The organism is Aeromonas sp. S5(2024) (assembly GCF_041403025.1).
GTDB lineage: Bacteria > Pseudomonadota > Gammaproteobacteria > Enterobacterales > Aeromonadaceae > Aeromonas > Aeromonas hydrophila.
Genome location: NZ_JBGLRI010000011.1, coordinates 115,344 through 160,414, shown reverse-complemented (window position 1 = coordinate 160,414; position 45,071 = coordinate 115,344). Strand labels below are relative to the sequence as shown.

Genomic DNA, 45,071 nt, shown 5'->3' with positions numbered 1-45,071 from the left:
AATGGGAAGAGGGACAGTAGATGTTGAAAGGCTTGGGTATCCATGATGGCGGCCCTCAAGGTGATGACCTACCTCAAGATTAGCCTTTCAACACATAACTGGGACAGAGCCTTTCTTTTTGGCCCGGCGCGCCACCACGCAGCCTGCGTTGTGCCGCCGATCGGTTTGTGCTGTAGTGATGCCCTGTGTTGCCAACCGGTGTTCGAGATGCCCTCTCCCCGCCCCTTTTGCCAGCGTCTGCTGTGGCTCGGCCTCTGCGCTCTCCTGCTGCTCGGCTGCGCCACCCCTTATCACAGCCAGCCATCGTTCTGGAACGGCCAGACCGGTTTCTCCCAGACCCGGCTCGGGCCTGACAAGTGGCAGCTGGAATTTGTCGGCAACGATCTGGTGAGCCGGGAAACCGCTCGCAAGTATGTGCTGAAACGGGCGGGCGAAGTGGCACAAGCCGAAGGTTATCAGTGGCTTGAGGTCAATGAATTGACCCTGCAACGGGACGCGGTCAGGGTGACGCCGAGTCGCCCCCTGTTCGGATTCGATGACGACGAGCCAGATCCCTTTCTGGATCAGCGCACCGTGGAACACCGCATCTCGGCGTTGCTCATCTTCACCCTCACTCGCAGCGCGAAAAACGACCAAACCATGAAAGCCGATTATCTTGCAAACATTAAAGTAAACAGCGATTAATATAGCCAAATTGCAAGATCTATATCACATACAACTAATGGCAAGATAAAATTCTGCCACAAGGCGCTGGATTTACCCCCCCGGATTAGGCATGCTGCCAGCACACCGGCTGTCAGGAATCTACGGCTCGGATCACAAAAACGGACTGAAGTGGCACCCTTGCCGCTTGAAACGCTCTGCACTTATCAAAACTGGGACCCACCCCATGAAAATGAACAAATTGACGGTTGCCATCCTCATCGCGATGCTGGTTGGTATCCTGACTGGCCAGGGCTATCGCATGTTTGCCCCTGACCAGGCCGCCGGCTTTGCCAGCGACATCACCCTGTTGACCGATATCTTCCTGCGTCTGATCAAGATGATCATCGCCCCCCTGGTGTTCACCACCCTGGTGGTCGGCATCGCCAAGATGGGCGATACCCGCACCGTGGGCCGTATCGGCGCCAAGACCCTGGGCTGGTTCATGCTGGCCTCCCTGCTGTCACTGACCCTGGGTCTGGTGATGGTCACCCTGATGCAACCGGGCGTGGGGCTCTCCCTCTCCCTGCCTGACGACACCGCCAGCTCCGGCGTGGTTGCCAGCGCCATCTCCCTCAAGGATTTCGTCACCCACGCCATTCCCAAAAGCGTGATCGAGGCGATGGCCACCAACGAGATCCTGCAGATCGTGGTGTTCTCCCTGTTCTTCGGACTGGCTGCCGCCGCACTGGGTGATGCCGCCAAACCGGTGGTGATGCTGATGGCCAGCGCCGCCGAGATCATGCTCAAAGTGACCGGCTACGTGATGAACTTCGCCCCGTTCGCGGTGTTTGGCGCCATCGCCGCCATGGTCGCCAAGGAAGGGCTCGGCATCCTCGCCACCTATGGTACCTTCATGGCGCAGTTCTACCTGGCACTGGGTTGCCTCTGGCTGCTGCTGATCGCCATGGGTAGCCTGTTTATCCGCCGCCGCATCGTGACCCTGCTGGCGATGATCCGCGAGCCGATCCTGCTGGCCTTCTCCACCGCCAGCTCCGAAGCTGCCTATCCGAAAACCCTGGATCGTCTGGAGAAGTTCGGTTGTGACAAACGCATCGCCAGCTTCGTGCTGCCGATGGGCTACTCCTTCAACCTGGATGGCTCCATGATGTACTGCACCTTCGCGGTGATGTTCATCGCCCAGGCCTACGGCATCGAGCTCTCCATGGCCCAGCAGATCACCATGCTGCTGCTGCTGATGGTCACCTCCAAGGGGATGGCCGGCGTACCCCGCGCCTCCCTGGTGGTGATTGCCGCCACCCTCAACCAGTTCCACATTCCGGAAGCGGGCATCCTGCTGCTGCTCGGCATCGACCACTTCCTCGACATGGGTCGCTCCGCCACCAACGTGCTGGGCAACGCCATCGCCGCCAGCGTGGTCGCCAAGAGCGAAGACAGCCTGGGTGAAACCGAACCTCTGGGTGAGGTGGATACCGCCAAGGCGTGATCCCCGCATCACCTCCATCAAAACGGCCCGCAGATGCGGGCCGTTTTTTTATGCTTCATGGCGACACGGCAAGGCTCAACACCAACGCCTCACCCGCCGGCAATAATCGGCATAGGCATCGCCAAAGCGGGCCTGCAGCGCCCGCTCCTCCGGCACTATCTGCCAGCGACTGAGCCAGCCCCACAGCAGCAGCGGACCGAGCCACACCAGCAGCCCGCCCAGATAACAGGCCAGCGCCATCGTCCAGCAGAGCAGCCCCAGGTACATGGGATTGCGGCTGAGGCGATAGAGTCCGCCCGTCACCAGCGCACTGGCCTGCTCGGGGTGCAGCGGCGTCACCGTGGTACCCTGGCGGCGAAAGCGCAGCACGCCCCCCAAGCCAAACACAGTGCCCAGCACCGCCAGCAACAGAGCAGCCAGCCACCAACCGGCGCCAATGCCACTCTCGGCGGCGCCCCCCCATCCCAGCATGGCCGCCACGATCAGACCAAACAACAGCAGCGGTGGCACCCGACACTCAAGACTCATCATCTATTGACTCCTGGCAGGTGCCACGATCGGCACCTTGCGTTACACTTCCCGACGGGAATAGCGCCCTGGAAAATTGTCAAAGTTCATAACAATAACAATGCCTTGGCTACACTTTATCCCATCTGCGTGAAAACGGCCCCTAGCGACCGTCATGCACCTCAACCCAAACAATAAAAAAGGAACCACCCCATGCACAAGAAGACACTGCTGGCCACGCTGATCCTGGGCCTGCTGGCCGGTCAGGCCGTCGCGGCCCCTTACCTGCCGCTGGCCAGCGATCATCGCAACGGCGAAGTGCAGACCGCCAGCAATGCCTGGCTGGAAGTCGATCTCGGCGCCTTCGAGCACAACATCCAGACCCTCAAGGATCGCCTCGGTGACAAGGGGCCGAAGATCTGCGCCATCATGAAGGCCGACGCCTACGGCCACGGCATCGACCTGCTGGTCCCCTCTGTGGTCAAGGCCGGCATCCCCTGCATCGGCATCGCCAGCAACGAAGAGGCCCGCGTCGCCCGCGAGAAGGGCTTCACCGGCCGCCTGATGCGGGTACGTGCCGCCACCCCGGCCGAAGTGGAACAGGCCCTGCCCTACAAGATGGAAGAGCTCATCGGCAGTCTGGTGAGTGCCCAGGGCATCGCCAACATCGCCCAGCGCCACCACACCAATATCCCGGTGCACATCGCGCTCAACTCCGCCGGCATGAGCCGCAACGGCATCGATCTGCGCCTGGCTGATTCCAAGGAAGACGCGCTGGCCATGCTCAAGCTCAAGGGGATCACCCCGGTCGGCATCATGACCCACTTCCCGGTGGAGGAGAAAGAGGACGTCAAGATGGGGCTGGCCCAGTTCAAGCTGGACTCCCAGTGGCTGCTGGAAGCGGGCAAGCTGGATCGCAGCAAGATCACCATCCACGCCGCCAACTCCTTCGCCACCCTGGAAGTGCCGGACGCCTACTTCGACATGGTGCGCCCGGGCGGCCTGCTGTACGGTGACTCCATCCCCTCCTACACCGAGTACAAGCGGGTGATGGCGTTCAAGACCCAGGTTGCCTCCGTCAACCACTACCCGGCCGGCAACACCGTCGGTTATGACCGCACCTTCACCCTCAAGCGCGACTCCTGGCTCGCCAACCTGCCGCTGGGCTACTCCGACGGCTATCGCCGGGCGCTGAGCAACAAGGCCTATGTGCTGATCCAGGGCCAGAAGGTGCCGGTGGTGGGCAAGACCTCCATGAACACCATCATGGTGGACGTCACTGACCTCAAAGGGGTCAAACCCGGTGACGAGGTGGTGTTGTTCGGCCGCCAGGGTGAGGCCGAGGTGAAACAGGCGGATCTGGAAGAGTACAACGGCGCCCTGCTGGCGGACATGTACACCATCTGGGGCTACACCAACCCCAAGAAGATCAAGCGCTAAGCCAGTCTTTGCCATAAAAAAGGGCTCCCGCGGGAGCCCTTGTTGTCAGTGCTTTATAGTCTGCCGCGTTCAAGCGGCTTTTTTTCGGGTCACCCAGAGGCTCAGCCCCATCGAAGCCAGCAGGATCAGCGCAACCACGCCGAGTGCAATGCCGGTGGGGATCTTGAAGATATCCAGCAGCAGCATCTTGACCCCGATGAACATCAGGATCAGCGCCAGGCCGTACTTGAGCAGGGCGAAACGCTCGGCCACGCCGGCCAGCAGGAAGTACATGGCACGCAGACCCATGATGGCGAAGATGTTGGAGGTCAGCACGATGAAGGGATCCGTGGTCACCGCGAAGATGGCCGGGATGCTGTCCACCGCGAAGATGAGATCGCTCACCTCCACCAGCACCAGGATCAGCAGCAGCGGCGTGGCATAGCGCACACCGTCACGCCAGACGAAGAAGTTCTCCCCCTCCAGCGTCTCGGTCACCTTGAAGCGGCGGCGCATCCAGCCCAGCAGCGGGTTGTTGGCCAGATCGGGCTCCTTGTCGGCCGCCCACAGCATCTTGACCCCGGTCAGCAGCAGGAAGGCGCCGAACAGGTAGAGGATCCAGTGGAACTGCTCGATGAGCCAGCTGCCGGCGAATACCATGCCGGCCCGCATCACGATGGCACCCAGTACCCCGTACAGCAGCACCCGGCGCTGCAGCTCGGCCGGAATGGCGAAGTAACCGAACAGCATCAGCCAGACGAAGACGTTGTCCACCGCCAGCGCCTTCTCGATGAGGTAGCCGGTGAGGAACTCCAGCCCCTTCTGGTTGGCAATTTCACGGCCTGCGCTGTGATCCAGCCAGAACCAGATGGCCAGGTTGAACAAGAGCGCCACGCTGATCCAGATGAGGGACCAGATCCCTGCCTCTTTGAGCGACACCTTGTGCGCCTTGCCACCGCCGACAAAGCGGATATCAATCCATAACAGGACCAGCACTATGCTGAAGAAACCGGCCCACATCCACCATTCACCCATGTTCACTTCTCCCAAAAACGACAAAACCCACGACCGAGAGGCGTGGGTTTGCGTTTGGAGCAGATACACCTTGCCTCTCGGCAAGGTCTCACTTACAGCCGACTTGCGTCAACTGCCCGGCTGCCGGGTGCACTGCAGGATATGGGTGCACCGTAATGACGACAAACCGGCGAGAAGTTACTCCCCTTGTTGCGCGGATAGTAACAGCGGAAAAAGATAACGCCAAGAGGCATCTTCATGCCGGCTGCAAAAAAACAGGGCGCCACCCGGGCGCCCTATTCTGCCTGCTCATCCTCAGAGCGGATCCGACTTAAGGCAGGAGACCGCATGGTCGAAGTTTCCCTCGAGCTGAGGCCGGGTCTTGGCACACTCAGGGCCTGCCACCGGGCAGCGGGTACGGAACACGCAGCCTGACGGCGGGTTCATCGGCGATGGCAAATCCCCCTCCAGGATCTGGATGGTCTTGCTGCGTTCCAGATCCGGATCCGGAATGGGCACGGCCGACATCAGCGCCTTGGTATAGGGGTGCAAGGGGTTGGCGAAGATCTCCTTGCGGGTCCCCAGCTCCACCGCATTGCCCAGATACATCACCAGTACCCGATCCGAGATGTGCTTGACCACCGACAAGTCGTGGGCGATGAAGATGAGCGACAGCCCCATCTCCTTCTGGATAGCCTTGAGCAGGTTGACTACCTGGGCCTGGATGGAGACATCCAGCGCCGACACCGGCTCGTCACAGATGATCATCTTGGGCTCGAGGATCAGCGCCCGGGCGATGCCGATGCGCTGGCACTGACCGCCGGAGAACTCATGGGGGTAGCGGTTGACCAGGTTGGGCAAGAGCCCCACCTTGCTCATCATGGCCCGCACCTTCTCCTTCACCTGATCTCGGGAGAGGTCGGGATAGAAGGTGATAAGCGGCTCGGCGATGATGTCGCCGATGGTCATGCGCGGGTTGAGGGAGGCCAGCGGATCCTGGAAGATCATCTGGATCTCTTTGCGCTTCTCGCGCAGCGCCTTCTGGTCGAGCTTGGTCAGATCGTTGCCCAGCCACACCACCTTGCCGTCGGTGGCCGGCACCAGGCCGATCAGCGCCCGGGCAAAGGTGGATTTGCCGCAACCCGACTCCCCCACCACACCGAGGGTCTCCCCTTCATACAAGCGCAGAGTCACCCCGTCCACCGCCTTCAGGGCGGAGGGTTTGGCCCAGGGCCAGGCCTTGTCACTCTTGATGCTGAAGTGGACCTTGAGGTCGGACACTTCCAGCAGCAGTTTCTTGTCAGTCCCCATTTAGTTCACTCCCTTGATCATGGCATCCGATACCCAGTGGCAGGCCCGCTCCCGGCCGTCGTTGAACGGCGTCAGAATTGGCGACTGCTTGCCGCAAATCTCGCTCACCCGGTGGCAGCGCTCCTGGAAGGGGCAGCCGGTGGGCAGACGCAGCAGGTTGGGCGGATTGCCCGGGATGGTGGGCAGCTCTTCCCCTTCGGTGTCGAGGCGGGGAATGGCGCGCAACAGGCCCTCGGTATAGGGGTGGCTCGGGCGATAGAAGATATCGTTGACCTTGCCGTACTCCATGGTACGACCGGCATACATCACCAGCACCTTGTCGCAGATGCCCGCCACCACGCCCAGATCGTGGGTGATCATGATGATGGCGGTGTTGAACTCGCGCTTGAGCTCGTTCATCAGGGTCATTATCTGGGCCTGCACGGTCACGTCCAGCGCGGTGGTCGGCTCGTCGGCGATCAGCAATTGCGGCCGGCACAATAGCGCCATGGCGATCATCACCCGCTGGCGCATACCGCCGGAGAACTCGTGGGGATACATCCCCATCCGCTTGCGCGCTTCCGGGATCTTGACCGCATCCAGCATGCGCACCGACTCTTCAAACGCTTCGGCCTTGCTGACGCCCTTGTGCAGCATCAGCACTTCCATCAGCTGATCCTTCACCTTCATGTAGGGGTTGAGCGAGGTCATGGGGTCCTGGAAGATCATGGCGATCTTCTCGGAGCGGATCTTGTTGAGCTTGTGCTCGGGCAGGTTCAGGATCTCGTCGCCCTGAAATTTGGCCGAACCGGTGATGACGCCGTTCTTGGCCAGCAGCCCCATGATGGCGAACGCGGTCTGGGATTTGCCCGAACCGGACTCACCAACGATCCCCAGGGTCTCGCCCGCAGCGAGGGAGAAGTTGAGGTCGTTGACCGCCACCACATTGCCGTCCGGGGTCTTGAACTCGACCCGCAGATCTTTTACATCCAGTAATTTCATAAAAACTCCTTATCGATCTTTCGTGACGTTTTCCTGTCGATCCGATGCGCTATCCACCCGATTGAGCCGCACTCTGCGGCCCCTCGGCGCGTTGTTTCAGCGCTTCTTCGCCGTTCTATCAGCGATATTTCGCCGCTTTCTCAGCGATCTTTCGGATCGAGGGCGTCACGCAGACCATCCCCGAGGAAGTTGAAGCAAAACAGGGTCACCACCATGAAACCGGCGGGGAACAGGAGTTGCCAGATGGCCACTTCCATCGACTTGGAGCCTTCATCCAGCAGAGCGCCCCAGCTGGTCATGGGCTCTTGTACGCCCAGCCCAAGGAAGCTCAGGAAGGATTCGAACATGATCATGCCCGGTACCAGCAAGGTGGCGTAAACCGCCACGATACCCAGCACGTTCGGCACGATGTGACGGGTGATGATCTTCCACTTGGAGACGCCGCAGACGTGAGCCGCCTCGATGAACTCCTTGCTCTTGAGGCTCAGGGTCTGGCCTCGCACGATCCGCGCCATGTCGAGCCAGCTCACCGCGCCGATGGCGATGAAGATGAGCGCCAGGTTGCGGCCGAAGAAGGTCACCAGCATGATCACGAAGAACATGAAGGGGAAGGCGTTGAGGATCTCAAGCACCCGCATCATCAGGCTGTCGACCCGACCGCCGATGAAGCCGGAGGCCGCACCGTAGAGGGTGCCGATGATGACGGCCACCATGGCCCCCATGATGCCGACCATCAGCGAGATGCGCCCGCCGAGCAGGGTGCGCACGAACAGATCGCGCCCCAGGCTGTCGGTGCCGAACCAGTGGCCGGTTTCCATGTCCGGAGCCGCCTGCATGGCGCCCCAGTCAGGATCGTCGAAGGTGTATTGAGACAGATGCGGTCCCACGATCACCGCCAGACCTATGATGGTCAGGATGATCAGGCTGGTGAGTGCAGCCTTGTTGCGCAGGAAACGGCGACGGGCATCCTTCCACAGGGAGCGTCCTTCCACCACTTCCACTTGCTGGGCGAACGCCTCGACGGCTTCGCGTTTTTCAGTTGTGACAACCATGATGTACTCCCGACTTAGTAACGGATCTTGGGATCGATAAAGGCATAGAGAATATCGACCACGGCGTTAAAGGTGATGGTGAGGGCGCCGACCAGAATGGTCAGACCGAGCACCATGGAGTAATCACGGTTGAGGGCACCGTTGACGAACAGCTGACCAATCCCCGGCAGGCCGAAGATGGTTTCGATCACCACGGAACCCGTGATAATACCCACGAACGCAGGCCCCAGATAGGAGACCACCGGCAGCATGGCCGGACGCAGCGCGTGTTTGAGGATGATGTGGCGCAGCGGCAAGCCCTTGGCGCGGGCGGTACGGATGAAGTTGGAGTTCATGGTCTCGATCATGCTGCCCCGCATGATCCGCGAGATGGCGGAGATGTAGTACATCATCATGCCGAACACCGGCAGCACCATGAATTGCACCCCGCCGCCCTGCCAGCCACCGGCCGGGAACCAGCCGAGATGAATACTGAACAGCAACACCAGCAAGGGGGCCAGCACAAAGCCCGGGATCACCACCCCGGCCATGGCCGACGACATCAACAGGTAGTCGATGACGGTATTCTGTTTCAAGGCGGCAATGGTGCCGAAGGTGACCCCCAGTGTCACCGCGAACAGAAAGGCGAAGGAGCCAATCTTGGCCGACACCGGCAGCGCCTGGCTTACCAGATCGTTGACGGTGAAGTCCTTGTATTTGAAGGAGGGACCGAGGTCGCCCTGCACAAGGTTGCCCAGATAGGTGAGGTATTGCACGCCGATGGGCTTGTCGAGGCCATATTTGGCTTCGATGTTGGCCAGTACTTCCGGCGGCAGGGAGCGTTCGCTGGTGAAGGGGTTGCCCGGCGCGAAACGCATCATGAAGAAGGAGACGGTGATCAAGACCAGCAGAGTCGGGATCGCTTCCAGTAGACGTTTAAAAATGAATTTCAACATAGACAATTCCTGTCCTGTACTGCTTCCAAAGGGTCGCGGTTGTAATAAAGGCCCGCCATCCGGCGGGCCTGCTTTGTTATGCGACGTGTTACTTTACTCAGTGAGCAATGATGTACATGTCTTTGCTGTAGAGGTTGTCCAGCGGGTTGGCCGGGTAGCCGCCCACGTAGGACTTGACCATGCGGGAGGTCACGTACTGATAGATGGGAGCGATCGGCATGTCCTTGGCCAGGATCTCTTCAGCCTGCACATAGAGCTTATTGCGGGCATCGGCATCCACCTGATTGCGCGACTCGTTCATCAGCTTGTCAAACGCCGGGTTGGAGTATTTGCCGTCGTTGTTGCCGTGCGTGGTCTGCATCAGATCCAGCATGGAAGAGGCTTCGTTGTAGTCGGCGATCCAGCCGGCACGACCCACATCAAACTGACCCTGCTTCTTGGTTTCCAGGTAGGTTTTCCATTCCTGGTTGACCAGGCTCACCTGCACGCCCAGCTTCTTCCACATGGAAGCCACGGCAACCGCCACTTTCTTGTGGTTGTCGTCGGTGTTGTAGAGCAGCTCGAACTTGAGCGGTTTGCCCGGGCCGAAACCGGCTTCGGTCAGCAGCTCTTTCGCCTTGGCATCACGCTCTGCCTGGGTCAGCTTGGACCAGGCCGGCGCCACCGGCTTGAAGCCGTCCACGAAATCAGGCACCAGGGTGTAGCCCGGGGTCTCGCCCTTGCCCATCACCTTGTCGGCGATCACGTTGCGGTCGATGGCATAAGAGAGGGCGGTACGCACTCGCACGTCATCAAACGGCTTGTGCTTGAAGTTGTACTGGTAGTAGTAGGTACCGACATAGCCGCTCACCTTCACCTCGTTCGGCAGCTCTTTCTTCATCTGCTTGAAGCGCTCGATGGGCATGTTGTAGGTGAGATCCACTTCGCCGGCCAGATAGCGGTTCAGCTCGGCGTTGGTGGACTGGATCGGCAGATAGGTCACCTTGTTGATGACGGTCTTGGCGTTGTTCCAGTAGTTCGGGTTGCGCTCGACGTCGACGCGCTCGTTGACCACCCAATCCTTCAGCACATAGGCACCGTTGGATACCATGTTGCCGGGCTGGGTCCACTTGTCACCAAACTTCTCGATCACCTTCTTCGGCACCGGGTAGGTGGTGGTGTGGGAGAGCATGCTGACGAAGTAAGGCACCGCCTTCTCCAGCTGCACCTCGAAGGTGTAGTCGTCCACTGCCTTCACGCCCAGGGTGTCGGCCGCTTTCTTGCCGGCGATGATCTCGCTGGCATTGACGATGGTCGGGATCTCCAGATACCAGGAGTAGGGAGACGCCGTCTTGGGATCCACGGCCCGCTTGAAGGCGAACTCGAAATCGTGGGCTGTCACGGGATCCCCGTTGGACCACTTGGCATCTTTGCGCAGGTGGAACACGAAGTGTTTGTTGTCCTTGGTTTCCCAGGACTCGGCCATGGCGGGAAGCACTTCCCCTTTGGGGCCGGAGGCAACGAGACCTTCGAACAGGTCACGCAGAATATTGGATTCAACCGTTCCTTCGGTTTTGTGCGGGTCGAGAGTGGCAGGCTCGGAGCCATTGCCTTTTACCAGCTGCTGAACGTCAGCCAGTTTGGTACCTGCGGGAACATCGGCGGCTTGTGCCGCGTTGACACCGCCGAACAGTGCTGCCACCAAGAGGGTATTAATCATTGTTTTTTTATGAGTCATTTCCATACTCCACAAGAACATTCCATGCAATTTTCCATCAACGGGATAAGTACCCCGCTGCCAGCATAATTCCCTGACATTTCTGATAATGCAATAGATATTGTCAGGCAGGGCTGGACTTCATGGTCAAAAAAGCAGCTTTTAACCAATTATTCAGAATTTAAATATCGCGTGATGGACGTTTTTTATACAAACCCGCTCGATTCTAGGAAATGACCAACAAAAAAGAAACAATAAAAAGCCGGTCACGAGGACCGGCTCCAACAAAACAGACCTGAATCACATCAATCCGTGGAAGACCCCCTTGATCCCCGCCACCATGATCTCGATGCCAAGCGACATCATGATGAGACCCATGATCCGGGTGACCACGTTGATGCCGGTGTTGCCCATCACCTTGAACAGCAGGGGGGCGGCGCGGAAGATGAGCCAGGAGCAGAAGGCAAACACCATCACTACCACCGACATCCCCAGCATCTGGGACCAGGTGCTCTGGCTGGCATAGACAATAGAGGAAGAGATGGCGCCGGGGCCGGCCATCAACGGCAGCGCCAGCGGCACCACAGCGACAGATTCCCGCGCGGCGAGCTCCCCTTTCTCCTGCTTGTTGTGCTTCACCTCCCCCAGCTTGCCCTGCAGCATGGACCAGGCGATCAGGGTGATGAGCGAGCCGCCGGCAATGCGAAACGACGCCAGCGAGATGCCGAAACCATCGAGGATCAGCTGCCCCATGTACATGGAGACCAGCAGGATGATCATCACCGCAATGTTGGCGGTGGTGTTGGTCTTCATCCGCTCTTCCGGCGTTTGATGGCTGGTCAGGCTGACAAACACCGGCAACAGGCCGAGCGGGTTGATGATTGCGAACAAACCGATGAAAAACTTCAGATATAAAGAGACGTCAATTGCTGCCATAGGCGCCATCCAGAAGTAGAACGAGGCCCTGCGGGCCACCCCGATAAACCGTGCGTAAATTTACACCATGGCCGAAACCTTCACCAATCAAATAATCTCACCCTTTCCGTGGCTTTTCAGTTAGTTCCTCTAATGTCACGACGAAATTCAACATATCGAGTTGTTAATAAAGATTGTCGCCATTTAACACTCTGATAAAATCACTTCGAGTTTTATGCGGCCACGGAGTTTTGGCGCAACATTTCATCTTCGTAAAAAAGGATTTTGTAATGATTGATACGGACATCAAGTTGCAATGGCATCTGGATTCACTGCCCGCAGGCAGTGTCGCCCCCCTGCTGGGCTTCTTCGAGCGGCTGCCGGTTGATCCCTATATCCAGGGCCGCTTTCGCGAACGCCGTTACGGCCGGGTTGAAAAAGAGGGCAGCCGCTTTTACCCCCTCGACAACGGCGTCTTCTTCCAGGCGGCCGCCATCAACAAGTTTTTGGGGGACGTACCCAGAACCTATGCCGAGCTGGATCCCGCCTTCGTCGCCCACCCCACCTTTCAGCTGATGCTGGCCCGCTTTGCCCGCCATACCCGGCTGGCGGATGGCCAGGCCATCGGCATTCACCAGATGCGCATCGTCACCGGTGAAGGTGAAAGCGTGCCGCCCGCCCCGGAAGGCGTGCATCAGGACGGCTTTGATTTCATCGGGGTGTTCTTTTGTGGCAGTGACGGGGTCAGCGGCGGCGCCTTGCAGCTCTATCATGGATTAAAAGAACAACCATTTTTTCAACAACAATTAAACGCTGGCGAGTATCTGATCCTGGATGATCGCCGTTTCTATCACAATGCCGCCCCCATACTGCCCCAGGGTCCGCACCGGGGACACTGGGACGTAATCGTGCTAACTGCTTGAAAAATGGTGCGTGAGCCCCTGTTCACGCCCCATTCATCCCGCTTCTGGCCCACTCAACAACTGCGCAACATCTGGCAAACATGTATTGTGAAACAAAATTTCTTTTGTTCTTTTGTTACACATGATCCAGATCAAGTTTTTCTGAGTCAGCCCCGCTCTATAATCGACTCAGAAAGCGATTTAGTAAGGCATGTAAATACCCCGTTGTGGTGATTCTGTTCTTGACAGGGCATCTATAATTGCCGGGCATTGCCAACGTCTTACTAAACAGTTTTCAAATCATCAGGAGATAAACATGGCAGTAACCAATATGGCTGAACTGGATGCACTGGTCGCCCGCGTCAAAGAAGCCCAGCGTGAATTCGCCAGCTTCTCGCAAGAGCAGGTAGACAAGATCTTCCGTGCCGCCGCCCTGGCCGCCAGCAATGCCCGTATCCCCCTGGCCCAGATGGCCGTGGAAGAGTCCGGTATGGGTATCATCGAAGACAAGGTTATCAAGAACCACTTCGCCTCCGAATACATCTACAACAAGTACAAAGAAGAGAAGACCTGCGGCATCCTCAGTGAAGATGACGAGATGGGCACCATCACCATCGCCGAGCCGGTAGGTATCATCTGCGGTATCGTACCGACCACCAACCCGACCTCCACTGCGATCTTCAAATCACTGATCTCCCTGAAGACCCGCAACGCCATCATCTTCTCCCCGCACCCCCGTGCCAAGAACTCCACCAATACCGCTGCCAAGCTGGTACTGGATGCAGCCATTGCCGCCGGTGCGCCGAAAGACATCATCGGCTGGATCGATCAACCGACCGTTGAACTCTCCAACGCCCTGATGAAGCACAACGACATCAACCTGATCCTGGCCACCGGTGGCCCGGGCATGGTGAAAGCCGCTTACTCCTCTGGCAAGCCTGCCATCGGTGTGGGTGCCGGTAACGTACCCGTTGTCATCGACGAAACTGCCGATGTGAAGCGCGCCGTCGCCTCCATCCTGATGTCCAAAACCTTCGACAACGGCGTGGTCTGTGCCTCCGAGCAAGCCGTCATCGTGGTTGACTCCATCTATGACCAGGTGAAAGAGCGTTTCGCGACTCACAACGGTTATGTGCTGACCAAAGAAGAAGCTGACAAGGTCCGCAAGGTCATCCTGATCAACGGCGCCATGAACGCCAACATCGTGGGCCAGCCTGCCACCAAGATCGCCGAAATGTCCGGCGTGACCGTGCCCCCCACCACCAAGATCCTCATCGGTGAAGGTCTGGAAGTGTGTGAAGAGGAAGAGTTCGCTCACGAGAAGCTCTCCCCGACCCTGGGTATGTTCCGCGCCAAGAACTTCGAAGAAGCCGTCGAAATGGCCTGCACCATGGTCAACCTGGGTGGTATCGGCCACACCTCCGGTCTGTACACCGACCAGGATCGCAACGCCGACCGCATCAAGTACTTCGGCGACAAGATGAAGACCGCCCGTATCCTGATCAACACCCCGACCACCCAGGGTGGTATCGGTGACCTGTACAACTTTGCCATCGCACCGTCCTTGACGCTGGGTTGCGGTTCCTGGGGTGGTAACTCCATCTCCGAAAACGTGGGTCCCAAGCACCTGATCAACAAGAAGACAGTCGCAAAACGGGCAGAAAATATGCTGTGGCACAAACTTCCGAAATCCATCTACTTCCGTCGTGGTTCCCTGCCGATCGCCCTGGGCGACTTGGAAGGTAAAAAACGCGCACTGGTCGTGACCGACCGCTTCCTGTTCAACAACGGCTACGCCGACGAAGTGGTTCGTCTGCTCAAGGGCCTGAAGATGGAAGTGGAAGTGTTCTACGAAGTAGAAGCCGACCCGACCCTGTCTGTGGTTCGCAAAGGCGCCGAGATGGCCCACTCCTTCAAGCCGGACGTGATCGTCGCGCTGGGCGGTGGTTCACCGATGGATGCGGCCAAGATCATGTGGGTGATGTACGAGCACCCGGAAACCGCGTTCGAAGATCTGGCCATGCGCTTCATGGACATCCGCAAGCGTATCTACAAGTTCCCGAAAATGGGCGTGAAGGCCGAACTGGTCTGTATCACCACCACTTCCGGTACCGGTTCTGAAGTGACCCCGTTTGCGGTCGTGACCGACGACGCCACCGGCATGAAATACCCGCTGGCCGACTACGAGTTGACCCCGAACATGGCCATCGTCGACGCCAACCTGGTCATGGGCATGCCTAAATCCCTGTGTGCCTTCGGCGGTATCGATGCCGTGACTCACGCCATGGAAGCCTACGTTTCCGTACTGGCCAACGAGTACTCCGACGGTCAGGCGCTGCAAGCCCTGAAACTGCTGAAAGAGTACCTGCCGTCCAGCTACCAGAACGGTGCCAACGACCCGGTTGCTCGCGAGAAAGTACACAACGCTGCCACCATCGCCGGTATCGCGTTCGCCAACGCCTTCCTGGGTGTGTGCCACTCCATGGCTCACAAACTGGGTGCCGAGTTCCACATTCCGCACGGCCTGGCCAACGCCCTGCTGATCAGCAACGTGATCCGCTACAACGCCAACGACAACCCGACCAAGCAGACTGCGTTCTCCCAGTACGACCGTCCGCAGGCTCGCCGTCGCTACGCCGAAGTTGCCGACCACCTGGGTCTGACTGCCGCCGGTGACCGTACCGCCGCCAAGATCGAGAAGCTGCTGGTATGGCTGGACGAGCTGAAAGCCACCCTGGGCATCCCGGCCTCCATCCGTGAAGCCGGCGTGTCTGAAGCTGACTTCCTGGCCAAGGTTGACCAGCTGGCCGTGGAAGCCTTCGATGACCAGTGCACCGGCGCCAACCCGCGCTACCCGCTGATCAGCGAGCTGAAAGCCATCCTGCTGGACACCTACTACGGCCGTCCCTTCACCGAAGACGCTCAGGTAGCGGCCAAGGTAGAAGCCAAGGTTGAAGGCAAGAAGAAGTCCAAAGCCTGATAAGCTGAACCGACTCGAGAGCCCGCGCACATGCGCGGGCTTTTTTGTTTGTCTATCTGCTTAATTTTGCTAGCTTGTTCATAGGCATTCATGAAATGCGAGCTAGCGTATGGCGCTGATACAAGCCTCCATCGAGCAGTTACGGGTAGGCCACTACATCCATCTCCCCACGGGATGGACCAACCACCCTTTTATGTTCAATGCATTCAAGATCAAGGATCAGCAGCAACTCGACATCATTCGCCATCTCGATCTCAGCCTGCTGATGGTGGATCCCGACAAGAGCGACCTGCCTATCGAACCCATCTTGCGCGGTGATATTCCTTCCGCCGGGCCTGACCTCTCGATCATCGAAGAGCTGGTGGAGAGCGGCCCTGCCCCGTTTGATGAGAAAGCCTTTCGCCGTTCCCTGCGTGCCGCCGACAAGGCCTTCGGCCAATCCATGTCCGAACTGCGCGATGCACTGGGGGCTCTCAACCTCAAGCCGGACGAAGGGCTAGCCAACACGGCGCAGATAGTGCGCAACGCAGCCGCCCGCATCAGTGCCCACGAAGGCCCGCTCGGCCTGCACCTCATTCGCAGCCCGCACACCGACATCCTGCTGCAGCACAGCCTGAACGTGGCCTTCATCGCCATGTTGATGGCCCGTGAGCTCGGCATGAACCCCATTGAAATCGAAGAGACCGGGCTGGCCGGCCTGGTGCACGACATCGGCGAGCTGAAGATCCCGACCCAGATCACCCAGAAACGGGGGGAGCTCAACAAGTCGGAGCAAAACTTCCTCAACATGCACCCCCAGTACGGGCTGGAGATGCTGACCCAGCTGCAGGCCTTCGAGCCCAAGATCCGCCAGGTGGCCCATCTGCATCACGAGCGCCTCGACGGCAGCGGCTTTCCCCTTGGCATCAAGGGGGGCGAGATCCCGCCGCTGGCGCGGATCATCGGGCTGGTGGATTACTATGACGAGCTGCTGCACCCACGCAACAGCGCCACACCGGCGGCGCCGAGCCAGGCCATCAGCCAGCTCTACAAGCTGTCGCAGAAGAAATTCGACCAGGATCTGGTCAAGCTGCTGATCAAGGTGCTGGGGGTCTATCCGCCCGGCTCGCTGGTGATGCTCTCCGATGACTCGGTGGCGCTGGTGCTCTCCACCGAGCCCACCATGCCGCTCAAACCCAAGGTGCTGCCCTACATCAAGGCACAGCGGCCGGAAGGGGTGGCGATGATCGACCTGCGGGAAGATGAGCGCACCATCAAATCATTTATCAAGCAGGAAGAGCTGGATGAGGGGCAACGGCTGTTTTTCAACCTGACCCGACGCTTCTGTTACTATTTTGCCTTCTGAGTTATCCCCAGAAGCTGGGGATAACTCATTGGACAAACCTGAATAATCACTCGATTGCCCGCAAAATTGTTCGCCATCCACCATGGATAAAAAACGCCCAGCCAAGGGGCCGGGCGGAGCATGCCACCTCCGTGTGGCGTATCCAGCGGATACATTCATGCTCCATCCAGCAATATCAACCCTTGGGCGATTACACAAATATCAATTTAACATGCTGATTTAATATGGTTTTATTTCACGTTTCTGGCACACTGCGGCCGCAACCCCGCCCTGGCGCCCCGCAGAACAAGATCCTGATCACATTTATTCAAGGTTGCCGCTTTTTTCGGCACGGACTCTGAGGAACGTTTTTTATGCAGTTGGTCCTCTCCCTGCTTCAACAGATGAGCGTCAGCCTGGTCATCGCCTACCTCTTTTCCAAGAGTCCGCTGCTGCGTCCACTGGCCAACTACTCGGTCAGGCTGCCTCACAAGGTGCTCATCTACATCACCTTCTCCTGCTTCTGCATCCTCGGCACCTATGTGGGGCTGGATATCGACGACGCCATCGCCAATACCCGCGCCGTCGGCGCCGTGCTGGGCGGGCTGCTGGGGGGCCCGTTGGTGGGCTTTCTGGTGGGGCTGACCGGCGGCCTGCACCGCTATACCCTGGGCGGCTTCACCGATCTCGCCTGCGCCATCTCCACCACCTGCGAGGGGCTGCTGGGCGGGCTGGTGCACTGGCGGCTGATGCGGGCGGGCAAGATGGATGCGCTGTTCGAGCCGCGCATCGCCTTCTTCACCACCCTCTACGCCGAGATCATGCAGATGGTGATCATCCTCTTGGTGGCCACGCCATTCGATAAATCCCTGCTGCTGGTGCGTACCATCGCCACCCCCATGATCCTGGCCAACTCCTGTGGCGCCGCGCTCTTCATCAGCATGATCCGCGACCAGCAGCACATGTACGAGAAATTCTCCCGGGTCTTCTCCGCCAAGGCCCTCAATATCGCCAACCGCACCGTCGGCATCATGAGCCAGGGTTTCACCCCAGAGGCCAGCCACAAGATTGCCCGTATCATCCAGGAGGAGACCGGGGTGGGCGCCGTCGCCATCACGGATACCGACAAGATCCTCGCCTTCATCGGCATCGGCGAGGATCACCACCAGCCAGGTACCCCCATCACCTCGGCCATCACCATGCAGGCCATCGCCCGCAACAAGGTGCTGTTTGCCGACGGCAACAGCCAGCCCTACCGCTGCAGCATCTCGCCCCAGTGCCAGCTCGGCTCGGTGCTGGTGATCCCCCTGCACGGCGACGAGGGGGTGATCGGCACCATCAAGCTCTACGAGCCCAAGAAGCGGCTGTTTCTCAAGATCAACCACACCCTGGGAGAAGGGATTGCCAACCTGCTCTCCCAGCAGTTGCTGACCGGCCGGCTGGAGCAGCAGCAACGGCTGCTGGTGCAATCCGAACTCAAGCTGGTGCAGGCCCAGATCAATCCCCACTTTCTGTTCAACACCCTCAACACCATCAGCGCCATCACCCGGCGCGAACCGGAGCGAGCACGCCAACTGCTGCTGCACCTCTCCCTGTTCTTTCGCAAGAACCTCAAGCGCCAGAGCGGCCTGGCCACCCTGCAGGAGGAGCAGGAGCACTGCCAATCCTATCTGGAGATCGAGCTGGCCCGCTTTGGCGACCGACTGACGGTGCAAAACGAGATCCCGCCGGCCCTCGCCGACCTCAAGCTGCCGAGCTTCACCCTGCAGCCCCTCATCGAGAACGCCATCAAGCACGGCATCTCCACCCTGCTGGAGCAGGGGCACATTCGCCTCTACACCGAGCAGACGGCAGAGCGGGTCACCATTCACGTGGAGGACAATGCCGGCACCTGGCAGGAGAAACCGGCCGGCGACGGGCTCGGCATGACCCTGGTGGACAGGCGTCTCAAGAGCGCCTTTGGCAACCGCTATGGCCTGAGCGTCAGTTGCGAGCCCGACTGCTGGACCCGGGTCTCCGTCACCCTGCCAAGGCAATTACCATGATCCGGCCGCCGTCCCACTCCATCTTCATCCCCCCCAGCCACGCAGGAGAACCCCATGATCCGCACCCTCATCGTCGATGACGAGCTTTATGCCCGCGAGGAGCTGATGCAGCACCTGGCCGCCGAGCCCGATATCGAACTGCTGGGGGCGGCCGCCAACGCCATCGAGGCGCTGGTGCTTATTCAGCGGCTCAAACCCGACGTGGTGTTTCTTGACATCCAGATGCCCAAGCTCAGCGGCATGGCGCTGGTGGCCATGCTCGATCCCCTGCCCCGCATCGTCTTTGTCACCGCCTTTGACGAGTACGCCATCCAGGCGTTCGAGGAGAACGCCTTCGACTACCTGCTCAAACCGGTGGAGCCGGTGCGTCTGGCCAAGACGCTGGCGCGGCTGAGGCAAGATCTCAGCCCCCAGCCCATGACGGCGCTCGCCCCCGCCATTCGCCACATCCCGGGCTACCTGCACAACCGGGTACGGCTGCTGCCCATCGAACAAGTGGAGTACGCCTTCTCCGATCTCGGCGGGGTGCACGTGGCGAGCCAGGGCGAGCTGTTTCATACCCAGCTCACCCTCAAATCGCTGGAGGAGAAGACCCCACTGCTGCGCTGCCACCGCCAGTACCTGGTGGCCCCGGCCGCCATCTTCGAGATCCGGCTGCTGGAGAACCAGCTGGCGGAGATAGTGACGCCGAGCGGCGCCCGGGTGCCGGTCAGCCGACGTTACCTGAAGGAGTTGAAGGAGATGCTGGGGCTGGAGTAAGCCCCGCGATGTGAGCCGGATCACGAGCGCCGACCGCTCGGTCCGCCATATCACCGCTCATGCCGTTTTACCTGCCGTCAACAGAGCAAGCCCCTACACTGGCCGCGCACACCCAACAATAACAAAGCAGGAGCGTAGCAATGATCTGGTTCTTCCTCTGTGTCGGCTTGCTGATAGCCGGCTATTTCGTATACGGCAAATTCATCGAACGGATATTCGGCCCCAAGCCGGAGCTGAAAACCCCCGCCATCACCATGGCGGACGGGGTGGACTATGTCCCCATGTCGGACAAGAAGGTCTATCTGGTTCAGCTGCTCAACATCGCCGGCGTCGGCCCCATCTTCGGTCCCATCCTGGGCGCCCTCTACGGTCCGGTCGCCATGCTCTGGATCGTGTTTGGCTGCATCTTCGCCGGTGCGGTGCACGACTACTTCTCCGGCATGCTGTCGGTGCGCGCCAAGGGCGCCTCGGTGCCGACCGTGGTCGGTGAACACCTCGGCACCACCGCCAAGCACTTCATGAACCTGTTCGCCGTGGTGCTGTTGATGCTGGTGGGCGTGGTGTTCGTACTGAGCCCGGCTGGCCTTCTGGCCAACCTCACCTCCACCGATCTGGTCTACTGGATTGCGGCCATCTTCGCCTACTACATCCTGGCGACCATAGTCCCCATCGACAAGATCATCGGCCGTTTCTACCCCATCTTCGGCGCCCTGCTGGTGTTCATGTCGGTCGGCCTCATCATCGGCCTCATCGTCTCCGGCAAAGGCTTCTACAACACCGGGATGGATTTTTCCAACCTGCACCCGACCGAGCTGCCGCTCTGGCCGCTGCTCTTCATCACCATCGCCTGCGGCGCCGTGTCGGGCTTCCACGCCACCCAGTCACCGCTGATGGCGCGCTGCATGCAAAACGAGAGCTCCGGCCGTTTCATCTTCTACGGTGCCATGATTGGTGAAGGGATCATCGCCCTCATCTGGTGCACCCTGGGTCTCTCCTTCTACGACAGCACCGAGGTGCTCAACGCCACCCTGGCCAGCGGCGGCCCTTCTGCCGTGGTGCACGAGGTCTCCACCAGCCTGCTCGGCACCGTCGGCGGCATCCTGGCCATCCTCGGCGTGGTGATCCTGCCCATCACCTCCGGCGACACCGCGTTTCGCAGTGCCCGCCTCATCGTCGCGGACTTCCTGAAACTGACCCAGAAGCCCATGGCCAAGCGACTGCTCATCGCCATCCCCATGTTCATCCTCGGTTTCATCATCTCCAAGGCCGAATTCGGGGTGATCTGGCGCTACTTCGGCTGGGCCAACCAGACCACCGCGGTGATGATGCTGTGGGCGGCGGCGGCCTACCTCGCCAAAGAGGGCAAGCTGCACTGGGTCTGCACCATTCCCGCCATGTTCATGACCGCCGTGGTGTTCACCTACCTGGCCAACGCCCCCATCGGGTTCGGGCTGGAGATGGGCATCTCCACCATGATTGGACTGGCCAGCACCCTGATCGTCACGGTGGCCTTCCTGGTGAAATTCAGGCCTGCGCTGATCAACAAGCCCAGCGAAAGTTGACCCACGCCAACCATGTCAAAAAAGGAGCCGTCAGGGCTCCTTTTTTTGCTGAACATTTCCCTTCAGCAATGCCATACTCCCAGCGTAAGTCCTTGTCATGGATACGACTTTACGGACTTGCCCCCAACAACATCAGCGTCTGTTTTGACGACTTGGAAACTACTTAAGCTTCAGTACAACAAAACAACTTAAGATTTCGGGCCCGACAGGAGGGAAATCAGGTGGCTGACTGCCTTGCAGAGCCCTGATCCCAATGACAATGCGGTGCGTCAAGCCAGCGGAGGCGTAAATGGCACTCGATTATTTTGCTCTTGGTCTGCTTTTTTTTGTGGGTTTGGTCATTTTTTATGGGGTCATCGTCATTCACGACATTCCCTATGAAATAGCCAAACATCGTCAACACCCCCATCAGGACGCCATTCACGTGGCCGGCTGGGTCAGTCTGTTCACCCTGCACGTGCTGTGGCCCTTCCTCTGGATCTGGGCCACCCTCTATCGTCCCGAGCGGGGCTGGGGCTTCAACCAGCGGCTGCAGCAGGATGAAGATGATATCCAGCAGCTCAAACAGGAGCTGGCCGACCTCAAGGCCCGCCTCAATACCATCGAACAGACCGAGCAACAGGGATAAATCATGGACCTGCTACTGATCCTGACCTACACGGCCGTCTGCGTGGCCATCTTCAAAATTTTCCGTATCCCGCTCAACAAGTGGACCGTGCCTACCGCTGCGCTGGGCGGCGTGCTGCTCATCGGCACCCTGATCATGCTGATGAACTACAACCATCCCTACTCCGAGATGGCGCGCAACTACTATGTCTCCACCCCGATCGTGCCGCTGGTCAAGGGCCGGGTCATCGAGGTGCCGGTACAGGCCAACCAGCCGGTGAAGAAGGGCGATGTGCTGTTTCGCCTGGATGCCGCCCCCTTCCAGTTGAGGGCGGACAGCCTGACGGCGCGGGTTGAATCCAACCGCAACCACCTCAAGTCCATCGAGGCCAGGCTGCGCTCCGCCAAGCTCGACCGGGATCGCGCCAGCGACCTGATGCGCCGCGGCGTCGGCAAGCAGCGCGACCTCGACGTCACCCAGGCCAACGTGGACGACATCGTGGCCCAGATCGAGCAGCAACAGGCGACGCTGGAAGATCTGCAGGCCCAGCTCGACGAGGCCAGGTATCAGGTAGAGCAGACCGTGGTCTATGCCCCGAGCGACGGCCACGTGGTGCAGCTGGCCCTGCGCCCCGGCATGATAGCCACCCCCTTCATGTATCGCCCGGTGATGACCTTCATTCACAAGGATGAAACCGCCTATGTGGGCTGGTTCTGGCAGAACAGCATGCAGCGCCTGGCGGTGGGCGATGAGGCCGAGGTGGTGATCGACGGCATCCCCGGCAAGATCTTCCAGGGCCAGGTGACCGCCGTGATCCCGGCCATCGCCGCCGGTAACGTGCAGGCCAACGCCGGCCTGCTGGATCAGGCCAGTGCCGTTCAGCCGGGCCGCCTGCCGGTGCTCATCTCCATCACCGACCCCGAATGGCCCAAGTATCAGGTGATCGCCGGGGCCAGCGGCCAGGCTGCCATCTACACCAAGCACTTCCACCATGTCTCGGTGATGCGCAAGGTGCTGCTGCGCATGGCCAGCTGGATGAACTACGTCTTCCCCTTCCACTAAGCGAAGACGTCATCGCCAGCGGGCCGGCACCATGCCGGCCCGCTGTTTTTTGGCGCCAAGATCCCTATAATGGCGCCACCCTGCACCACCCCACATCGACATACCCAAGCCTGCATGTTCGTTCTCAGACCCTATCAGACCGACGCCGTCAACGCCGTGATCAGCCACTTTCGTCAGCACCCGGATCCCGCCGTGGTGGTGCTGCCCACCGGGGCCGGCAAGAGTCTGGTGATCGCCGAGCTGGCCCGCAAGGCGCGCGGCCGGGTGCTGGTGCTGGCCCACGTCAAGGAGCTGGTGGAGCAGAACCACGCCAAATATGAGGCGTGGGGGCTCAAGGCTGACATCTTCGCCGCAGGGCTCGCTCGCAAGGAGGCGAGCGCCCAGGTGGTGTTTGGCTCGGTGCAGTCGGTGGCCCGCAATCTGGCTGCCTTCGACGGGGCGTTTTCGCTGCTCATCATCGACGAGTGCCACCGGGTCTCGCTCGATGACGACAGCCAATACCATCAGGTGATCGACCACCTCAAGGCCGCCAATCCGGCCCTCAAGATCCTCGGCCTCACCGCCACCCCCTATCGGCTCGGGCTGGGCTGGATCTACCGGCGCCACTACCACGGCATGGTCAAGAGCCACGGCGAGCGGCTGTTCGGTGACTGCGTGTTCGAGCTGCCGCTGCGCTTCATGGTCAAAAACGGCTATCTGACCCCGCCCAGGCTGGTGGATGCCCCCATCGTTCACTACGACTTCAGCAAGCTGGTGGCACGGGAGAACGGTCTGTTCAGCGAGGCGGATCTCAACGGCGAGCTCAAGCGCCAGCAGCGGGTCACCCCCCATATCCTGAGCCAGGTGCTGGAGTATGCGGCCGACCGGCAGGGAGTGATGATCTTCGCCGCCACCGTCGAGCATGCCCACGAAATTCATGGCCTGCTGGGCGCCAGAGGCCAGCAGGCCGCTCTCATCACCGGCGAGACGCCGGGGCCGGAGCGCGATGCCCTCATCAACGCCTTCAAGGCGCGCGAGCTCAAGTTTCTGGTCAATGTGGCGGTGCTCACCACCGGCTTCGACGCCCCCCACGTCGATCTCATCGTGATGCTCAGACCCACCGAGTCGGTGTCGCTCTACCAGCAGATCGTGGGTCGCGGCCTGCGCCTCTCGCCCGGCAAGGAGGACTGTCTGGTGCTCGACTACGCCGGCAACAACTTCAACCTGTTCGCCCCCGAAGTGGGGGAGCCTCGCCCCCACGCCGGTACCGAGCCTGTGCAGGTACCCTGCCCCGCCTGTGGCTTTGCCAATACCTTCTGGGGCAAGACCGACGAGGATGGCAAGGTGATCGAGCACTACGGTCGCCGCTGTCAGGGGCTGTTTGAAGATGACGAGGGCCATCGCGAGGAGTGTGACTACCGCTTTCGCGCCAAGATCTGCCCCGCCTGCGGCAGCGAAAACGACATCGCCGCACGCCGCTGCCAGAGCTGCGATCAGCTGCTGGTGGATCCCGACGACAAGCTCAAGGAGGCGCTCAATCTCAAGGATTGCATGGTCATTTGCTGCGCCGGTTTGACGCTGAATGCCGGGCGTGGCAAACAGGGGGAGCGGCTGGAGGTGGTCTATCACGATGAGGATGGTCTCACCCTCAATGAGTACTTCGGATTTCACTCCCAGGGCGCACGGCGCTTGTTTCAACAGGTCTTTGTGCGTCATCATTGGCCCGCTCCGGGTCTGGAACCCGAATTTGCCACCCTGGCGAGCGTGCTGGCGGCGCAAAGCCAGTTTCGCCACCCCGATTTCGTCATCGCCCGCAAAGCGGGGCGGTTCTGGCAGATAAAAGAGAAGATTTTTGATTATGAGGGTCGCTATCGCACCGCCAACTCGATGGCGTGATGGCCAGTGGCGACCGGCATAAATCGTATGAATGGCTTTGCCACGGTCGATCCCGCATCGGCGGGTGAAACAAGGTTGAATTGTCAGGGCCGGCACCACTGCCGGGCCCCTTCGTCACGTTTAGAGGATGTTATGCAGCGGCTGTTGATTGGTTTTTGTGCTCTGTTTTCCCTGGCGGCCCAGGCCGCCCCGCTGACGCCCCCTCAGGGTGGCCAGTACGCCATCATAGTGCAGGGCAACAACGGGGTTGAATTTGCCCGCCATGCGGATCAGATGATCGCCCCCGCCTCCACCATGAAGGTACTCACCGCGCTGGCGGCCCGTCTCGAGCTCGGAGCCGACTTCCGCTTTGCCACCGACATCCAGGCTCAGCCCGGCGCCAAACAGGGTGATGCCATCAATGGCGACATCTGGATCAACTTCGTCGGCGACCCCACCCTATCCCGCATGGATCTGCTGGCCCTGTTCAAGCAGCTCGGCGTGAACCGCATCAAGGGCAACGTCTACGTCAACACCGGCGCCTACAACGGCTACGAGCGCGGCAACGGCTGGTCGTGGGGGGATCAGACCCTCTGCTTTGCCGCCCCGGTCTCCTCGGTCATCATCGACAAGAACTGCGCCTACGGCACCATCACCGCCACCCAGATCGGCAAACCGGCCACCGGCAACGTGGCCACCGGCGTGCCCATCGGCATCGGTGCCGACAACGTGGAGGTGATGAGCTATGGCGACATGGCGCGCCAATTCTGCGCACTGGAAGTGGACATGGCCAAGGGCAACTTCTACGAGCTCAAGGGCTGCATCACCCCGAACAAGGAGCCACAGGGACTGCGCTTCGCCATCCACGACGTGGAGGCCTGGGGTTGGGACAACATCCGCTGGGCGATGGACAGGGCCGGCATCAAGCATGACGGCCTGCTGCGGGTGACCCACAAGTCCCCGGACAATGCCGAGACGCTGGGTACTCACTACTCGGTCTCATTGCCGGTGATGCTGGCCAAGATGCTGAAGAAATCGGACAACCTCTATGCCGATACCTTCCTCAAGACCGTCGGTCGCCACTACTACAACAAGCCGGGCAGCTATCGCAGCGGCACCATGGCGGTGCGCGCCATCCTGACCAAGAACGGCATCGATCTGGGCAACGCCACCCTGGCCGACGGCTCGGGCCTCTCTGCCCACAACCTCATCAGCGCCCGCCAGATGCTGTCGGTGCTGAACTTCATCCAGAAAAATGATGCCGAGCTTGGCCTCATCAAGCTGCTGCCAAGCTCCCAGGTGGATGGCACCCTGGCGTGGCGGCGCAGCGTCACCGCCCCGATGATGAAGAACAAGGTCCACGCCAAGACCGGCACCATCACCGGCACCTCCAACCTGGTGGGCTTCATCGACACCGCCGGCGGCCAGCGCAAGGCCTTCGTGATGTTCCAGCGCGGCCTGTCGCAGGACCCGGCAACCCACGAGCGCTACCGCGCCAGCAAGGCCGCCTGGCCCTGGACCGTGTTCGAGAAGGGAGTGCTGGAGAGCATCTATCAGCAGCAGCCGATCCAGATCGCCGATCAGGGTTGAGCTACCGCAAGGTGATTGACGATGACGGCCGGCGAAGCGCGCCTTATCGAAGATGGCGAACGGCCGTATCGACAATTTCCACTTTGACTAGTCACGAGGCGGGGCTATCCTGTCCCCAGCCTCATATGAATGGAGAGAGAACATGTTTGCAGTGATTTTTGGTCGTCCCGGTTGTCCCTATTGTGTCCGTGCCAAGCAGATTGCCGAGCAGCTGGTTGAACAGCGTGACGATTTCAAATTCCGCTACGTGGACATCCACGCCGAAGGCATCACCAAGGAAGATCTGGCCAAGAGCGCCGGCAAGCCGGTCAATACCGTGCCGCAAATCTTCCTGGACGAGCAGCACATCGGTGGCTGCACCGATTTCGAAGCCTATGCCAAAGAGAACCTGGGTCTCTACCAGTAAGCTCACGTTGTGAAAAAGGCGCCATCAGGCGCCTTTTTCATGGTCAATGGTCAACCTCAGCCGGCAACCGGGGTGAAACGGCTCACCACGTCTCCCTGATGCTCGATCCACTCCATGAACATGGCCACCGGGCGGGCGTAGACGGCTCCATCCTGCTCGCTCTGGTAGATCACCAGCTGCTCCCCGGTTTCGGTGTGCAGGGCCAGGGTCAACACCTGATAATACCCACCCTTGAAATGGCGGTAGCGACCAACTGCGGGGGCTTGCATGGGAACTCCTTCGATATCGACGCCAGGCGTCGCCAGCATGGCGCGCAGACCACATGCTCTGCTTTTTGGGCCGGCGCCGACAAAAATAATGACATTTTTCACGCAAGCCAATCGTGCCAGCGAGAGTGAATATTTCAACACAGTCGGGTAGCTTTGTTAATCAGCCCCTCATCTTTCACTGGTGAAACTCGGTTACCACAAACGATCGTGCTGAATTTAACGTTTTGGCAACCCTGTTTTAGGGCTAAAAATCAGGGAATTCTACTAAAAAGAGGATTGTTCTAGCATTCAATTCTGTGAAGAATAGGGGAAAAGAAATTTGATACTAAAAAACGCCTTTTTCGCCAACGCGCCCCCAGGGGAAGGAATCACAGTCACCATGTTCACTATCGACAAGTCCCACAAGCTCGACGATGTCTGCTATGACATCCGCGGCCCGGTGCATAAAGAAGCTCGCCGTCTCGAAGACGAAGGCCACCGCATCATCAAGCTCAACATCGGCAACCCGGCCCCGTTCGGTTTCGATGCGCCGGAAGAGATCATCAAGGATGTGATCCTCAACATGCCGCTCAGCCAGGGCTACTGCGACTCCAAGGGGCTCTTCTCGGCCCGCAAGGCGGTGATGCAGTACTACCAGCAGAAAGGGATGCGCAAGGTCGACATCGACGACATCTACATCGGCAACGGCGCCAGTGAACTCATCGTGATGGCGATGCAGGCGCTGCTCAACAACGGCGACGAGATGCTGGTGCCCTCCCCCGACTACCCGCTCTGGACGGCGGCAGTGACCCTCTCCGGCGGCCATGCGGTGCACTATCGCTGCGATGAAGGGGCCGACTGGTATCCGGATCTCGACGACATCCGTGCCCGCATCACCCCGCGCACCCGCGGCCTGGTGCTGATCAACCCCAACAACCCGACTGGCGCCGTCTACGGCAGCGAGTTCCTGCTGGAGGTGATCGAGATCGCCCGCCAGCACAACCTCATCATCTTCGCCGACGAGATCTACGACAAGATCCTCTACGACGACATCTCCCACACCAGCGTCTGCACCCTGTGCGACGATGTCATGGTGGTGACCTTCAACGGCCTCTCCAAGGCCTACCGTGCCTGCGGCTTCCGTCAGGGCTGGATGGTCATCACCGGTCCCAAGGGTCGTGCCAAGGGCTACATCGAGGGGCTGGAGATGCTGGCCTCCATGCGGCTGTGCGCCAACGTACCGATGCAGCACGCCATCCAGACCGCCCTGGGTGGTTACCAGAGCATCAACGAGCTGATCCTGCCGGGCGGCCGCCTACGCCGCCAGCGCGACAAGGCGTGGGAGCTGCTCAACGACATTCCGGGCGTCTCCTGCGTCAAGCCCAAGGGGGCGCTCTACATGTTCCCGCGCCTCGACCCCAAGGTGTACGACATCCGCGACGACCAGAAGATGGTGTTCGATCTGCTGCAGCAGGAAAAATTGCTGCTGGTGCAGGGCACCGGCTTCAACTGGCCGGCACCGGATCACTTCCGGCTGGTGTTCCTGCCCCGGGAAGAGGAGCTGGAAGAGGCCATCGGCCGTCTCGCCCGCTTCCTCAAGGGCTACAAGCAGTAAGCAAGGCTCATGAAAAAGGCTCCCGCGGGAGCCTTTTTGTTGTCTGTCGTTTGCTAGCCGCGCCATCAGCCGTGCAGCAAGGTACCGGCCACCAGTACCGCCATGGTGATGAGGGCCACCCCGATGATGAAGGGCAGCACCCAGCGCACGAAGCGATCGTAGGGGATCTTGGCCAGCGCCAGCCCCGCCACCAGATGGGCTGCGGTGGGGGCAAACAGGTTGATCCAGCCGGAGGCGGACTGATAGGCGGTGATCACCAGATCCCGCGAGATGCCGGAGAAGTCTGCCAGCGGCCCCATCAGCGGCATGGAGACGGTCGCCAGCCCCGAGGTGGAGGGGATGAAGAAGCTCAGGATGATGTGCACCAGATAGGCCATCAGGATGAACACCGACGACGACAGCCCGCTCACCAGCCCCTCGGCCCAGTGCAGTATGGTGTCGATGATGACCCCATGCTCCATCACCACATAGATGCCGCGTGCCACCGCCACCACCAGCGCCACCCCGATGAGGTCCCGCGCCCCGCTCAGGAAGGTTGCCACGTAGTTGGACTCCGGCATCCGGTTGATCAGCGCGATCAGGATGGAGGCGCTGAAGAACAGGGTAGAGAGCTCGTCGAACCACCAGCCCAGGGTGGGCAGCAGGTCGATGCCCAGATCTGACCAAGGTACCACCGCATAGATCATCAGCAGGAAGGTGCCGAAGAAGACCAGCATGGTGAGCTTCTGCTTGCCACTGAAGGCGAGGTTGCCGCTCTTCATCTGGGAGAACTCGTCGTCATAGGCGATGTCAGCCAGCACGGAGCGGGACTTGTCCTGCTGCACCTGCTTGGCGTAGCGCATCACGAACCAGGAGGCGAAGATCACCAACAGCAGCCACTGCACAACCCTAAGGCCAATCCCCTCACCGATGGGGATGCCGGCAAAACCGGAGGCGATGCCGGTGGCAAACGGGTTGACGGTGGAAGCGAGCACCCCGACCCCGGAGCCGAGCAGGATGATCCCCGCCGCCACCATGCGATCGAAGCCCGCCGCCATCATCACCGGCACGATCAGTGCCCAGAAGGCCACCGTCTCCTCCGCCATGCCGAAGGTGGAGCCGCCGAGGGCAAACAGGGCGATCAGCACGGGGATCAGCAGCCGCTCGCGCCCGGCAAAACCGCGCACTATGGCCCCTACCCCCGCATCCAGTGCCCCGCTCTGCATGGTCACCGCCAAGAAACCACCGATGATGAGCACGAACAGCGCCACGTCGGCCGCCTTGTGAAAGCCCTGGATGGGCGCCTTGAGCACATCGAATACCCCCTGCGGTTGGGAAGGGAGCTCGGTGTAGCTGCCGGGCACCGGCAACAGCCGCTCGTCGCCGCTGTAATCGGCCACGGCCGCGGCCGCCACCGGCTGCTGGGTCTTGGCCGTCACGTAGTTGTATTTGCCCGCCGGCAGCACCCAGGTCAGGGCCGCCATCAGGGCGATGATGATGAAAAGCAGGGTATAGACAGTGGGGAGTTGGCGCTTTTTGGGCGCCTCATGTGGAGTGGTCATAGCTTCCGTACCTCGGCAATGCCGTCATGTTATCCGATCACCGCCAGACTAGCGGGTTTGATATGGGAAAAAGGTGATCGCGGATAATAAAATTCCGCAACTTAGCGGGATTTTTGCCAAAAAAACAGGGCCCCGTAGGGCCCTGTTTTCACTTGGGTCAGACTCAGAGCTCGACCACATCGAATTTCACGTCCGGATTCACATCCGCATCGTAATCGACCTCGTCCAGCCCGAAACCGAACAGACGCAGGAACTCCTGCTTGTAACCGGTGTAGTCGGTCAGCTCACAGAGGTTCTCGCTGGTGATGGATGGCCACAGGTCACGGCAGGTCTGCTGCACGTCTTCGCGCAGCTCCCAGTCATCCATGCGGATGCGAGCCTGATCGTCCAGCGCCATGTCGGCAGCGTAGAGACGGGTGCGCATCATGCGATCCACCTGCTCCATGCAGCCCTCGTGAATGCCCTTCTCCTTCATGATCTTGAAGGCCATGGAGATGTAGAGCGGCATCACCGGAATAGCGGAGGAGGCCTGGGTCACCACGGATTTGAGCACGGCCACGTGGGCGGTGCCGCCCTTGGCAGCCAGATCGCCACGGATGGCGGCGGCGGCGCGGTCCAGATCTTCCTTGGCGCGGCCCAGAGTGCCGTGCCAGTAGATTGGCCAGGTCAGATCGGTACCGATGTAGGAGTAGGCCACGGACTTGGCGCCGTCGGCCAGTACGCCTGCATCGCGCAGGGCCGCCATCCACAACTCCCAGTCCTGACCGCCCATGACGGTGATGGTGTTCTGGATCTCTTCCTCGTTCGCCGGCTCGACGGTGGCGGTGATGATCTGATCCTTGTTGGTATCGATGGCGGTGGTGGTGTAGACCTCGCCGATGGGCTTGAGGGCAGAGCGCACCACTTCGCCGGTATCCGGCAGTTTGCGCACCGGCGAGGCCAGGGAGTAGACCACCAGATCAATCTGACCCAGATCCTGCTTGATCAGCTCGATCACCTTGGCGCGGCATTCATTGGAGAAGGCATCGCCGTTGATGCTCTTGGCGTAGAGGCCCGCCTCTTTGGCGGCCTTGTCGAAGGCAGCGGAGTTGTACCAGCCGGCGGTGGCAGTCTTGGTCTCGCTGCCGGCTTTTTCGAAGAAGACACCGAGGGTGGCAGCGCCGGAGCCGAAGGCGGCGGCAATGCGGGAAGCCAGGCCATAACCGGTGGAAGCGCCGATCACCAGCACTTTCTTGGGACCATTCTCGATGGTGCCCTTGGCCTTGGTATAAGCGATCTGGCGACGAACATTGGCTTCACAACCGACCGGGTGAGTGGTGGTGCAGATAAAGCCGCGAACCTTGGGTTTGATGATCATATGGGGTCTCGGATCCGTTTAATGGATGAAATCGGGGCATAAGATACCTCATCTTGCCGCGATAAGGTGCTCTGATGTGTTGAATCGCAGGGAAAATGAACAAAGCGTGGGACAAATGCCGCCTAAGGGGCCTACCGTCAGCCTGCCGGAGCGGGACCGGCCTCCCCGCCCTTCTGCACGGCTTGCCAACATGACAAGATCGATAATGACAAAACAAACAATTAACCCTGATGGCTGAGGCGACAGCTAAACAACCTGTACTAGTATTCAGCCGGTCGGGTATTGTCATGAAAGGCCTCACCAGGGTCTTAACAAGGAGCTCCGCCATGTTTTGGAATCGCACGGGTAAAAGTGAACAGAGTGAACAAGCGGCACAGATCGCAGAACTTGGCGCCTTTGAGCAGGCCATCCAGTCACGGGTTCCCTATATCGAGTTCACCCCGCAGGGGGTGGTCACCTTCGTCAACGATCGTTTTCTCGCCATCGTGGGCTATGCCCGGGAGGAGGTGATCGGCAAGCACCACAGCGCCCTCTGCTTTCTCGAGGACGTGAAAACCCGCGAATATGAACAGCTGTGGCAGGATCTGCGCAGGGGGGAGTCGCGCAACGGCCGTTTCATCCGGCAGGCCAAATCGGGCAAGGCGGTCTGGCTCGAAGCCAGCTACTTCCCGATCCTCCTCGATGGCAAGGTGATCAAGGTGGCCAAGGTGGCCTCCAACGTCACCGAACAGCAATCCACCCTGGAGCGCACCCAGGCGCTGCTGGCGGCACTGGACAAATCCCTGGCCGTCATCGACTTCCAACCCGATGGCACCGTCATCACCGCCAACCAGAATTTCCTGCACTGCTTCGGCTACCGGCTGGACGAGGTGGTGGGCCAGTCTCACCGCATGTTCTGCGACGAGGCCTTCTATCAGCAGAATCCCAACTTCTGGCGGGATCTGGGGACGGGCTCCATCCAGTCGGGGCTCTTCATGCGCCGTGGCCGCCACGGCGAGAAGATCTGGCTGGAGGCCACCTACAACCCCATCTTCAACCATGAGGGCAAGGTGATCAAAATCATCAAGCTGGCCAGCAACATCAGCGAGCGGGTGGAGAAATCCATCTCGGTGCGCGAAGCGGCCCAGAAGGCCTGCGCCATCGCCGGAGAGACGGTGCTGAGCGCCGCCAGGGGACGGGAGGTGATCGACAAGGTGCTGGAAACCTCGGCCCACATCAACAGCTCGGTCAGCGAAGTCAGCCGGCAGATAGAGAACCTCAACCAGCAATCCCGAAGCATAGAGTCCATCATCTCGACCATCAGCAGCATCGCAGATCAGACCAATCTGCTGGCGCTCAACGCCGCCATCGAAGCGGCCCGCGCCGGCGAGCAGGGCCGCGGGTTTGCGGTGGTGGCCGATGAAGTGCGCCAACTGGCGGCGCGAACCTCCACCTCCACCGGCGAGATAGTCTCCGTCATCCGACTCAACTCCGACATCACCTCCAGGATCACCCAGACCGTCTCGGTGGTATCGGACAAGGCGATGGCGGGCCAGGCCCAGGCCGACATCATCGCCGGCGTCATTCAGGAGATCATCGAGGACGCCAACTCGGTGTCGGACACCGTCAAGGGCCTCTCCATCTAGGGGCCTCGCCATCACAACACACGGGGCCAGGCCCCGTGTTTTTTCTTCCGATCAGAGCGTCAATCCCGCCCCGACAGATAGTGCCTGGCCTCCTCGTCGGCCTGCTGCAGGGCGCACTCCCACAGCTCGGCGATGCAGAGCCCCTCCTCGCCCACAGCCTCCTCTTCCAGCGCCTCCAGTGCCCGTGCATCGGCCAGGGTGAAGGGGTGGTGGCCAAGCAGCAGTCGCGCCTGCACCAGTAACCTCATGTCACTCATGATCCCGCTCCTCGCTGCTACCAGCCCTGACTGTAGTCAATTTGTGGCCGTCACGAGCCTGTGGTGGCCGCCGGCATCCGCACGCGCCTGGCGGGCAGCTGTCCCACCACGATCCCCAGCAGCACGGCGCCACAGGCCACCCATTGCAAGGCGTTGAGGGTCTCTCCCAGCAGCAAATAGGCCAACAGCAGGGTGAACACCGGGATGAGATTGACGTAGGCCGCCGCCAGCGTCACCTTCACCTGGGTCACCGACCAGTTGTAGAGCAGGTAGGCCCCCAGGGTCACGCAGGCGCCGAGAAAGACGATGACCGCCATGTCCTGCCACACCCAGGCCGTCGGCCAAGGTTCGCCAAAGGCAAAGGGGGCGAAGAAGAGGGTGCCGACAAACGCCTGCAACGCAGTCAGGGTCAGCACGCTGTAGCGGCTGCAAAGCTTCTTGAACACCACAGAGTAGGTGGCGGCGCAGAACATGGCCGCCATCTCCAGGCTGTTGCCAAGCAGGGCATTGGGGGCAAATTCATCCGTCCCGCTGCCAAAACCGAGCAGCGCGATACCGAAGATGGCGATGGCGAAGCCAAGCAATTGGCGGCGGCTCACCCGCTCGCGGATCAGCACGAAGGCCACCAGCGCCACGATGAGCGGCAACAGAGCACAGACCATGCCGGCCTGACCGGCACTGGTGTAGCGCAGGGCGTTGACCTCCAGCAGGAAATAGAGACAGGGCTCCAATGCCCCCATCAACGCCAGCCAGCGCCAGTCCCCTTTCTGATAGCGGAAATTGCCGAGATAGCGGTAGCAGCACAGCCAGCAGAGCGCCGCCACGCTCATGCGCATGAACAGCACCTGACCGAAGCCCCAGACCCCCAGCACGTGCTTGAGCGCGATGAAGGAGCTGGACCAGAGCAGCATCGCCAGGGTCAGGGTAAAAATGGGTAAAGGGCGCACGTTTCCTCCATGAAATTGGCCATTTGAATAATAACCATGCGGCCTTGCGGTTGTTAAAAGGCACCTAAAATCAGATAATACCGCCGCCTTCACACCGGATAACCAACCTGCAATGACTGAGTACCTGCTTTTATTGGTCGGCACTGTGCTGATTAACAACTTCGTGCTGGTGAAATTCCTCGGCCTGTGCCCCTTCATGGGCGTCTCCGGCAAGCTGGAAACTGCCATCGGCATGGGGCTGGCGACCACCTTCGTGATGACCCTGGCCAGCGCCTGTTCCTATCTGATGGAACACTATATCCTGATCCCGCTGAACATCGCCTACCTGCGCACGCTCGCCTTCATTCTTGTGATCGCTGTCGTGGTTCAGTTTACCGAGATGGTTATCCGCAAAAGCAGCCCCACCCTCTATCGTCTGCTAGGCATCTTTCTGCCGCTCATCACCACCAACTGCGCCGTGCTGGGGGTGGCCCTGCTCAGCATCAACGAGCACCACAATTTCATCCAGAGCATCATCTACGGCTTCGGCGCCGCCACCGGTTTCTCGCTGGTGCTGATCCTGTTTGCCGCCATGCGTGAACGTCTGGTGGCCGCCGACGTGCCCACTCCGTTTCGCGGCGTCTCCATCGCCATGATCACCGCCGGCCTGATGTCGCTGGCCTTTATGGGCTTTACCGGCCTCATCAAGATATAGCGCTATGACTCACATACTCTTTGCCGTTCTGGTGTTGGCTCTGCTGGCTCTGGCCTTCGGCATCATCCTGGGCTTTGCCGCCGTCAAATTTCATGTGGAAGCCGATCCCATCGTCGATCAGCTCGACGCCCTGCTGCCGCAAACCCAGTGCGGCCAGTGCGGCTACCCGGGCTGCAAACCCTACGCCGAGGCGCTGGCCAATGGCGATCAGATCAACAAGTGCGTGCCAGGTGGCGATGCCACCATGCGCAAGATCGCCGACCTGATGGGGGTCGAACCCCAGCCGCTGGGCGGCGCCGAGGCCGCCGCCCCCATCAAGAAAGTCGCCTTCATTCATGAAGATCAATGCATAGGCTGCACCAAATGCATCCAGGCCTGTCCAGTCGATGCCATCGTCGGCGCCACCAAGGCGATGCACACCGTCATTGCCGACGAGTGCACCGGCTGCGATCTCTGTGTCGATCCCTGCCCGACCGACTGTATCGAAATGATCCCGGTGCCGACCACGGTCGACAACTGGAAGTGGGATCTGGCCAACGTCGCCATTCCGGTCAAGATAGTGGAATAAGTAACCATGCAGTCCTTACTCGAACGCATCAAAGCCGGCACTCTGTGGGATTTTCACGGCGGCATTCACCCTCCCGAGAACAAAGACCAATCCAGTCTCACCCCGGTGGTGGACGCGGGTCTGCCGCCCCAGCTCATCATCCCGGTGCGCCAGCACGCGGGCCCGGCCGGCGACCTGCTGGTGCGGGTCGGCGACCAGGTCAAGAAAGGCCAGCCGCTCACTCGCCATGACAAGGGGCGTTTCGTGCCGGTGCACGCCTCCACCTCCGGCACCATCACCGCCATCGGTCACCACACGGTGGCCCACCCCTCCGGTCTCGACGATCTCTGCATCACCCTCACCCCGGATGGCGAAGATGCCTGGGGCGAGCGTCAGGGCCGCAGCGACTACTGGAATCTGGAGCGGGGCGAGCTGCTCGAGCGCATCCAGCAGGCTGGCATCGCGGGCCTTGGCGGCGCCGTGTTCCCGACCCACAGCAAGCTCGATGGCCGCGGTCAGCTGACCGAGATCCTGATCGTCAACGGGCTGGAGTGCGAACCCTACATCACCACCGATGACCGGCTGATGCAGGAGTATGCCGACGAGATCATGGACGGCATCCGGGTGCTCAAGCACTTGCTCAAACCCAAGCTGACCCTGATCGGGGTGGAAGACAACAAGCCGGCCGCCATCGGTGAGCTGACCCGTCATGCCACAGACGAAGACGTACTGGTCAAGACGGTGCCCACCAAGTATCCCTCGGGAGGCGCCAAGCAGACCATCGAGCTGCTCACCGGCCGCCAGGTTCCCAAGGGGGGCCGCGCCGTGGACATGGGCATCATGGTGCTCAACGTGGCCACCGTGTTTGCCATCAAGCGCGCCATCATCGACGGCGAACCGCTCATCTCCCGCATCGTCACCCTCACCGGCGACGCCTTCAAGAAACCGGGCAACGCCTGGGTGCTGCTGGGCACCCCGGTACGCTGGTTGCTGCAGCGTTTCGAGCTGCAGCCCGAGGCGGATCAGCGGGTGATCATGGGCGGCCCCATGATGGGCTTCACCCTGCCCCATGCCATGGTGCCGGTGGTCAAGGCTACCAACTGCCTGCTCTCCCCCACCCGGGCCGAACTGCCACCGCCCGGTCCCGAGCAGGCCTGCATTCGCTGCAGCGCCTGTGCCGACGCCTGCCCGGCCAACCTGCTGCCGCAAGAGCTCTACTGGTACAGTCGGGCCAAGGAGTACGACAAGGCCGAGGGGCTCAACCTGTTCGACTGCATCGAGTGCGGCGCCTGTGCCTGGGTCTGCCCGAGCGAGATCCCGCTGGTGCAGTACTACAAGATTGCCAAGGATGACATCCGCGAGGCGCGCGCCGAGGCCGAGAAGGCCGAGCGCGCCAAGCAGCGCTTCGAGGCCAAGCAGGCCCGCTTCGAGCGGGAAAAAGCCGCCCGCGAAGCCCGTCATGCCGAGGCTGCCGCCCAGCGGCGCCAGGCCATGACGGCGGCCGGCGGAGAAGATCCGGTGGCCGCGGCACTGGCTCGCATCAAGGCCAAACAGGACGCTGCGCCGGTCGGTGCCAGCGAACTCGCACCGGACAACAGCGCCATGATTGCCGCCCGCGAGGCGCGCAAGCAGGAGGCCATCGCCCGCCGAGCCGCCAAAGCGGCCGCCGGCGAGCCCGACTCGGTCCAGACCGATGCACCGGCAGCGGACGGACAGGATGCCAAGAAAGCCGCCATTGCGGCGGCGCTGGCACGTGCCAAGGCCAAAAAAGCGGTTCAGGAGCCAAGCGAAGCAGTGGTGGCGGATAGCTCTGCTGCTGCGCCTCAGCCTGACTCAGCCGCCGACGCGGATCTCAAGAAGGCGGCCATCGCTGCCGCCATCGCCCGTGCCAAGGCCAAGAAAGCCGCCAGCACGCAAGGTGATGAAGCGGCTGCGGATATTCCTGCAGACGCGCCCCAGTCTGACCCCATTGCCGACGCGGATCCCAAGAAGGCGGCTATCGCGGCAGCTATCTCCCGTGCCAAGGCCAAGAAGGCCGCTCAGGCGCAAGGGGACGCAGCCGCGACCGAAAGTGAAGAGGCCGCCGTGGCAGCCCCTGCAGCAGCGCCGCAGCCTGACACCACCGCCGATGCGGATCCCAAGAAGGCGGCCATCGCTGCTGCCATCGCCCGCGCCAAGGCCAAGAAGGCCGCTCAGGCGCAAGGGGATGCAGCCGTGACCGAAGGTGAAGAAGCCGCCGTAGCAGCCCCTGCAACAGCGCCGCAGCCTGACTCAGCCGCCGACGCGGATCCCAAGAAAGCAGCCATTGCTGCCGCCATCGCCCGTGCCAAGGCCAAGAAGGCGGCCCAGGCGCAAGGTGAGGAGGCCGTTGCCAAGTCCGCAGAGGTGCAAGACGAGGAGGCCACCGCCAAGCCCGAGGTAACCACCGTGGCGGCACCGGCTGCCGATGCGTCGCAGCCAGCCGCCGATGCGGATCCCAAGAAAGCGGCCATTGCCGCCGCCGTGGCCCGTGCCAAGGCCCGCAAACTGGCGGCCGAGGCAGCAGCCCAGGCCTCTCCTTCTCCATCGACCGACAAGAGCCACTGATCCATGTTCAATATCGCGAGTGCGCCGTTTGCCCACAACCGCAAACAGACCCAAACCCTGATGTTGCTGGTGATCCTGGCCTGCCTGCCCGGTTTTCTGGCGCAGAGCTGGTTCTTTGGTTGGGGCACCCTGATCCAGATCCTGCTGGCGCTGGTCACGGCGCTCGCCTCGGAGGCGCTGGTGCTGCGCCTGCGCGGACGCCCCGTCAAACCGGCCCTGCTGGATGGCAGCGCGGCCCTGACCGCCGTGCTGATCGGTCTCTCCCTGCCACCGCTGCTGCCCTGGTGGATGCTGGTGCTGGGCACGGCGTTTGCCATCATCATCGCCAAACACCTCTATGGCGGGCTCGGTCAAAACCTGTTCAACCCCGCCATGGTGGCCTATGTGCTGCTGCTGGTCTCCTTCCCGGTACAGATGACCAGCTGGCTGCCGCCCTCCAGCATCGCCGCCTATGACATCGGCTTTGGCGATGCGGCCTCGGTGATCTTCACCGGCTTCAGCCTCGACGGTTACAGCATGGCGCAGCTCAAGCAGGGGGTGGATGGGCTGACCATGGCCACGCCGCTCGACACTCTGAAAACTGGGCTGACTCAGGGCCTCACCGCCGGCGAGGTGATGACCCACACCGTATTCGAAGGCTGGGGCGGCATCGGCTGGAGCTGGGTCAACCTCGGCTACCTGCTGGGCGGCCTGTTCCTGCTGCAGCAGAAGGTGATCAACTGGCGCATTCCGGGGGCCATCCTCGGCTCCTTGCTGCTGGCGGCCACCCTGGGTTATCTGATGACCCCGGATGCCACCGCCACCCCCATGTTCCACCTGTTCAGCGGCGCCACCATGCTGGGGGCCTTCTTCATCGCCACCGATCCGGTGAGTGCCAGCACCACCCCGCGCGGCCGCTTGGTCTATGGCGTGCTGATCGGGGTGCTGGTCTATGTCATCCGCCGCTTTGGTGGCTACCCGGATGCCTTCGCCTTTGCCGTGCTGCTGGCCAACCTGTGCGTACCGCTGATCGACAGCCTGACGCGCCCGAAAGTCTACGGAGCCCGCCGCAAATGACCCTCGCACACACCTCACCCTCAGGAATGATGCAATGTTAAAGAGCATGCGCAAAAACGGCGTCACTCTCGCCCTGTTTGCCCTCGCCTGCACCGCCGTGGTGGTGCTGACCAACGAGCTGACCCAGGGGCGGATCGCCCATCAGCAGCAGCTGGAGAAGCTGCGCACCCTCTCCGCCCTGCTGCCGGAGGGGAGCTATGACAACGATCTGGTCGCCAGCTGCAAGCTGGTGCAGAGCAGACGCTATCTGGGCAGCGATCAATCCATGCCGCTCTACACCGCGACCAAGCAGGGCGAAATCACCGGCTACGCGCTGGAAACCGTCGCCCCCGACGGCTACAGTGGGGCCATTCGCCTCATCGTGGGCACCGATGCCAAGGGCGCCGTGAGCGCGGTACGGGTGTTGGCCCACAAGGAAACCCCCGGCCTTGGCGACAAGATCGAGCTGAAAAAATCGGACTGGATCAACAGCTTCGTCGGCAAGTTTCTCAGCCACGACAACGAGGCCAGCTGGGCCGTGAAGAAAGACGGCGGCGAGTTCGACGCCTTCACCGGTGCCACCATCACCCCTCGGGCCGTGGTCAAGGCGGTGAAGAACCTGTTGCTGCTGCAACAGGAGCACCCAGAGTTGCTGCGCGACGCCCCCGCCTGTGACGCCACCCCCTAACGCCGGAGCACAAGCTATGGAACAAGTCGATGTGATTGACGGGCAGAGCCCGCTCAGCGAGAGCAATGGCCGCCGCGAAGAGCTCAAGGAGCTGATGCTGCAGGGGCTGTGGAAGAACAACCCCTCCCTGGTGCAGGTGCTGGGCCTCTGCCCCACCCTGGCGGTCTCCTCCACCTTCACCAATGCGCTGGGGCTCGGCCTTGCCACCATGGCAGTGCTGGTCAGCTCCAACCTCGCCATCTCGCTGGTGCGCAACCTGGTGCCCAAGGATATCCGCATCCCGGTCTACGTGATGATCATCGCGGCGCTGGTGACCAGCGTGCAGTTGCTGATGAACGCCTACACCTATGGCCTCTATCAGGCGCTCGGCATCTTCATCGCCCTCATCGTCACCAACTGCGTAATCATCGGCCGGGCCGAGGCCTATGCATCCAAGAACCCGCCGCTGCTAGCAGCCCTCGACGGCTTCATGATGGGGCTCGGCTTTACTCTGGTGCTGCTGGTGCTGGGCGGGCTGCGCGAGATCATCGGCATGGGCACCCTGTTCGACGGTGCCGACCTGCTGCTGGGAGAGTGGGCCAAGTCACTGCGCATCGAGCTGTTCCACGCCGATGCCAGCCTGCTGCTGGCAATCCTGCCCCCTGGCGGCTTCATCGGTCTCGGCCTGATGATCGCCGGCAAGAACGCCATCAACGACTGGATGGGTCGCAAGCAGAGCACCGAGAAGGCCCACTGCAGCGTGCCGGCCGCGGGTGCCCGCGCGACCCAGCTTTGAGCCAAGAGAGAGCCATGAACAATCAGAAACGTAGGCAGATACTGGAGCGACTGCGGGACGACAACCCCCACCCCACCACCGAGCTCAACTTCAAGACGCCGTTCGAGCTGCTGATCGCCGTACTGCTGTCGGCCCAGGCCACCGATGTCAGCGTCAACAAGGCCACCGACAAGCTCTACCCGGTGGCCAACACCCCCCAGGCCATGCTGGAACTGGGGGTAGACGGGGTCAAGGAGTACATCAAGACCATTGGCCTGTTCAACACCAAGGCCGAGAACGTCATCAAGACCTGCGCCATCCTGCTGGAGCGCCACGGCGGTGAAGTGCCGGAGAACCGCGAAGCCCTCGAAGCCCTGCCCGGGGTCGGCCGCAAGACCGCCAACGTGGTGCTCAACACCGCCTTCGGCTGGCCCACCATCGCCGTCGATACCCATATCTTCCGGGTCTCCAACCGCACCGGCTTTGCGGTGGGCAAGAACGTCGATCAGGTGGAAGAGAAGCTGCTCAAGGTGGTTCCCGCCGAATTCAAGCTGGACGTGCACCACTGGCTGATCCTGCACGGGCGCTACACCTGTCTGGCTCGCAAACCGCGCTGCGGTTCCTGTATCATCGAGGACTTGTGCGAGTACAAGGAAAAGGTCTACCCGGAGAGCTGAACACGGCTGCCTGCCCGCAAGCGGCGCAGTCATGGCGCCGCTCCTGGCGAGCACGGGCTTGAGCCAAGCGCCGGTATCCGCCCCTTGGGCGGCACCCATACAACAAGAACCACTACCCGGAGAATTGAGCAATGAGAATCCTGCATACCATGTTGCGCGTCGGCGATCTGCAACGCTCCATCGACTTCTATACCCGAGTGCTGGGGATGAAACTGCTGCGCAAGAGCGAGAACAGCGAATACAAGTACACCCTGGCCTTCGTCGGCTACGGTGACGAGAAAGATGAAGCGGTGATCGAACTCACCTACAACTGGGGTGTCAGCGAGTACGAGCTGGGCTCGGCCTACGGTCACATCGCGCTGGAAGCGGACGACATCTATGCCACCTGCGAGGCATTGCGCGCCGCTGGCGCCAAGATCACCCGCGAGCCGGGCCCGGTCAAGGGCGGCACCACCGTCATCGCCTTCGTGGAAGATCCGGACGGTTACAAGATTGAGCTGATCGCCAAGAAAGATGCCGGCAGCGGCCTCGGCGACAGCTTCTGATCCAGACTGATCCCCAGAAAACCAAAAGAGCGCCAAGGCGCTCTTTTTTATGGATTCGTTTTCTTCAGATGGCGCCGTTGCGGCCCATGTTGATCACCACCCGCCGGTTCTTGGCACGACCATCTTCGGTTTCGTTGGAGGCGACGTGCTGCTTCTCGCCGTGCCCCTCCACCGAAATCTTGCCGGGTTCGATGCCCAGATCCACAAACACCTTCTTGATGGCATCGGCCCGTTTCTCGGAGAGCTTCTGGTTCGGCCAGCGGCCGCCATAGCTGTCGCTGTAGGCGTCGATCACCACCACGTCGATGCTCTTGTCCACCTTCACATACTCGCCGATCATCGCCAGCCGCCGCTTGGAAGCCAGTGACAGCTCGTCACTGTTCTTGTCATAGGTGAGCACGCTGAAGGCGATGTCGTTGAAACTGTAGGGCAGCAGGCCATTGAGGCAATCCACGAAGGCCTGATACTTGACCCGGAAGTTGACCGAGGAGAGCGAGACCCGCACCGGTCGATTCTGCCGATACCAGTCGCGGTACTGGAAGGTCGGCATGCGCCCCCCTTCCAGCTCGTCCAGCATGGTCCAGGCGGTCTGCCCCTCCACCAACCCGTCAAACTGCTGGTAAAAGCGCAGCTGGCTCACTTCCCGCCCGGCGATGCCGGGGCGCCAGACCGGCGGCATGATGCCCAGGCTGACCGTCTGGGTCTGGGCCTGCTGGCGCAGCCCCTTGAGCTCGAAGTCCAGATTGATCTTGCGACCGGCGCGACTGACGAATGCCCCCGTGCCCCAGTTGGGGATGGGGTGCTCGAGCCGGCACTCCACCTGGGTGTCGGAGGTCAAACGCCAGACGGATTGATCCAGGCCGGCACCGAACTCGGTGACTCCCGCCTGTAACTGCATACTCACGGATATGCTGACCAACCCCAACATCCAAGCGTTCAACTGCCTGCCCTCCACACGATCTCAGGTTAGATATCGGCAGGGGCAGGACAAGCTTTAGGGCAAACCGATCAGTGGGTCGAGGCGGCATCCATCAGTTTGAAGCGGGCGATGCGCCCTGCCAGCTCCCGCGCCAGCTGATCCAGCTCGGCGCTGTTTTGCTGCAGGGTTTCCGAGTGCTGGCGATGCGCCTCGTACACCTCGCGGATGGTCATCACGTTGTGCTGGATGTCGTCGGTGACATAGCGCTGTTCCTCGGTGGCGGTGGCCACCTGGGCGGTCATGTCGCTCACCTTGCGCACCTCGTTGACGATATCGGTCAGCTCGCTGCCCGCCCGCTTGGCCTCGGTCACGCTCAGCCCCGCCTGTTCGGTCCCCAGGTGCATGGCGGTCACCGCCTGATTGGCCCCCTGCCGCAGCCGCACCAGCATCCGCTCTATGTCGTCGGCAGCCTGCTGGGTGCGCGACGCCAGCGCCCGCACCTCTTCCGCCACCACCGCAAAACCGCGGCCGGATTCGCCGGCGCGGGCCGCCTCGATGGCGGCGTTGAGGGCCAGCAGGTTGGTGCGATCCGAGATCTGCTTGATGAGGTTGAGCGCCTCGCCCACCGATTCGGTGTCCTGATGCAGGCTGTCCACCAGTTGCTGGGTATCACTCAAGGTACCCGCGACCTGCTGGATGGCATCGATGGTCTGATCCACCTCCTTATCACCCTGCCGGGCCCGGCCGATGGCCTGCTGGGTCGCCAGCGAGGTCTGGGTCGCGTTGCGCGCGATCTCGGCCACCGTCGAGGCCATCTCGGTAGCGGCCGTCGCCACCAGATCCACCTGGCCAAACCCCTTGGCCACCCCGGCGTTGACTTCGGCAATGACGTTGGCCGAGGCGGCGGCGCTGCGGGCCAGCACCTCGCAGGAGCGGCGCACCGCCAGCATCAACCCCTCCAGATGTTCGAGGAAGTGATTCAGATCCCGCGACAATGCCCCCAGTTCGTCACCGGATCGCCAGTTGACCCGCACCGTCAGATCATTCTCCTGCACCAGCCGCTTGAAGGTATGGTGCAGGGCCATGAAGCCCAGGTGCAGATCCCGCACCACCCGCCAGCAGACGAAGCTGGTGAGCAGTACGCACAGCAGGACTCCGGTGGCGGCCCACCAGAAGTCGCTGGCGCTCTTCGCCCGCATCTGATCCACCCGCTCGGACAGCTGCTGATAGAGGCGGTCTTCGCTCTCCTTGAGCAGGCTGATCTTGTCGGTGCTCAAGGCAAACCAGGCCTCGGCATCCACCCCGAAGCCGCCGCTGGCCGCCTTGTCCAGCGCCAGCTTCTCCATGGCGGCCACCTTGCTCACCACCGGCGAGGCCAGGCTGTCGGCCAGCAGCTGACGCTGGGAGGGGCTCGCCACCGCCTGAAAACGCTCAAGATAGGTATTTTGGGCCGCCAACAGGGAGATGAACTGCTGCAACAGCGCCGGCGTGAAGCTGTCACGGCCGAACACGTTGCTTAAGGTCGCCCGCTCCAGCCCCATCCGCTCCTTGCTCTGCAAGAAGGCGGCATAGGCATTGGTCTGCAACGCTATGGTGGCATCCCGGCTATTGATGCTGATCTGATCCACCACCGCCAGCAACTGGGTGATCATCCGGGTATAGAAGCTGACCTGCTCGGCCACCTCGACCCCCAGCGCACTGACCCGCTCGCGCATGGCGGTGAGCCCGGCCAGCTCCTGCTGCACCTCTTTGAGCGCCAGCAGGGCGGGATCCTCATGAAAGCGCTGCAGCAGGGTATCGACCTGCTTGCGCTGCGCCGGCAGGGCATCGCGGAACTTGTTGCCACCAGAACCCAGGAAGCCGGCTGACATGCCGCGCTCCTTTTGCAGCTCGTGGGCCAATTGCGCCGCTTCCCGCACCACCGCCAGTGCGTCCTGGGCCTGACTCATCTCCTGCTCGACTCGAT

General features: G+C 61.1%; 39 protein-coding genes and 1 pseudogene (1 of these 40 only partly in view). 25 read left to right on the top strand and 15 right to left on the bottom strand.

Translation table 11 applies throughout. The features are described from left to right. Window positions 1-198 precede the first annotated feature (198 nt). Complete coding sequence (locus ACB032_RS19155) at window positions 199-684, top strand: hypothetical protein (RefSeq protein WP_371138565.1); 486 nt, start codon at window positions 199-201, stop codon at window positions 682-684. Between the two features lie 205 nt (window positions 685-889). Further along, window positions 890-2,149: a dicarboxylate/amino acid:cation symporter gene (locus ACB032_RS19150; protein ID WP_024944897.1), complete on the top strand. Its 1,260-nt coding sequence runs from the start codon at window positions 890-892 to the stop codon at window positions 2,147-2,149. Between the two features lie 75 nt (window positions 2,150-2,224). Here ACB032_RS19150 and ACB032_RS19145 read toward each other — a convergent pair whose 3' ends face one another. After that, the gene (locus ACB032_RS19145) at window positions 2,225-2,680 is read right to left on the bottom strand and encodes an isoprenylcysteine carboxylmethyltransferase family protein (protein WP_371138563.1); all 456 of its coding nucleotides are present in this window, start codon (window positions 2,678-2,680) and stop codon (window positions 2,225-2,227) included. A gap of 189 nt (window positions 2,681-2,869) precedes the next feature. Between ACB032_RS19145 and alr the strand changes: the two genes are divergently transcribed. Then, on the top strand, window positions 2,870-4,096 hold the full coding sequence (alr, locus tag ACB032_RS19140) for an alanine racemase (RefSeq protein WP_371138562.1): 1,227 nt from the start codon (window positions 2,870-2,872) through the stop codon (window positions 4,094-4,096). A 69-nt stretch (window positions 4,097-4,165) separates the two neighbouring features. Here alr and ACB032_RS19135 read toward each other — a convergent pair whose 3' ends face one another. The 7 genes from ACB032_RS19135 to ACB032_RS19105 all read right to left on the bottom strand — a co-directional run bounded on the left by ACB032_RS19135 (window position 4,166) and on the right by ACB032_RS19105 (window position 12,000). Then, complete coding sequence (locus ACB032_RS19135) at window positions 4,166-5,110, bottom strand: TerC family protein (RefSeq protein ID WP_043119135.1); 945 nt, start codon at window positions 5,108-5,110, stop codon at window positions 4,166-4,168. A 294-nt stretch (window positions 5,111-5,404) separates the two neighbouring features. After that, window positions 5,405-6,400 carry a murein tripeptide/oligopeptide ABC transporter ATP binding protein OppF gene (oppF, locus tag ACB032_RS19130; protein ID WP_371138561.1) on the bottom strand — a complete coding sequence of 332 codons (996 nt, stop codon included), beginning with the start codon at window positions 6,398-6,400 and terminating at the stop codon, window positions 5,405-5,407. Next, window positions 6,401-7,381, bottom strand: coding sequence for an ABC transporter ATP-binding protein (locus tag ACB032_RS19125; protein ID WP_017408089.1), 981 nt, complete (start codon window positions 7,379-7,381; stop codon window positions 6,401-6,403). A 140-nt stretch (window positions 7,382-7,521) separates the two neighbouring features. After that, window positions 7,522-8,433 (bottom strand): oligopeptide ABC transporter permease OppC, encoded by a 912-nt coding sequence (gene oppC, locus ACB032_RS19120; protein WP_011706428.1) that lies wholly within the window; start codon window positions 8,431-8,433, stop codon window positions 7,522-7,524. Between the two features lie 14 nt (window positions 8,434-8,447). Beyond that, window positions 8,448-9,368, bottom strand: coding sequence for an oligopeptide ABC transporter permease OppB (oppB, locus tag ACB032_RS19115; RefSeq protein ID WP_011706429.1), 921 nt, complete (start codon window positions 9,366-9,368; stop codon window positions 8,448-8,450). Between the two features lie 97 nt (window positions 9,369-9,465). Then, window positions 9,466-11,085, bottom strand: a complete 1,620-nt coding sequence (locus ACB032_RS19110) for an ABC transporter substrate-binding protein (RefSeq protein WP_011706430.1) — start codon at window positions 11,083-11,085, stop codon at window positions 9,466-9,468. Window positions 11,086-11,364: 279 nt separating this feature from the next. Then, window positions 11,365-12,000, bottom strand: coding sequence for a YchE family NAAT transporter (locus tag ACB032_RS19105; protein ID WP_371138560.1), 636 nt, complete (start codon window positions 11,998-12,000; stop codon window positions 11,365-11,367). Window positions 12,001-12,269: 269 nt separating this feature from the next. On the opposite strand from ACB032_RS19105, the gene ACB032_RS19100 reads away from it, so the two are divergent. The 11 genes from ACB032_RS19100 to ACB032_RS19050 all read left to right on the top strand — a co-directional run bounded on the left by ACB032_RS19100 (window position 12,270) and on the right by ACB032_RS19050 (window position 27,070). Beyond that, window positions 12,270-12,902: a 2OG-Fe dioxygenase family protein gene (locus ACB032_RS19100; protein ID WP_166463895.1), complete on the top strand. Its 633-nt coding sequence runs from the start codon at window positions 12,270-12,272 to the stop codon at window positions 12,900-12,902. A 295-nt stretch (window positions 12,903-13,197) separates the two neighbouring features. Beyond that, window positions 13,198-15,861, top strand: coding sequence for a bifunctional acetaldehyde-CoA/alcohol dehydrogenase (gene adhE / locus ACB032_RS19095; protein WP_016351087.1), 2,664 nt, complete (start codon window positions 13,198-13,200; stop codon window positions 15,859-15,861). Window positions 15,862-15,970: 109 nt separating this feature from the next. Further along, on the top strand, window positions 15,971-17,206 hold the full coding sequence (locus ACB032_RS19090; RefSeq protein WP_011706434.1) for an HD-GYP domain-containing protein: 1,236 nt from the start codon (window positions 15,971-15,973) through the stop codon (window positions 17,204-17,206). 353 nt (window positions 17,207-17,559) lie between these two features. After that, entirely contained in the window at window positions 17,560-19,230 is a 1,671-nt protein-coding gene (locus ACB032_RS19085; RefSeq protein ID WP_371138559.1) for a LytS/YhcK type 5TM receptor domain-containing protein, read from the top strand. A 54-nt stretch (window positions 19,231-19,284) separates the two neighbouring features. After that, window positions 19,285-19,989 (top strand): two-component system response regulator BtsR, encoded by a 705-nt coding sequence (gene btsR, locus ACB032_RS19080; protein ID WP_371138558.1) that lies wholly within the window; start codon window positions 19,285-19,287, stop codon window positions 19,987-19,989. Between the two features lie 140 nt (window positions 19,990-20,129). Then, a complete protein-coding gene (locus ACB032_RS19075) occupies window positions 20,130-21,551 on the top strand; it encodes a carbon starvation protein A (protein ID WP_371138557.1) in 1,422 nt (473 codons plus the stop codon). A 289-nt stretch (window positions 21,552-21,840) separates the two neighbouring features. Beyond that, a complete protein-coding gene (locus ACB032_RS19070; RefSeq protein WP_011706438.1) occupies window positions 21,841-22,179 on the top strand; it encodes a DUF3302 domain-containing protein in 339 nt (112 codons plus the stop codon). A 3-nt stretch (window positions 22,180-22,182) separates the two neighbouring features. Further along, window positions 22,183-23,220, top strand: coding sequence for an HlyD family secretion protein (locus ACB032_RS19065; RefSeq protein WP_011706439.1), 1,038 nt, complete (start codon window positions 22,183-22,185; stop codon window positions 23,218-23,220). Between the two features lie 114 nt (window positions 23,221-23,334). Beyond that, window positions 23,335-25,095: a DEAD/DEAH box helicase gene (locus tag ACB032_RS19060; protein WP_371138556.1), complete on the top strand. Its 1,761-nt coding sequence runs from the start codon at window positions 23,335-23,337 to the stop codon at window positions 25,093-25,095. Window positions 25,096-25,227: 132 nt separating this feature from the next. Further along, the gene (gene dacB / locus ACB032_RS19055; protein ID WP_011706441.1) at window positions 25,228-26,664 is read left to right on the top strand and encodes a D-alanyl-D-alanine carboxypeptidase/D-alanyl-D-alanine-endopeptidase; all 1,437 of its coding nucleotides are present in this window, start codon (window positions 25,228-25,230) and stop codon (window positions 26,662-26,664) included. 142 nt (window positions 26,665-26,806) lie between these two features. Next, on the top strand, window positions 26,807-27,070 hold the full coding sequence (locus ACB032_RS19050; RefSeq protein WP_010633640.1) for a GrxA family glutaredoxin: 264 nt from the start codon (window positions 26,807-26,809) through the stop codon (window positions 27,068-27,070). A gap of 56 nt (window positions 27,071-27,126) precedes the next feature. Here ACB032_RS19050 and ACB032_RS19045 read toward each other — a convergent pair whose 3' ends face one another. After that, window positions 27,127-27,339: a DUF1653 domain-containing protein gene (locus ACB032_RS19045; RefSeq protein ID WP_017408079.1), complete on the bottom strand. Its 213-nt coding sequence runs from the start codon at window positions 27,337-27,339 to the stop codon at window positions 27,127-27,129. Window positions 27,340-27,718: 379 nt separating this feature from the next. Between ACB032_RS19045 and ACB032_RS19040 the strand changes: the two genes are divergently transcribed. Beyond that, a complete protein-coding gene (locus ACB032_RS19040; RefSeq protein WP_011706443.1) occupies window positions 27,719-28,933 on the top strand; it encodes a pyridoxal phosphate-dependent aminotransferase in 1,215 nt (404 codons plus the stop codon). 65 nt (window positions 28,934-28,998) lie between these two features. Here the strand turns inward: ACB032_RS19040 and ACB032_RS19035 are convergent, their stop codons facing one another. After that, window positions 28,999-30,474: a YfcC family protein gene (locus ACB032_RS19035; RefSeq protein WP_371138555.1), complete on the bottom strand. Its 1,476-nt coding sequence runs from the start codon at window positions 30,472-30,474 to the stop codon at window positions 28,999-29,001. A 163-nt stretch (window positions 30,475-30,637) separates the two neighbouring features. Further along, on the bottom strand, window positions 30,638-31,831 hold the full coding sequence (gene fabV, locus ACB032_RS19030; RefSeq protein WP_017408076.1) for an enoyl-ACP reductase FabV: 1,194 nt from the start codon (window positions 31,829-31,831) through the stop codon (window positions 30,638-30,640). Between the two features lie 230 nt (window positions 31,832-32,061). Between fabV and ACB032_RS19025 the strand changes: the two are divergent. Both ACB032_RS19025 and ACB032_RS19020 read left to right on the top strand, forming a co-directional pair. Beyond that, window positions 32,062-32,916 (top strand): annotated as a pseudogene (locus tag ACB032_RS19025) (PAS domain-containing protein); the annotation flags it as partial. Between the two features lie 6 nt (window positions 32,917-32,922). Next, window positions 32,923-33,456: a methyl-accepting chemotaxis protein gene (locus tag ACB032_RS19020; RefSeq protein ID WP_256821952.1), complete on the top strand. Its 534-nt coding sequence runs from the start codon at window positions 32,923-32,925 to the stop codon at window positions 33,454-33,456. A gap of 59 nt (window positions 33,457-33,515) precedes the next feature. Here ACB032_RS19020 and ACB032_RS19015 read toward each other — a convergent pair whose 3' ends face one another. Both ACB032_RS19015 and ACB032_RS19010 read right to left on the bottom strand, forming a co-directional pair. Next, window positions 33,516-33,713 (bottom strand): hypothetical protein, encoded by a 198-nt coding sequence (locus ACB032_RS19015; RefSeq protein WP_371138554.1) that lies wholly within the window; start codon window positions 33,711-33,713, stop codon window positions 33,516-33,518. Window positions 33,714-33,763: 50 nt separating this feature from the next. Beyond that, window positions 33,764-34,660: a DMT family transporter gene (locus tag ACB032_RS19010; RefSeq protein WP_371138553.1), complete on the bottom strand. Its 897-nt coding sequence runs from the start codon at window positions 34,658-34,660 to the stop codon at window positions 33,764-33,766. A 112-nt stretch (window positions 34,661-34,772) separates the two neighbouring features. Between ACB032_RS19010 and rsxA the strand changes: the two genes are divergently transcribed. The 8 genes from rsxA to gloA all read left to right on the top strand — a co-directional run bounded on the left by rsxA (window position 34,773) and on the right by gloA (window position 42,186). Beyond that, window positions 34,773-35,354: an electron transport complex subunit RsxA gene (rsxA, locus tag ACB032_RS19005; protein WP_005302262.1), complete on the top strand. Its 582-nt coding sequence runs from the start codon at window positions 34,773-34,775 to the stop codon at window positions 35,352-35,354. 4 nt (window positions 35,355-35,358) lie between these two features. Next, window positions 35,359-35,922: an electron transport complex subunit RsxB gene (gene rsxB, locus ACB032_RS19000; protein WP_011706450.1), complete on the top strand. Its 564-nt coding sequence runs from the start codon at window positions 35,359-35,361 to the stop codon at window positions 35,920-35,922. A gap of 6 nt (window positions 35,923-35,928) precedes the next feature. Next, window positions 35,929-38,487: an electron transport complex subunit RsxC gene (gene rsxC / locus ACB032_RS18995; RefSeq protein WP_371138552.1), complete on the top strand. Its 2,559-nt coding sequence runs from the start codon at window positions 35,929-35,931 to the stop codon at window positions 38,485-38,487. A 3-nt stretch (window positions 38,488-38,490) separates the two neighbouring features. Continuing rightward, the gene (rsxD, locus tag ACB032_RS18990) at window positions 38,491-39,543 is read left to right on the top strand and encodes an electron transport complex subunit RsxD (protein WP_124252565.1); all 1,053 of its coding nucleotides are present in this window, start codon (window positions 38,491-38,493) and stop codon (window positions 39,541-39,543) included. A 34-nt stretch (window positions 39,544-39,577) separates the two neighbouring features. Continuing rightward, complete coding sequence (rsxG, locus tag ACB032_RS18985) at window positions 39,578-40,210, top strand: electron transport complex subunit RsxG (protein WP_016351104.1); 633 nt, start codon at window positions 39,578-39,580, stop codon at window positions 40,208-40,210. Window positions 40,211-40,226: 16 nt separating this feature from the next. Further along, on the top strand, window positions 40,227-40,985 hold the full coding sequence (locus ACB032_RS18980; protein WP_207137756.1) for an electron transport complex subunit E: 759 nt from the start codon (window positions 40,227-40,229) through the stop codon (window positions 40,983-40,985). A gap of 14 nt (window positions 40,986-40,999) precedes the next feature. Next, window positions 41,000-41,641 (top strand): endonuclease III, encoded by a 642-nt coding sequence (nth, locus tag ACB032_RS18975; protein ID WP_017408071.1) that lies wholly within the window; start codon window positions 41,000-41,002, stop codon window positions 41,639-41,641. A 131-nt stretch (window positions 41,642-41,772) separates the two neighbouring features. Further along, window positions 41,773-42,186 (top strand): lactoylglutathione lyase, encoded by a 414-nt coding sequence (gloA, locus tag ACB032_RS18970; RefSeq protein WP_011706456.1) that lies wholly within the window; start codon window positions 41,773-41,775, stop codon window positions 42,184-42,186. A 64-nt stretch (window positions 42,187-42,250) separates the two neighbouring features. Here the strand turns inward: gloA and ACB032_RS18965 are convergent, their stop codons facing one another. Both ACB032_RS18965 and ACB032_RS18960 read right to left on the bottom strand, forming a co-directional pair. Next, window positions 42,251-43,126, bottom strand: a complete 876-nt coding sequence (locus ACB032_RS18965) for an OmpA family protein (protein WP_024944879.1) — start codon at window positions 43,124-43,126, stop codon at window positions 42,251-42,253. Between the two features lie 68 nt (window positions 43,127-43,194). Further along, window positions 43,195-45,071: the 3' portion of a methyl-accepting chemotaxis protein gene (locus ACB032_RS18960; RefSeq protein ID WP_241417714.1), read on the bottom strand. 97 nt of this gene lie beyond the right edge of the window; 1,877 of the gene's 1,974 nt are visible here — the last part of the coding sequence; the start codon falls outside the window, past its right edge; it ends in the stop codon at window positions 43,195-43,197.

What these genes read in the sequence shown, in the direction of transcription:
- ACB032_RS19150 (WP_024944897.1), top strand. Translation starts at nt 890, where the DNA reads ATGAAAATGAACAAATTGACGGTTGCCATCCTCATCGCGATGCTGGTT.
- ACB032_RS19145 (WP_371138563.1), bottom strand. Translation starts at nt 2,680, where the DNA reads ATGATGAGTCTTGAGTGTCGGGTGCCACCGCTGCTGTTGTTTGGTCTG.
- alr (WP_371138562.1), top strand. Translation starts at nt 2,870, where the DNA reads ATGCACAAGAAGACACTGCTGGCCACGCTGATCCTGGGCCTGCTGGCC.
- ACB032_RS19135 (WP_043119135.1), bottom strand. Translation starts at nt 5,110, where the DNA reads ATGGGTGAATGGTGGATGTGGGCCGGTTTCTTCAGCATAGTGCTGGTC.
- oppF (WP_371138561.1), bottom strand. Translation starts at nt 6,400, where the DNA reads ATGGGGACTGACAAGAAACTGCTGCTGGAAGTGTCCGACCTCAAGGTC.
- ACB032_RS19125 (WP_017408089.1), bottom strand. Translation starts at nt 7,381, where the DNA reads ATGAAATTACTGGATGTAAAAGATCTGCGGGTCGAGTTCAAGACCCCG.
- oppC (WP_011706428.1), bottom strand. Translation starts at nt 8,433, where the DNA reads ATGGTTGTCACAACTGAAAAACGCGAAGCCGTCGAGGCGTTCGCCCAG.
- oppB (WP_011706429.1), bottom strand. Translation starts at nt 9,368, where the DNA reads ATGTTGAAATTCATTTTTAAACGTCTACTGGAAGCGATCCCGACTCTG.
- ACB032_RS19110 (WP_011706430.1), bottom strand. Translation starts at nt 11,085, where the DNA reads ATGACTCATAAAAAAACAATGATTAATACCCTCTTGGTGGCAGCACTG.
- ACB032_RS19105 (WP_371138560.1), bottom strand. Translation starts at nt 12,000, where the DNA reads ATGGCAGCAATTGACGTCTCTTTATATCTGAAGTTTTTCATCGGTTTG.
- ACB032_RS19100 (WP_166463895.1), top strand. Translation starts at nt 12,270, where the DNA reads ATGATTGATACGGACATCAAGTTGCAATGGCATCTGGATTCACTGCCC.
- adhE (WP_016351087.1), top strand. Translation starts at nt 13,198, where the DNA reads ATGGCAGTAACCAATATGGCTGAACTGGATGCACTGGTCGCCCGCGTC.
- ACB032_RS19090 (WP_011706434.1), top strand. Translation starts at nt 15,971, where the DNA reads ATGGCGCTGATACAAGCCTCCATCGAGCAGTTACGGGTAGGCCACTAC.
- ACB032_RS19085 (WP_371138559.1), top strand. Translation starts at nt 17,560, where the DNA reads ATGCAGTTGGTCCTCTCCCTGCTTCAACAGATGAGCGTCAGCCTGGTC.
- btsR (WP_371138558.1), top strand. Translation starts at nt 19,285, where the DNA reads ATGATCCGCACCCTCATCGTCGATGACGAGCTTTATGCCCGCGAGGAG.
- ACB032_RS19075 (WP_371138557.1), top strand. Translation starts at nt 20,130, where the DNA reads ATGATCTGGTTCTTCCTCTGTGTCGGCTTGCTGATAGCCGGCTATTTC.
- ACB032_RS19070 (WP_011706438.1), top strand. Translation starts at nt 21,841, where the DNA reads ATGGCACTCGATTATTTTGCTCTTGGTCTGCTTTTTTTTGTGGGTTTG.
- ACB032_RS19065 (WP_011706439.1), top strand. Translation starts at nt 22,183, where the DNA reads ATGGACCTGCTACTGATCCTGACCTACACGGCCGTCTGCGTGGCCATC.
- ACB032_RS19060 (WP_371138556.1), top strand. Translation starts at nt 23,335, where the DNA reads ATGTTCGTTCTCAGACCCTATCAGACCGACGCCGTCAACGCCGTGATC.
- dacB (WP_011706441.1), top strand. Translation starts at nt 25,228, where the DNA reads ATGCAGCGGCTGTTGATTGGTTTTTGTGCTCTGTTTTCCCTGGCGGCC.
- ACB032_RS19050 (WP_010633640.1), top strand. Translation starts at nt 26,807, where the DNA reads ATGTTTGCAGTGATTTTTGGTCGTCCCGGTTGTCCCTATTGTGTCCGT.
- ACB032_RS19045 (WP_017408079.1), bottom strand. Translation starts at nt 27,339, where the DNA reads ATGCAAGCCCCCGCAGTTGGTCGCTACCGCCATTTCAAGGGTGGGTAT.
- ACB032_RS19040 (WP_011706443.1), top strand. Translation starts at nt 27,719, where the DNA reads ATGTTCACTATCGACAAGTCCCACAAGCTCGACGATGTCTGCTATGAC.
- ACB032_RS19035 (WP_371138555.1), bottom strand. Translation starts at nt 30,474, where the DNA reads ATGACCACTCCACATGAGGCGCCCAAAAAGCGCCAACTCCCCACTGTC.
- fabV (WP_017408076.1), bottom strand. Translation starts at nt 31,831, where the DNA reads ATGATCATCAAACCCAAGGTTCGCGGCTTTATCTGCACCACCACTCAC.
- ACB032_RS19015 (WP_371138554.1), bottom strand. Translation starts at nt 33,713, where the DNA reads ATGAGTGACATGAGGTTACTGGTGCAGGCGCGACTGCTGCTTGGCCAC.
- rsxA (WP_005302262.1), top strand. Translation starts at nt 34,773, where the DNA reads ATGACTGAGTACCTGCTTTTATTGGTCGGCACTGTGCTGATTAACAAC.
- rsxB (WP_011706450.1), top strand. Translation starts at nt 35,359, where the DNA reads ATGACTCACATACTCTTTGCCGTTCTGGTGTTGGCTCTGCTGGCTCTG.
- rsxC (WP_371138552.1), top strand. Translation starts at nt 35,929, where the DNA reads ATGCAGTCCTTACTCGAACGCATCAAAGCCGGCACTCTGTGGGATTTT.
- rsxD (WP_124252565.1), top strand. Translation starts at nt 38,491, where the DNA reads ATGTTCAATATCGCGAGTGCGCCGTTTGCCCACAACCGCAAACAGACC.
- rsxG (WP_016351104.1), top strand. Translation starts at nt 39,578, where the DNA reads ATGTTAAAGAGCATGCGCAAAAACGGCGTCACTCTCGCCCTGTTTGCC.
- ACB032_RS18980 (WP_207137756.1), top strand. Translation starts at nt 40,227, where the DNA reads ATGGAACAAGTCGATGTGATTGACGGGCAGAGCCCGCTCAGCGAGAGC.
- nth (WP_017408071.1), top strand. Translation starts at nt 41,000, where the DNA reads ATGAACAATCAGAAACGTAGGCAGATACTGGAGCGACTGCGGGACGAC.
- gloA (WP_011706456.1), top strand. Translation starts at nt 41,773, where the DNA reads ATGAGAATCCTGCATACCATGTTGCGCGTCGGCGATCTGCAACGCTCC.